The 57066-nt window shown below is 61.5% G+C and carries 48 protein-coding genes and 1 tRNA gene; 27 read left to right on the forward strand and 22 right to left on the reverse strand.

The features are described from left to right. The 5 genes from H6A60_RS04270 to H6A60_RS04290 form a co-directional block, all read right to left on the reverse strand. A partial coding sequence (locus tag H6A60_RS04270) for a MerR family transcriptional regulator (protein ID WP_205102180.1) occupies positions 1-257 on the reverse strand: 257 nt, incomplete at its 3' end. A gap of 72 nt (positions 258-329) precedes the next feature. Beyond that, complete coding sequence (gene coaBC / locus H6A60_RS04275) at positions 330-1631, reverse strand: bifunctional phosphopantothenoylcysteine decarboxylase/phosphopantothenate--cysteine ligase CoaBC (RefSeq protein ID WP_205102181.1); 1302 nt, start codon at positions 1629-1631, stop codon at positions 330-332. 172 nt (positions 1632-1803) lie between these two features. After that, complete coding sequence (lspA, locus tag H6A60_RS04280; protein ID WP_205102182.1) at positions 1804-2385, reverse strand: signal peptidase II; 582 nt, start codon at positions 2383-2385, stop codon at positions 1804-1806. Positions 2386-2399: 14 nt separating this feature from the next. Then, on the reverse strand, positions 2400-5264 hold the full coding sequence (ileS, locus tag H6A60_RS04285; protein ID WP_205102183.1) for an isoleucine--tRNA ligase: 2865 nt from the start codon (positions 5262-5264) through the stop codon (positions 2400-2402). A 118-nt stretch (positions 5265-5382) separates the two neighbouring features. After that, on the reverse strand, positions 5383-6345 hold the full coding sequence (locus H6A60_RS04290; protein WP_205102184.1) for a bifunctional riboflavin kinase/FAD synthetase: 963 nt from the start codon (positions 6343-6345) through the stop codon (positions 5383-5385). A gap of 404 nt (positions 6346-6749) precedes the next feature. Here H6A60_RS04290 and purN point away from each other — a divergent pair, with 404 nt between their 5' ends. Both purN and H6A60_RS04300 read left to right on the forward strand, forming a co-directional pair. After that, positions 6750-7403 carry a phosphoribosylglycinamide formyltransferase gene (purN, locus tag H6A60_RS04295; RefSeq protein WP_205102185.1) on the forward strand — a complete coding sequence of 218 codons (654 nt, stop codon included), beginning with the start codon at positions 6750-6752 and terminating at the stop codon, positions 7401-7403. Between the two features lie 113 nt (positions 7404-7516). Beyond that, positions 7517-9046 (forward strand): RsmB/NOP family class I SAM-dependent RNA methyltransferase, encoded by a 1530-nt coding sequence (locus tag H6A60_RS04300; RefSeq protein WP_205102186.1) that lies wholly within the window; start codon positions 7517-7519, stop codon positions 9044-9046. A 257-nt stretch (positions 9047-9303) separates the two neighbouring features. Here the strand turns inward: H6A60_RS04300 and H6A60_RS04305 are convergent, their stop codons facing one another. Further along, positions 9304-11133, reverse strand: coding sequence for an aryl-sulfate sulfotransferase (locus H6A60_RS04305; RefSeq protein WP_205102187.1), 1830 nt, complete (start codon positions 11131-11133; stop codon positions 9304-9306). Positions 11134-11273: 140 nt separating this feature from the next. Between H6A60_RS04305 and H6A60_RS04310 the strand changes: the two genes are divergently transcribed. Continuing rightward, positions 11274-12236 carry a LysR substrate-binding domain-containing protein gene (locus H6A60_RS04310; RefSeq protein WP_205102188.1) on the forward strand — a complete coding sequence of 321 codons (963 nt, stop codon included), beginning with the start codon at positions 11274-11276 and terminating at the stop codon, positions 12234-12236. 77 nt (positions 12237-12313) lie between these two features. On the opposite strand, the gene ybaK is transcribed toward H6A60_RS04310, so the two are convergent. After that, positions 12314-12811, reverse strand: coding sequence for a Cys-tRNA(Pro) deacylase (ybaK, locus tag H6A60_RS04315; RefSeq protein ID WP_205102189.1), 498 nt, complete (start codon positions 12809-12811; stop codon positions 12314-12316). A gap of 185 nt (positions 12812-12996) precedes the next feature. Next, on the reverse strand, positions 12997-13959 hold the full coding sequence (gene ispH / locus H6A60_RS04320; protein ID WP_205102190.1) for a 4-hydroxy-3-methylbut-2-enyl diphosphate reductase: 963 nt from the start codon (positions 13957-13959) through the stop codon (positions 12997-12999). Between the two features lie 362 nt (positions 13960-14321). Between ispH and rpmB the strand changes: the two genes are divergently transcribed. Together rpmB and rpmG are read left to right on the forward strand one after the other, a co-directional pair. Further along, positions 14322-14555 (forward strand): 50S ribosomal protein L28, encoded by a 234-nt coding sequence (rpmB, locus tag H6A60_RS04325; protein ID WP_005431189.1) that lies wholly within the window; start codon positions 14322-14324, stop codon positions 14553-14555. Positions 14556-14572: 17 nt separating this feature from the next. Continuing rightward, the gene (gene rpmG / locus H6A60_RS04330; RefSeq protein WP_205102191.1) at positions 14573-14740 is read left to right on the forward strand and encodes a 50S ribosomal protein L33; all 168 of its coding nucleotides are present in this window, start codon (positions 14573-14575) and stop codon (positions 14738-14740) included. A 246-nt stretch (positions 14741-14986) separates the two neighbouring features. Here rpmG and tsaD read toward each other — a convergent pair whose 3' ends face one another. From tsaD to rpsU, 3 genes are all read right to left on the reverse strand, one after another. Then, positions 14987-16018 carry a tRNA (adenosine(37)-N6)-threonylcarbamoyltransferase complex transferase subunit TsaD gene (tsaD, locus tag H6A60_RS04335; RefSeq protein WP_205102192.1) on the reverse strand — a complete coding sequence of 344 codons (1032 nt, stop codon included), beginning with the start codon at positions 16016-16018 and terminating at the stop codon, positions 14987-14989. 154 nt (positions 16019-16172) lie between these two features. Then, positions 16173-16616: a GatB/YqeY domain-containing protein gene (locus H6A60_RS04340; RefSeq protein ID WP_205102193.1), complete on the reverse strand. Its 444-nt coding sequence runs from the start codon at positions 16614-16616 to the stop codon at positions 16173-16175. A gap of 199 nt (positions 16617-16815) precedes the next feature. Then, on the reverse strand, positions 16816-17028 hold the full coding sequence (gene rpsU / locus H6A60_RS04345; RefSeq protein WP_008811706.1) for a 30S ribosomal protein S21: 213 nt from the start codon (positions 17026-17028) through the stop codon (positions 16816-16818). Between the two features lie 294 nt (positions 17029-17322). Here rpsU and H6A60_RS04350 point away from each other — a divergent pair, with 294 nt between their 5' ends. The 3 genes from H6A60_RS04350 (at position 17323) to rpoD (ending at position 24368) form a co-directional block, all read left to right on the forward strand. Beyond that, on the forward strand, positions 17323-18279 hold the full coding sequence (locus tag H6A60_RS04350) for an ATP-binding protein (RefSeq protein WP_205102194.1): 957 nt from the start codon (positions 17323-17325) through the stop codon (positions 18277-18279). Positions 18280-18402: 123 nt separating this feature from the next. After that, positions 18403-21135 carry a DNA primase gene (gene dnaG, locus H6A60_RS04355; protein WP_205102195.1) on the forward strand — a complete coding sequence of 911 codons (2733 nt, stop codon included), beginning with the start codon at positions 18403-18405 and terminating at the stop codon, positions 21133-21135. Positions 21136-21581: 446 nt separating this feature from the next. Beyond that, positions 21582-24368 (forward strand): RNA polymerase sigma factor RpoD, encoded by a 2787-nt coding sequence (gene rpoD / locus H6A60_RS04360; RefSeq protein ID WP_205102196.1) that lies wholly within the window; start codon positions 21582-21584, stop codon positions 24366-24368. A 150-nt stretch (positions 24369-24518) separates the two neighbouring features. Here the strand turns inward: rpoD and H6A60_RS04365 are convergent, their stop codons facing one another. Next, positions 24519-25070, reverse strand: coding sequence for a prolyl-tRNA synthetase associated domain-containing protein (locus H6A60_RS04365; RefSeq protein ID WP_205102197.1), 552 nt, complete (start codon positions 25068-25070; stop codon positions 24519-24521). A 666-nt stretch (positions 25071-25736) separates the two neighbouring features. Between H6A60_RS04365 and H6A60_RS04370 the strand changes: the two genes are divergently transcribed. The 3 genes from H6A60_RS04370 (at position 25737) to H6A60_RS04380 (ending at position 30151) form a co-directional block, all read left to right on the forward strand. Next, positions 25737-27764, forward strand: a complete 2028-nt coding sequence (locus H6A60_RS04370) for a sigma-70 family RNA polymerase sigma factor (protein WP_239477581.1) — start codon at positions 25737-25739, stop codon at positions 27762-27764. 248 nt (positions 27765-28012) lie between these two features. Then, positions 28013-29443, forward strand: coding sequence for a DEAD/DEAH box helicase (locus H6A60_RS04375; protein WP_205102199.1), 1431 nt, complete (start codon positions 28013-28015; stop codon positions 29441-29443). A gap of 459 nt (positions 29444-29902) precedes the next feature. Then, positions 29903-30151: an AbrB/MazE/SpoVT family DNA-binding domain-containing protein gene (locus H6A60_RS04380; RefSeq protein ID WP_205102200.1), complete on the forward strand. Its 249-nt coding sequence runs from the start codon at positions 29903-29905 to the stop codon at positions 30149-30151. A 37-nt stretch (positions 30152-30188) separates the two neighbouring features. Here H6A60_RS04380 and H6A60_RS04385 read toward each other — a convergent pair whose 3' ends face one another. The 4 genes from H6A60_RS04385 to H6A60_RS04400 form a co-directional block, all read right to left on the reverse strand. Continuing rightward, on the reverse strand, positions 30189-30998 hold the full coding sequence (locus H6A60_RS04385; RefSeq protein ID WP_205102201.1) for a class I SAM-dependent methyltransferase: 810 nt from the start codon (positions 30996-30998) through the stop codon (positions 30189-30191). Between the two features lie 222 nt (positions 30999-31220). Further along, positions 31221-31296 (reverse strand) — tRNA-Glu (locus H6A60_RS04390). Between the two features lie 160 nt (positions 31297-31456). Next, on the reverse strand, positions 31457-32851 hold the full coding sequence (gene gltX, locus H6A60_RS04395) for a glutamate--tRNA ligase (RefSeq protein ID WP_205102202.1): 1395 nt from the start codon (positions 32849-32851) through the stop codon (positions 31457-31459). Positions 32852-33133: 282 nt separating this feature from the next. Continuing rightward, the gene (locus tag H6A60_RS04400; RefSeq protein WP_205102203.1) at positions 33134-34723 is read right to left on the reverse strand and encodes an ABC transporter substrate-binding protein; all 1590 of its coding nucleotides are present in this window, start codon (positions 34721-34723) and stop codon (positions 33134-33136) included. A 378-nt stretch (positions 34724-35101) separates the two neighbouring features. Here H6A60_RS04400 and H6A60_RS04405 point away from each other — a divergent pair, with 378 nt between their 5' ends. Next, complete coding sequence (locus H6A60_RS04405; RefSeq protein ID WP_205102204.1) at positions 35102-36310, forward strand: M20 metallopeptidase family protein; 1209 nt, start codon at positions 35102-35104, stop codon at positions 36308-36310. Here H6A60_RS04405 and H6A60_RS04410 read toward each other — a convergent pair. Beyond that, positions 36307-37218 carry a LysR family transcriptional regulator gene (locus tag H6A60_RS04410; protein ID WP_205102205.1) on the reverse strand — a complete coding sequence of 304 codons (912 nt, stop codon included), beginning with the start codon at positions 37216-37218 and terminating at the stop codon, positions 36307-36309. The genes H6A60_RS04405 and H6A60_RS04410 overlap by 4 nt on opposite strands. A 140-nt stretch (positions 37219-37358) precedes the next feature. Between H6A60_RS04410 and H6A60_RS04415 the strand changes: the two genes are divergently transcribed. Further along, positions 37359-38552, forward strand: a complete 1194-nt coding sequence (locus H6A60_RS04415) for an alpha/beta hydrolase (RefSeq protein WP_205102206.1) — start codon at positions 37359-37361, stop codon at positions 38550-38552. 86 nt (positions 38553-38638) lie between these two features. Here H6A60_RS04415 and H6A60_RS04420 read toward each other — a convergent pair whose 3' ends face one another. The 5 genes from H6A60_RS04420 to H6A60_RS04440 form a co-directional block, all read right to left on the reverse strand. Next, positions 38639-39865 carry a DUF401 family protein gene (locus H6A60_RS04420; RefSeq protein ID WP_205102207.1) on the reverse strand — a complete coding sequence of 409 codons (1227 nt, stop codon included), beginning with the start codon at positions 39863-39865 and terminating at the stop codon, positions 38639-38641. Positions 39866-40116: 251 nt separating this feature from the next. Next, positions 40117-41037 carry an AEC family transporter gene (locus tag H6A60_RS04425; RefSeq protein WP_205102208.1) on the reverse strand — a complete coding sequence of 307 codons (921 nt, stop codon included), beginning with the start codon at positions 41035-41037 and terminating at the stop codon, positions 40117-40119. 179 nt (positions 41038-41216) lie between these two features. Then, the gene (locus H6A60_RS04430; RefSeq protein ID WP_205102209.1) at positions 41217-41930 is read right to left on the reverse strand and encodes an epoxyqueuosine reductase QueH; all 714 of its coding nucleotides are present in this window, start codon (positions 41928-41930) and stop codon (positions 41217-41219) included. A 112-nt stretch (positions 41931-42042) separates the two neighbouring features. Further along, entirely contained in the window at positions 42043-43431 is a 1389-nt protein-coding gene (locus H6A60_RS04435; RefSeq protein WP_205102210.1) for a DNA polymerase Y subunit UmuC family protein, read from the reverse strand. Positions 43432-43561: 130 nt separating this feature from the next. Beyond that, positions 43562-44437 (reverse strand): hypothetical protein, encoded by an 876-nt coding sequence (locus H6A60_RS04440; protein ID WP_205102211.1) that lies wholly within the window; start codon positions 44435-44437, stop codon positions 43562-43564. 739 nt (positions 44438-45176) lie between these two features. Between H6A60_RS04440 and H6A60_RS04445 the strand changes: the two genes are divergently transcribed. From H6A60_RS04445 to rplS, 14 genes are all read left to right on the forward strand, one after another. Continuing rightward, positions 45177-45914, forward strand: a complete 738-nt coding sequence (locus H6A60_RS04445) for a YggS family pyridoxal phosphate-dependent enzyme (protein ID WP_205102212.1) — start codon at positions 45177-45179, stop codon at positions 45912-45914. 65 nt (positions 45915-45979) lie between these two features. Further along, complete coding sequence (gene proC / locus H6A60_RS04450) at positions 45980-46786, forward strand: pyrroline-5-carboxylate reductase (protein WP_205102213.1); 807 nt, start codon at positions 45980-45982, stop codon at positions 46784-46786. Between the two features lie 342 nt (positions 46787-47128). Beyond that, a complete protein-coding gene (gene ugpB / locus H6A60_RS04455; protein WP_205102214.1) occupies positions 47129-48445 on the forward strand; it encodes a sn-glycerol-3-phosphate ABC transporter substrate-binding protein UgpB in 1317 nt (438 codons plus the stop codon). A gap of 169 nt (positions 48446-48614) precedes the next feature. Beyond that, positions 48615-49496 (forward strand): sn-glycerol-3-phosphate ABC transporter permease UgpA, encoded by an 882-nt coding sequence (gene ugpA, locus H6A60_RS04460; RefSeq protein ID WP_205102215.1) that lies wholly within the window; start codon positions 48615-48617, stop codon positions 49494-49496. Positions 49497-49506: 10 nt separating this feature from the next. Then, a complete protein-coding gene (ugpE, locus tag H6A60_RS04465; RefSeq protein WP_205102216.1) occupies positions 49507-50355 on the forward strand; it encodes a sn-glycerol-3-phosphate ABC transporter permease UgpE in 849 nt (282 codons plus the stop codon). A gap of 27 nt (positions 50356-50382) precedes the next feature. Further along, positions 50383-51462, forward strand: coding sequence for a sn-glycerol-3-phosphate import ATP-binding protein UgpC (locus H6A60_RS04470; protein ID WP_205102217.1), 1080 nt, complete (start codon positions 50383-50385; stop codon positions 51460-51462). Positions 51463-51607: 145 nt separating this feature from the next. Beyond that, positions 51608-52051, forward strand: coding sequence for a YqaA family protein (locus H6A60_RS04475; RefSeq protein WP_205102218.1), 444 nt, complete (start codon positions 51608-51610; stop codon positions 52049-52051). A gap of 443 nt (positions 52052-52494) precedes the next feature. Next, on the forward strand, positions 52495-53244 hold the full coding sequence (locus H6A60_RS04480) for an electron transfer flavoprotein subunit beta/FixA family protein (protein WP_205102219.1): 750 nt from the start codon (positions 52495-52497) through the stop codon (positions 53242-53244). 17 nt (positions 53245-53261) lie between these two features. Next, on the forward strand, positions 53262-54197 hold the full coding sequence (locus H6A60_RS04485; RefSeq protein WP_205102220.1) for an electron transfer flavoprotein subunit alpha/FixB family protein: 936 nt from the start codon (positions 53262-53264) through the stop codon (positions 54195-54197). 203 nt (positions 54198-54400) lie between these two features. Continuing rightward, positions 54401-54682: a 30S ribosomal protein S16 gene (gene rpsP, locus H6A60_RS04490; protein ID WP_205102221.1), complete on the forward strand. Its 282-nt coding sequence runs from the start codon at positions 54401-54403 to the stop codon at positions 54680-54682. Positions 54683-54899: 217 nt separating this feature from the next. Continuing rightward, positions 54900-55418 (forward strand): ribosome maturation factor RimM, encoded by a 519-nt coding sequence (gene rimM / locus H6A60_RS04495; RefSeq protein WP_205102222.1) that lies wholly within the window; start codon positions 54900-54902, stop codon positions 55416-55418. Positions 55419-55469: 51 nt separating this feature from the next. Beyond that, entirely contained in the window at positions 55470-56216 is a 747-nt protein-coding gene (gene trmD, locus H6A60_RS04500) for a tRNA (guanosine(37)-N1)-methyltransferase TrmD (RefSeq protein ID WP_205102223.1), read from the forward strand. Between the two features lie 22 nt (positions 56217-56238). Further along, a complete protein-coding gene (locus H6A60_RS04505) occupies positions 56239-56397 on the forward strand; it encodes a hypothetical protein (RefSeq protein ID WP_205102224.1) in 159 nt (52 codons plus the stop codon). A 3-nt stretch (positions 56398-56400) separates the two neighbouring features. Further along, the gene (rplS, locus tag H6A60_RS04510) at positions 56401-56772 is read left to right on the forward strand and encodes a 50S ribosomal protein L19 (protein ID WP_205102225.1); all 372 of its coding nucleotides are present in this window, start codon (positions 56401-56403) and stop codon (positions 56770-56772) included. The last annotated feature ends 294 nt before the right edge of the window (positions 56773-57066 follow it).

Raw genomic sequence — 57066 nt, forward strand, 5'->3', positions numbered from 1 at the left:
CAAAACGCCTGCATCGCAGCCAGCTGCGACTTCAAGTCGCTCTTCTGAGCCGCACTACTGACACGGCAGTAAACGATTGTCAGCTTCTTTTCGGGTTCCAGACCGAAGATTTTTCTGACATCGGATTCGTCAAAATAGCGATGTCCCGATGCCAGCCTTTTTGCCCGTATCTTGCCTTCTGTCTCCCATCGACGGACAGTTGAAGGAGATCGGCCGATACGTTTTGCAAATTCACTAATACGATATATCTTGCTCATAATGAGCAATTTTATTTACAAATAAACGAAATATCAAAAGCAGCAGGAATCTCCGCAAGTTTTTGCCTGGGCCTAAGCGGGCTGTCGCCGGGTCTTTTCGCCAAGGCGCTCGGCGGCGCGCTCGACGATAAAGCGCGCGCAGGCGCTCTTTGCGGCCGGTCCGAAGCGAAGAGGCGCTTCCAGGCCGCGAGCGATCCAGGCGACGGCGTTCCCGGGCGCGTCGAGCGCGCTTCTCGCATCGTTGGCGACGATAAAGTCGATCCCTTTGCGTTCTAGCTTCGCCGCTGCATAAGCAAAAAGCGCTTCATCATCGGCCGTCTCCGCGGCAAAGCCGCCCGTCACTGCCGCACGTCCGCTTCGGGCGACCTCAGCGAGGATGTCGGCGTTTTCCGTCCACGCAATGCTGGCAAAGGGCGTGGGGGCGCAGCGCTCGTTGTCGGGTGCGGGCTTTACTTTTTTGATCTTGACGCTCGAGGCGCTCTTCGGGCGCCAGTCGCAGACCGCTGCCACGCCGATAAAGAGGTCGACTGCGGGGCGATCGGCCGCTTCGGGGGATTGCAGCGCTTCGAGCCGCTCGAAAACGGCGCGCAGCATGTCGTCGGCCGAGACGACATGCGTCGTGCGGATGCCGAAGGGATCGGTGAGCGACGTCGGGCCCGCGACGAGTTCGACTTCGGCGCCCGCATCGCGCGCCGCGCGCGCAATGGCGTAGCCCTGACGGCCGCTCGAGCGGTTCGTGATGCCGCGCACGGGGTCAATGGCTTCGAACGTGGGGCCGGCGGTGACGAGCACGCGGCGTCCTTTGAGAACCTTCGGCGCAAAGAACCCGAGGAGCGCATCGAGCGCGGCTTCGGGTTCGGTCATGCGGCCGCTGCCGAGGTCGCCGCAGGCCTGAAAACCCGCATCGGGTCCGATGAAGTGCGCGCCGGCGGCTTTCAACTGCGCCACGTTGCGCTGCGTGGCGGCGTTTGTCCACATGTGCACGTTCATGGCGGGCAGAAAGACGATGTCGGCGCGGCGCGCCGCGATGAGCGTCGAGACGAGGTCGTCGGCGATGCCGTGTGCGGCCTTGGCAAGTATGTTGGCCGTGGCGGGCGCGACGATCATGAGGTCGCATTTGGCGAGCTCGATGTGCGGCATCGCGCCGTCGGGGCCGGGTGTCCATTCGGTGAGCGCCACGGGGTGTCCGGAGAGCGCCTCAAACGTGACGGCGCCAACGAAACGCGTCGCGTTCTCGGTCATCGCAACGCGCACTTCTGCGCCCGCGCGAACGAGGCCGCGCACGAGCGAGCAGACTTTGTAGAGCGCGATGCCGCCCGTGGCGGCAACGGTGATTTTTTTGCCCGCAAGGGGCTTCTCGAGAGCTTCGTTCATCGCTCGGGCAGTTGTAGTCGAAAAAAGCTTGCAGCGCTGTCGGCTCGGAAGCGGCGCCGCAAGCGCACATTATCGGCAAAAAAGCGGCCGCCCGAGGCTGGGAATCGCTTCGGGCGGCGCGGTTGGGTTGTCTGCGGCGTTTAGGAGAATCGCAAGGCGCTTCGCTCTTCACCTATCGGTCTCGAGCGACACCGAGGAGCTCGTCCAAAACGAGTCCCGCCGCCCCTGTGCAGATGGCGATATCGGCCACGTTGAAGGCCGGCCAGTGCCAAGTCTGCCAATAGAGATCGATAAAGTCGACCACGTACCCCGAAAGCGCGCGGTCGATGAGGTTGCCTGCCGCACCCGCCGCAATGAGCGTGAGCGAGAGACTGAAGAGCCACTTGCCGCCGTGCTTCCAAAGAAGCCGCAGCACGAAAACAACGACGGCAGCCGCGAGAATCGTGAAGAACCAGCGCTGCCAGCCGCCTGCGTCGGCGAGAAAAGAGAAAGCGGCGCCGCGGTTGTGCGCGAGCACGAAGTTAAAGCCCGGCAGCACCGGCACCACGTCGCCCGGGTCGAGCGCGCGCTCGAAGTAGAACTTCGTCGCCTGATCGAGCACGACGATGAGGAACCCGAAGAAGAACCAGAGACTGAAGCGAAGCGGATTCGGATCGCTTCGGCCTGCCGAGGCAGCCGTTCGCTTTCTCGCCGCGCCGGGCGCGCGCTGCGCGCCCGACTGGCTTCGCTTGCCGTTCGTATTGCCGCTAGCCATGCTTCAAGAAAGCGTTAGGCAATGCGGCGCACTTCGCCCGAACCGAAGAGGTTCGAGATGCAGCGCGGGCAGATCGTCGGGTGTTCGGCGTTTTCGCCGACGCCCTCGACGTAGTGCCAGCAGCGTTCGCACTTCTTGGCTTCGGCCGCGTGCACTTCGACGCTCGTCGTGCCGTCTTCGGACTTCTCGAGCTTGATGCCGCTCATGATCATCACGAAGCGAAGCTCATCGCCGAGCGAGGCGAGCATGTCGTAGAGCTCGGCCGGTGCCTTGAGCGTGCCGACGGCCTGCAGCGACGAACCGATCGTACCCTTGGCGCGTTCGTCTTCGATCGCCTTCTGCACGTCGGCGCGCACCGCGCGGATCTTGGCCCACTTCGAGAGAAGCGCTTCGGCGTCCGCGACGGCGGGCAGCGGCTCGAACGTTTCCGTAAAGATCGTCTCGCTTTCGTTGGGCGAGAAGACCTTGAAGGCTTCTTCGGCCGTGAAGGAGAGGATCGGCGCCATCAGGCGCAGGAGCGTCTTCGTGATGAGCCAGAGCGCGGTCTGCGCGGAGCGGCGCGCAGCGCTCGTCGGCGCGGTCGTGTAGAGACGGTCCTTGAGCACGTCGAGGTAGAAGCTCCCGAGGTCGGTCGAGGCGAAGGTCTGCAGGAGCGACACCACATTGTGGAAGCGGCAGTCCTTGTACTCGGCGAGCACCTTCTGCTGGAAGTCTTCCGTGAAGGCGACGGCCCAGCGGTCGAGTTCGAGCATCGCTTCGAGCGGCACGGCGTCCTTCTTGACGTCGAAGTCCGACGTGTTGGCGAGCAGGAATCGCAGCGTATTGCGGATGCGGCGATAGCTTTCGACGACGCGCTTGAGAATCGTCGGCCCAATGCGCAGTTCGCCCGAATAGTCGGTCGAGGCGACCCAGAGGCGGAGGATTTCGGCGCCGAACTTGTCGCTGATTTCTTGCGGACGAACGATGTTGCCCTTCGACTTCGACATCTTTTCGCCCTTTTCGTCGACGCAGAACCCGTGCGTGAGGAGCTGGTCGTACGGAGCGCGGCCGTCGAGCATCGCGGCGATGAGAAGCGAGGAGTGGAACCAGCCGCGGTGCTGGTCGGAGCCTTCCAGGTATAGGTCGGCCGGGAAGCCGAGGATATCCTTGTGCGAGCCGCGCATCACGGTGTAGTGGGTCGAACCCGAGTCGAACCAGACGTCGAGAATGTCGGTCGACTTCACGTAGTCCTTGGCTTCTTCGCCGAGGATCTCTTCGGCCGTCACCTTGCTCCAGGCTTCGATGCCGCCCTTTTCGACGATGTCGGCCGCCTCATCCATGATTTCGAGCGTGCGCGGATGGAGTTCGCCCGTCACCTTGTGCAGGAAGAAGGGCAGCGGCACACCCCAGTTGCGCTGGCGCGAGATGCACCAGTCGGGACGGTTTTCGATCATCGAGTAGAGGCGGTTGATGCCCCACTGCGGGAAGAACTTCGTCGCCTTCACGGCGCGCAGCGCCGTTTCGCGCAGCGTTTCGGGCTGCGCAGGGAGGCCGAGCACGCTCTTCGTGTCTTCGTCGGGCGCATCCATGCGCACGAACCACTGCGAGGTGGCGCGGTAGATGAGGGGGGTCTTGTGGCGCCAGCAGTGCATGTAGCTGTGCGTCATCTTGCCGTGCGCGAGGAGGTTGCCCGCAACGGTGAGCGCGTCGAGAATCTTCGGGGCGGCCTTCCAGATGTTGAGGCCGCCAAAGAGCGGCAGCTCGTCGCAGTAGAAGCCGTCGCCCTTCACGGGCGTGAGAACCTCTTCGTTCGTCATGCCGTGCTTCTTGCACGAGACAAAGTCGTCAACACCGTAGGCGGGTGCCGAGTGCACGATGCCGGTGCCGGCCGTCGCGTCAACGTAGTCGGCGAGATAAACGGGCGAGAGACGCTTGTAGCCCGCGTCCATGTCGTAGAGCGGGTGCTTGAAGCGCAGCATCTCGAGCGCGGCGCCCTTGCACTTGGCGACGGTCGCGCCTTCGAGGCCGTAGCGCTTGAGCGCCGCTTCGGCGAGCGCCTCGGCGAGGATAAGGTACTTTGCGTCGGTTTCAACGAGCACGTAGTCGAGCTCGGGATGCACGTTGAGCGCCTGGTTCGACGGGATCGTCCACGGGGTCGTCGTCCAGATCACGATGAAGCAGGGCTTTTCGAGCTTCTTGCCGAAAGCGGCTTCAACGCGCGGTTCGTCTTCTTCGTAGAGACGGAAGGCGACGTCGATCGTGTCGGAGGCGACGTCCTTATATTCGACCTCGGCTTCGGCGAGCGCGCTCTGGCAGTCGAAGCACCAGTTGACGGGCTTCAAACCACGGTAGACGTAGCCCTTTTCCACGACGCCCTTGAGCGCGCGGATTTCGGCCGCTTCCGTGTCGTAGCGAAGCGTTCGGTACGGATTTTCCCAATAGCCGAGAACGCCCAGGCGCTTGAAGTCGGCGAGCTGCAGCTTCGACTGTTCCATCGCGTATTCGCGTGCCAGGCGCTGCATTTCGTCAACGGGCAGGTTCTTGCCGTGGAGCTTTTCGATCTGCACTTCGATCGGCATGCCGTGGCAGTCCCAGCCGGGCACGTAGGGGGCCTGGAAGCCTTCGAGCGTCTTTTCCTTGAGGATCATGTCCTTCAGGATCTTGTTGATCGCGTGCCCGACGTGAATGGCGCCGTTGGCATAAGGCGGGCCGTCGTGAAGAATGAACTTCTTGGCGTCGCGGCGCGCATCGATGATGCGCTCGTAGATGTGCTTCTCATCCCATTCGCGAATCCATTCGGGTTCGCGCTTCGGGAGGTTGCCGCGCATCGGGAACGGGGTATCCGGCAGGTTGAGCGGATACTTCTTGGCGGCGTCGGCCGCCTGGGCTTCTTTGGTCATAGTTGTCTCCTGGCCCCCTCGGGCTCTTCAGGTGAAGCAGTGCGGAACGCTTTCTGGGGCGGAAAAGCCGCGCCGGCGGGCGTTCCTTTCGGGCACGCTTCTTGGGTTTGCTCGTGCTTTAAGGCTTGAAAATGCCATCCCCGGGCGTACACCCGAGAATGCGGCGCGCACGAAGGGCGTCGCTTTCAATGGCAGCTCGAAGTTCTTCGATGCTGCCGAATTTCTTCTCGTCGCGCAGCTTCTCAACGAAGTGCACGCGCACATATTTGCCGTAGGCGCTCCCGGACCAGTCGAAGACGTGCGTCTCAAGGAGCCAGCGGCGCTCGTTCGTGACGGTCGGCTTGATGCCGATCGAGGCGACGGCCGGTCGAATCGAGGGGCCGAGCCCTTCGACGCGAACGGCAAAGACGCCCGTGACGGCAGGGCGTGCACGGCTGCCGGGCGGAATCGGCGCGAGGTTCAGGGTCGGGTAGCCGAGCGTGCGGCCGAGCGCCGCGCCGTGAATGACGCGGCCGGCCATGGTGTAGCGGCGCCCGAGCATGAGGTACGCCTCGTAGAGGTCGCCCTTGGCAAGTTCTTCTCGGATGCGCGTCGAACTCACTTTCGACGTGCCGTGAAAGACGAGGGGCGAGGCGAACACCTCAAAGTGGTGTTCGGCGCCGAAGGCGTGCAGCGACTCGACGTCGCCCGTGCGGTCGCTGCCGAAGCGAAAGTCTTCGCCCACCATGAGCCAGCGCGTGTCGAGGCCGTCGACCAGAATGTCTTCAACGAATTCACTGGCGCTCAAGGCGGCCATCCGGCGCGAGAACGGCATGATGTAAATGCGTTCGATCCCGGTGGCGAGAATCGCTTCGATTTTGTCCAAAAGCGTCGAAATGCGCGGCAGCGGATCCGCGCCCAACACTTCTCTCGGGTGCGGCTCGAACGTGACGACCGAGGGCACGAGCCCGCGTTCGCTCGCAGCGTGCACAACCGACTGAAGGAGCGCCTGGTGACCGAGGTGCACTCCGTCGAAGTTGCCGATCGCAACGGCGGAGGGCCGCTTCAGGAGCGGATGCGGCAGACCTCGAAATACATGCATGGGCGTGAATCCTTTTTTGGTTTGTCTATCGGTACGGAAAAAAGAATGCGCGCGAGCGCTTGGGGACCGGGGCCGGAAAGGCCGAAGGCAAAACGCTTGGCGCGAGGCGAGGATCGATTATAAGATCACGCCGAGGACTGCGGCCTGCCGCGCAGCGCGGCCGTTGCGCGTGCGCGCATTGCTCTAAGCATTTTTTCGCATCGTCGGTGCGGCAGCGGCTGCAGGCGAGCCGCGCGCATTATCTGCTTGGGGCGAGCGCCTTTTGATAGAATCCCGCGCCTTACAGAAGGGAGGTGGCGTGAAAAAAGGCCGCTAAAACGCACGTTGATTCACGCGCTTCCTGCCTGTGGTCCGCACCGAAACCCGTCGACACCATCCTCTCTGAGCTCACGAGGGCAACCCAAATGAAGAACATCGTCATCCTCCTTTCCGGTCGAGGCAGCAATTTCGAAGCGATCCTGAAGACGTCGCGCGCCGAGGACTGGGAGGGACGCTTCGGTCTCAAAATCCGCGCCGTGATTTCGAACCGCCCGGAAGCCGCAGGGCTTGCCCGCGCCAAGGCCGAAGGCCTTGAAGCGATCGCGATCGATCACAAGGCGTTCCCCTCGCGCGAAGCTTTTGACGAGGCGCTCGCTGCGTCGATCGAGCCGTTTGAGCCCGATGTCATCGTGCTGGCGGGTTTCATGCGCATCCTCACCGAGGGCTTCGTGAAGCGTTTCGAAGGAAAGATCCTCAATATCCATCCGGCGCTGCTGCCGCTTTTCCCGGGGCTCGATACGCACAAGCGCGCGATCGAAGCGGGCTGCCGCGTGCACGGCTCGACCGTGCATTTCGTCTCGCCCGTTTTGGACGGCGGCGCCATCATCGGGCAGTCCGTCGTGCCGATTCTCGCTTCCGATACGCCCGAAGCGCTCGCTGCGCGTCTTTTGCCCTTCGAGCACGCGCTCTATCCGAAGTGCGTGCGCGCCGTGGCGCTCGGCGCTGTGAAGCTCGTTGACGGGCGGGCGGTAATGGACGACGAAACGGCCCGCTCGCTTGCGGTGTTCCCGGCCGAATAAGTTTCGTCGCGCCGCACACGAACTCGAATGAGCCTCAGCGTCCTTCTGAACGAAGGGTGCCCGAGCATCGTCCGGGCTTCGAGTCCGGACACACTTCTATCTCAAGAAACAAGATGACCGAATCGCATCCCAAGCGTCGCGCCTTTGCGATGCAAAAGCCCAAGAAGACGTCGCGCCGCGACGAACCCAAACGCACCGAACGGCAGCGCGCTGCCGATGCGCGACGCCGTGCCGAGCGACACGCCGCGGGCAACGTTCGCGTGAGCGGCCCGAAGACCCCTGAAAAGCGCATGGCCCCGAAGGCGCCGGGCGAAGTTCGCATCACGAACCTCATCGTTGACGAACTCGCGCGCGCGCTCGCCGTGATCCTCAAGTTCGACGGTCCGGCCGACGTGCTCATGAAGCTCTTCTTTAAGAGCAATCCGAAGCTCGGCATGCGCGACCGCGGCCTCATTGCCGAGGGAATCTACTACGCGCTTCGCCGCTACGCGTCGCTGCGCGCCGCGATGCGGCCGGTGCGTCCCGAACGCGCGCCGCGTCTTGCTGCGCTCGCTACGCTCGCGCGCCAGCACGGGCTTGATGCGATTTCGCCTTCGGCGATCGGTCCCGAGGCCGGTCCCTTGAAGAACGTGCTCGCTTTCCGTGCCGAGGATGCGTCGCCCCACGTGCGCTCGGAGTTGCCGCAGTGGCTCTTCGACCTTATCGAAGCGCAGTACGAGGACGCAAATCTGCTTTATCCCGCGATGATGGAGGGCGCGCCCCTTGATCTGCGCGTCAACCTTCTGAAGGCCGACCGCGAGAGCGTGCTCGAGACGCTTCACGCCGACGGCGTCGAAGCCTATCCCACGCCCTACAGCCCCGACGGCATTCGTCTGCCGACGAAGCCCGGCCTTACGCGCTGGCCCGTTTATAAGGAGGGCCTTGTTGACGTGCAGGATGAAGGCAGTCAGCTCATTGCGCGGCTCTTGGGCGCGCGCCGCCGCGAAATGGTCTGCGACTTCTGCGCGGGTGCGGGCGGCAAGACGCTTGCCGTGGGCGCGCTCATGCGCTCTACGGGGAGCCTCTACGCTTTCGACGTCAACGAAAAGCGCTTGGCCGGCATGGCGCCGCGCATGCGTCGCGCGGGCTTGACGAACGTGCATCCCGCGGCCATTCGCAGCGAACAGGATCCGCGCGTCAAGCGCCTGCGCGGCAAGTTCGACCGCGTGCTCGTTGACGCACCCTGTACCGGCACGGGGACGCTGCGCCGCAACCCCGACCTCAAGTGGCGTCTCTCGCCCGAAGAGCTCGAACGCATCAACGCGATTCAAAAGAGCGTGCTCGAAAATGCCGCGAAGCTCGTGAAGGCGGGCGGTCGTCTCGTCTATGCGACCTGTTCGCTTTTGAAGCGAGAAAACCAGGACGTCGTCGAAGCGTTCCTCGCGGCGCATCCCGATTGGCAGCTCGTGCCCGCTAAGGACGTCTTTGCCGAACAGCGCATCGTCTTCCCCGAGTCGCAGTGGGAGCGCTTCGGCGCTTACATGCAGCTTCTGCCGCATGTCAACAACACTGACGGCTTCTTCGCGGCCGTTCTCGAGCGTTCGGGCAAAGCCGAACGCGCGAAGCCCGTGAAGCAGGCGGCGGCTGAGGAAAGCGCCGAATAATCCGCTGCCCGAAAAATCAGCAGAAGCCGGGCCCGAGCGTGCGAAAGCCGCTCGGTTCGTCCGGGCGCTTCGCTCATGACGCGCACGAACGTGAAGAGCTTCCATGCAGAGCGAGCGACGAAAAAAGCGCCCGAAGCGCCGCCATGAGGGTACTTCGGGCGAGGTAAGTCGGTCGCGGGCGTCGTGTTGAGTCCGGGACGCCGCGACCGGAGAGAAAGGAGATTTCGGTCGAGTGACCGGAATGGACTCTCGTTTGATCAGTTCTTCGAGAAGGCCTTTTCGACGCTCACCGGGAAGGCCTGGTAGCCGAAGGCATCCTTCAAAGTGATCTTCACGGCCGGATCCGTTTCGCCCCAGCGGTACTCGGCGATATGCGGCTGCGGCATGTTCGCGTCCATCGCGCCGCCGCCCGCATGGAGGTCGAAGGAGAGACCCGCGGTCGAGTAGAAGACGACCACCGAGTTCTTGTCGGGCTGGTACTGGCAGAGGCCCGTGACGGGACTGAAGGCGGCGTGGCCGAGTTCCTTGCCTACTTCCCAAACCTGTTCGACCGTGCCCTTCTTCTGGTCGATTCTATAAATCACGCCGCGTGTGTACTTGTCGTCCTGCAGTGCCGGCTGTTCCATGCCACGCGCGTCGCCGTTGTCAAAGACCGTGATGAAGATCACGTTTTCGTCCGACTTTTCGTCAATGCGCCAGGCGGTGTGCTGCGTCCAGGACCAGTCGAAGGTGCCTTCGCACTTGCTGTCTTCGCACTTGATGGGTTTGCCGTTCTTGTCGACGGGCGTAAGGACCTTCTTGGCGAGGTCACCCTTCCAGCCTTCGGGCGAAGAGAGAATCCACTTCACCTTCTTGTCGCGGCCGATCTTGATCACGGCCGACTGATGGCGCGAGCTGATGATGATCGAGTCGTCGGTCGGGTCGTAGTCGACGGAGTTGACGTGCGCCCAGTTGCGGCCCGCTCCCACGCCCGCAACGTCGCCGAAGACGCCTTCGGCTTCCTGCTTGGCGAGTTCTTCGGCCGAGAGTGTCTGGCCGGACTTCGAAGCGTCGATGTTGAGGCAAACCGCACCCTGGTCGAGCACCTTGATCACGTTGTCGCGATACGGGTCAAGGATTTCCATCAGCTTCCATTCGTCTACGACGCCGCCGTTCGGGTCGACTTCAATGATGACGTCGCGCACCGTGTGAACGCGCTTGTTGTCGGCGCGGCGATAGTCCGCCGAGGAAACGCGCAGAAGCGAATTGCCGTTCTGCATGTTGTCAAAGGCGTGCGAGTAGTCGGCGTAGCCCGAGGGGAGGCGGCGATTGTAGATTTCGCGCCCGAGCAGGTCGTACTTCACATAGCGCTGCCCGAAGCCCCAGGTGAGCGCACCGTCATCGGTCTGCTGGAAGCCCATCATGAAGCCCGAAGACCACGGATCTTCGGTGTCGTTGATGAGCGTATTCATCAGATACCAGCGCACGGCACCCGTCGTGTCGATGATGCCGACTTCGGAGTTGAAAGCCCACTCGAGCGCGCCGCCTGTCGGGTTGTTCCAGACGAAGCGCCCGCCCTGCGGTGCGGCCGAGTAGAGCTGATTGTCGATCAGGTAGAGACGGTCCTTGAACTCGGGATCGACCTTTTCGGCCTTGGCGTTGAACATCGTCGTCGTCTGCATCGGCGTGCCGTTACTCACCGTGTAGACGGGCGGGGCGTAGAACTGGTAGCGGTCTTCGAATTTTTCTTCCTTACCCTGGAAGACGCGCGTGTAGCTCACTTCAACCGTGTTGACGTAGTCCGGATAGAGCCCGAAGACAGGGACGCCCGCGTGCGTGAGAAGTTCGCGGCGCGAGACGTCGTAGGCGATCTCCTGGCCGCCCGTTTTCGGTACGATGCGAACGTGTACATCCTTGAGTTCATAGCCGCCGTTGCGGATGACGGCCGTGAGCGGCGCAATCTTGTACGGATTCCAAACGACTTCGCCGATGTGACCCTGGACGGCGTAGGTGACGTTTGCGCCCGAGGCGCCCCCCATGGCCATGGCGGCTCCGGCAGCGGCTGCGCAGACGGCGGCAGCGGCGATGATTTTGACGGTGTGATGCATAACGGTTTCTCCAGATGTGGACTCGCGGCACGGCCCGGAGAGAAGAGAAAAGGACGTACTGCGGGACGGGAAAAAGTCTAGGAAAACCGCTCGTGTCGAGGTAGTCTGACATTCCTCGGCACCAATTCAATTTTTTGCAAATGGCTTTCGACAAAAATTCTGCGAGCGGCGAGCTCGAAGTTCGAATGCTGCGGCTTCTTCTCGCGCTGCTGCGCGAACCGCAACTCTCGAAGACTGCGCTCTCTTTGGGCGTGAGCATCGGAACGGCGTCTCGCGACCTCAAGACGGCGCGCGAGATCCTGGGCGACAAGCTTTATGTGCGTAGCGGCGGCCTCATGGTGCCGACGCGCCGGATGCTCGAGCTTGCACCTGCGTTCGAGCACGTGATCGCTTCGCTCGAAGCGCTCGTGCGTCCGGGTGTTCCGTTTTCGCCTGCGCACTCGCACGAAACCTTCGAGATTTCTGCGCCTGACAACACAGCTGCGACTGTTCTGCTGCCTGCTATGGCGCGGCTTCGCGAAGAAGCGCCCGGCATGAATTTCCGCGTGCGAATGCTCGAAGACACGGTCTTTGACGAGCTGCGTTCAGGAGACGTCGATTTGGCGATATTTTGCGATCCGTCGATCCATCCGGGAGCGAGCTTTCATCAGAAGACTCTGTTGAGATCGCGCCATGTCCTCATCATGCGTAAGGGCCATCCGCTCGAGGCGCTCAGTCACGAGCGTGCGCTCGAGGCTGCCGACATCGAGCCTTATTCGCGCATCGGCATCGTTTTCAAAAAGGCTTCCGGCGGCGGTTTTCGAGAGATTCTGGACGAAAACGCGGTCAAGGCAAGGTACAGCGTAACGATGCCGCATTTTCTGGCGGCCGCCTTTTTTCTCGTCGATTCGGACGATTTACTCACACTGCCGCTGGAGACAGCAAATTTTCTCGAAAAGATCCTGCCTGTCACGCATTGCGAGGACCCGTTCTATCGGACTTGTCCATGGGATCCGGTGATGATCTGGCACGAGCGTACCCATAAGAGTCCCGCACACGAGTGGCTGCGTGCGGTGCTCGCAGAAGAGGCTGGTCGTCTGCCGCCTTGGCTCGGCAAGCGATAAGCGACGCTCGAGAACGCAAACGGGCGTCTTTTACCGGACGCCCGTTTGCGAGAAAGCGGCTGTCGATGCGAAAGCGCTTAGTCTTCCTTGGCAAGTGCACAGTTGACGGGGATTGCACCGAGCACGTCGCGCAGAATCTTCGGGTCGATGCCGACTTGGTAGCCACGGCGGCCACCGTTGATGAAGATGTGGTCGAGCTCAAGAATCGAAGCTTCGACGTAGATGGGCATCTTCTTCTTGGTGCCGAAGGGGCTCGTGCCGCCCACGAAGTAGCCCGAGTTGCGCTGCGCCTGTTCGGGCTTGCAGGGCGCAATGTGCTTGACGCCGACCTGGCGCGCGAGGTTTTTCGTTGATACTTCGCAATCGCCGTGCATCAGGATGACGAGCGGCTTGGCGTGTTCGTCCTCCATGATGAGCGTCTTGATGACGTGGTGATGGTCGAGCCCGCAGGCCGAAGCCGCAAGCGCCGTGCCGCCGTGCTCGACGTACTCGTAGGAGCGTTCTTCAAACGGGATTTTGTGCGCCTTGAGCCACTGCGTTGCGGGCGTGAGGCTCTGATGCTGAGACTTGGCCACGAGAGGGTTCCTCCGATCAAAAACGACGGGTCCCGAGGGAGTTGTTGGTCGAGCGCACGTAAAGCGTGCCTCTTATTCCTCGGAACCGAATGAGCACCATTCTGCCCGATGCGCGGGCTTTTCGCGCGATCGGCGCGATGAGTGAGGAGAGTTCGGGCGGTACCTCGGCGGGCGCCGCTCTGCGCTCAGCCGCGCGTCTGGCGGGCTTCGGCGAGGTCACTCTCCCAGAGGCCTTTGGGTAGCGGGAAAGCAACATTTTCCTCTTCCCCGTCGAGCGCTTTCACGTCGGCCGCACCCGCGTGCCGGCGAAGCCATTCGACAACGCCCTGAACGAGGGACTCGGGCGCGGAGGCGCCTGCAGTGATGCCAACGCGCGTAACGCCCTCGAACCATGCCGGGTCGACGTGTTCGGCCGAGTCGACAAGATAGGCGCGCACGCCCTGGCGTTCCGCCACTTCGCGCAGGCGGTTCGAGTTTGAACTCGTCACCGAACCGATCACGAGCACGATGTCGACGCCCGAGAGCGCGAGCTTTTTGACGGCTTCCTGGCGGTTCTGCGTCGCGTAGCAGATGTCCTGGCGCTTCGGGGATTCGATCTGCGGGTAACGGGCGCGCAGCGCTTCGATCACGTCGTGGCTGTCGTCGGCGCTGATCGTCGTCTGCGTTACGAAGGCGAGCGGCTCGTCGTTGCCGTAGGGGAGCTTGGCGACGTCTTCGGGTTTCTCGACCAGACTGATGCCGTCGGGAACCTGGCCCATGGTGCCTTCGACTTCGGGATGCCCGGCGTGGCCGATCATGATGATGCGTCGGCCTTCTTCGCGCCAGCGACCGACTTCGCGGTGCACCTTGGTGACGAGCGGGCAGGTGGCGTCGAAAATACGAAAGCCGCGCGCCTGAGCTTCCTGCGCAACGGCAAGCGGCACGCCATGCGCGGAAAAGACGAGCGTCGCGCCTTCGGGCACCTCGGCGAGGTCGTCAACGAAAACGGCGCCGCGCTCGCGCAGATTGTCGACCACGGTGCGGTTGTGCACGATCTCGTGGCGGACGTAGATGGGGGCGCCGTAAATGGCGAGCGCGCGCTCGACGATCGCAATGGCGCGCGTGACGCCCGCGCAAAAGCCGCGCGGCTGTGCGAGAAGGATCTGCATGGTCAAACCTTTTGTCGGGATCTCGAAGAAAAAAAGGGCGTCGCATCGGCTGCCGAGAGTCCGGCAATCGCTGTAGCCCGCTCGATTTGCAAGCCTTGAACGTGGACGCCGCTGAAAAGATTAAATAAAATCGTCCCTTTCTGCACACAAAGCCCTTGAAACGAGTACAATGCGCTCCGCGTCTTAAATCTCGCGTTTCCCGGATCCCTGTACTGACACTGTGGGGAGCCAAACTCGGCCGCCCGGCCTTGTGGCGACGCTTTAAGGGTTTGACGTACAATCTTTCTTTTTCGGCGCTCGCGCGGCCCCCTGAGAAGGACGGCCCGTTAGGCGCTATTACTCAATTAAGACTGGAGTTGAAGATGGCACGAGTGTGTCAAGTCACCGGTAAGGCGCCGATGGTCGGCCATCAGGTCTCGCACGCTAACAACAAGACCAAGCGTCGCTTCATGCCGAATCTGCAGTATCGCCGCTTCTGGGTTGAAAGCGAAAACCGTTGGGTCCGTCTTCGTCTGACGAATGCCGGCCTGCGCACTGTCGACAAGCTCGGCATCGATGCGGTTCTTGCGGACCTTCGCGCCCGCGGCGAAATCTAATCTGAAGGAGATTCACCATGGCGAAAGGCGTTCGCGAAAAGATCAAGCTGGAATCCACCGCCGGTACCGGTCACTTCTACACGACGACGAAGAATCGTAAGAACTCGAGCGGCAAGCTCGAAATGTCGAAGTACGACCCGGTAGCCCGCAAGCATGTGGTCTACAAGGAAACGAAGCTCAAGTAATTGGGTTTTCGACCAGCACGAAAAAAGCTCGACTCTTAACGGATCGGGCTTTTTTTGTATCTGTGATCGACCGATAGACAATCGGGCTGCCTCAGGAAATACCCTAGCTCCAATCATTCAACTCAGATAAAGACTCTCTTTAAGTCCCGCTAACTAGGATTTGCCGGCAGTAAGCGCATAGCACGCAAAAAAAGGCCGCTCGACGCGTTGGCGAAGAGCGGCCTTTTGCCTCTAGCTTTCGTCCGGTCAACGGCCGGCGAGCGACCAGCGCGGCTTGACGCCGAAGGACGTGCTGCGTCGGCACGCTTCGATTTCCTCCGGCGTCATCGACTGCAGGCGCGCCAAGCCCGCAGCGGCGATCATTGCGCCGTTGTCGGTGCAAAGCCGCATCGGCGGGAAATAAATGCGCCCGCGGCGACGGCGAACGACATCGGTGAGCGCCGCTCGCAGCTGCTTGTTTGCGGAGACACCCCCCGCGACGACCACTTCGGTCATCTTTGTCATGCGCATGGCGCGGATGAGCTTTTGTGAAAGCACGTCGGTCACCGCATCGACGAAGCCGCGCGCGAGGTCGGCGCGGAAAGTTTCGTCATTCGGGGCTTCAGCCTTTGTAACGGCCGTGAGCACCGAAGTCTTGAGGCCCGAGAAGCTCATGTCAAGGTTGGGCGAATGAATCATCGGGCGCGAGAGCTCGACGGCGCCGGGCGTCCCCTTTTCGGCGAGCGCGGAAACGGCGGGGCCGCCCGGGTACGGAAGCCCCAAGAGCTGCGCGGTTTTGTCGAAGGCTTCGCCGGCCGCATCGTCGAGCGTCTCGCCGAGGAGTTCGTACTTGCCGAACGCTTCGACCTTCATGAACTGCGTGTGGCCGCCCGAGACGAGGAGCGCGAGGAACGGGAATTCGGGCTTGGGATCGGCCAAGCGCGCCGCGAGGAGGTGGCCCTCCATGTGGTTGATGCCGATCACGGGTACGTCAAGCGCCCAGCCGATCGCGTGACCGACGGAGGCGCCGACGAGGAGCGCACCCGCGAGTCCCGGACCTTCCGTGACGGCGACCGCGTCAATGTCGCTGCGTTTGCGGTCCGCCTTCTCGAGCACGACGTCGGCGAGCGCCACGGCACGGCGGATGTGGTCGCGGCTCGCGAGTTCGGGCACGACGCCGCCGTAGGCGCGGTGCATGTCGATCTGCGTGTGCAGCGCGTCGGCGAGGAGCCCTTCGGTATCGGAAATGAGAGCGACGCCGGTTTCGTCGCAGGAGGATTCAATGCCAAGTACTAACATAGTGCGGGCATTTTAGGCGGTTGCCGCTCGGCGCGGCGATCCGTGATTCAGAAAAAAAATGATGCCTCCCGCGCCGGACTCTGCACGCACCGAAACGTCCGGGTGCGAGGCCGACGAGAGAGGCGCTTGGCGCGTGCCCTTCCCGGGCGGCGCTTTAGGCCGTGAGGCGAGCCTTCACGAGCGCGGAAACCTTGCCGAGGTCGGCACGACCCGCAACGCGCGGCTTCACGAGGCCCATCACTTTGCCCATGGCGGCCATGCCCGTCACACCTGCGGCGGCAACGGCTTCGTCGATGATCGCGGCAATTTCGGCTTCGGTGAGCTGCTGCGGCAGGTAGCTCGCGAGCACGTCGATTTCAGCCTGTTCCTTCGCGGCGAGGTCTTCGCGGCCGCCCGCACGGTACTGCTCGACCGAGTCGCGGCGCTGCTTGACCATCTTGGCGATCACTTCCATTACCTGCGCATCCGTCGCTTCGATCTGCTCGTCGATTTCGCGCTGCTTGACGGCGGCGCGCAACAGGCGAATCGTGCCGAGGCGCGCCGTGTCGTGCGCGCGCATGGCGCTCTTCATGTCTTCGTTGATTTTGTCCTTGATCATCGCTAAGGCCCCTTTGTGTTCGGGATGATGAGCTTCTGAAAGAAGAAAACGCCGGATTCCTCGTTTCTCTGAGGCCCGGCGTTCCCTTGAGGAAGAGCCGGCATTACTGCCGCGCTCCTCGCGCGTATCTGTCTTGGGACTGATGCAACGGATCGGGCACATGCCGCCCTAACCCGCGCGCTTCCCAAACGAAGCTCGATTAGTAGAGCTTCTTCGGCAGCATCATGCTGCGCAGGCGCTTGTAATGACGCTTGATGGCGGCAGCCTTCTTGCGCTTACGTTCGGCCGTGGGCTTTTCATAGAATTCGCGGGCGCGAAGTTCCGTGAGGAGGCCCGACTTTTCGATCGTGCGCTTGAAGCGGCGAAGGGCAACTTCAAACGGTTCGTTTTCCTTGACGCGGATGGTAGGCATCAGACACCTGAAAATAATTGTTCCCGGAAACATCAAAAGCCGCTGCATCCGGTTCCGGGGCAAGATGCAGTCAATCGTTGAGGGAACGGATTCTGTCACAAATTTTTCGAAGTGGCAAGCCTGATGCCGTTATTTGTGCAACCGATTGAGAATATTGACTTTATTTTCTTTAAAACGGAATTTTATTCAATATATGTATTGGATAAAATCCGATATAAATATCGGATAAAATCCCTGTTTGATTTTGTGCAAGCGACTGCCGCTTGCTTCGGACGTTTTTGACGGTGCAGATTGATGTCGGAAAAAGAAATGACGGCGCTGCCGCAGGTTGGGCATGCGGCAGAAGAGCGTGGGTTGGTGCGGGCGGCGTCGGGTGCAGGCACGCAGGCCGCCCCCTATCTCCCGAGCTTTGCGTGTCTCTCCGCCGGCGCACAGACGATGCCGCCCGAAGCGCTTTGGCGCGCCGTCTTCGAGGGCGCCTGGCCCGACGCGTTCTTTGAGAGCGACGAAGGGCTCGCGCTTTTGCACGAAAACCTCGTGCTGCGACTCTCGGGCGACGCCGTCGAACAGGCGCGTGCCAGTAAGGGTGCGGAGTTTCGCCGCTTTCTCTCTGCACTCGCGCGACTGAGCGGCGAAGTGCTTCGCTACAACGCTCTGGCCAGAGACGCAGGGGTGACGGCCGAAACCGTCAAGCGCTGGGTGGCGGCGGCGGAGGCCGCGGGCATCGTCTATCTCCTGCGCCCCTGGCCGGGTGAAACCGGGCGTCAGCTCATGCGCTCGCCCAAGCTTCTCATGATCGATACGGGTCTCATCGCGGCGCTCCTCGGGCTGCGTACGCCCGACGAAATGGCCTCGCACCCGGCGGCGATGCGGTTTCTGGAGACATTTGTCGCTACGGCTGTCATGCGAAGCTGGAGCGAAGCAGCGGCGCCGCATGCCTTCTATTACATGAAGGACAGCAAGGGCTTTTCGATCGACCTGCTCATCGAAACGGAAACGGCGCTCTATCCCGTCAACGTCCAAAAGGGCGATACGCTCGGAAAGGCCGATTGGCGGTCCTTTGAAAAGCTCGCGCGTCTCTCGGGACTCGAGAAGCCCGTCGGCACGGGGGCTGCGATCGGTCTCACGCCGCGCGCCTTTGCCGTGAGCGACACGGCTGTCGCGCACGGCCCCGAATGGATTTGGGAGCGGCGTCTCACGCTCGGGCGCGCACGATTGACGGAGGATGCGAACGAAGACGCATCTGCGTGACCGTTCGCAGGCCGTCGATCGCGTTCGGTACGGATCTTGTCCGGCGAAAGAAGCTCGGTACAATAATTGGTTTTTGTAAAAGCGGAGCGAAGAGCGCTCCGGACCGTTTCTTTCGTCGTTCGCATGATTCCAGAGGGCTTCATCACCAGTCTGCTCGACCGCGCCGACATCGTCGACGTGGCCGGCCGTTACGTCCAGCTCAAGAAGAGCGGGCGCAACTACATGTGCTGCTGCCCGTTCCACAAAGAAAAGACGCCCTCTTTTTCGATCAGCCCTTCGAAGCAAATCTACAAGTGCTTCGGCTGCGGCAAATCGGGCAATGCCATCGGCTTTTTGATGGCAATCGAAAATCTGGAGTTCCCCGAAGCCGTTCGCAAGCTTGCGGGTTTTTACGGCATGGAGGTCCCCGAGGATCGCTCGCCCGCCAAGCGTGCCGCCCGCGAGCGCGCGAAGTCGCTTTCGGATTTCATGCAGGCGGCGGCCGACTTCTACACGCTGCAGCTTAAAACGACGAAAAAGGCGATCGACTACCTCAAGGCGCGTGAAATCTCCGGCGAGACGGCGGCGCGCTTTGCGCTCGGCTACTCGCCCGACGGCTGGCATGCGCTCAAGGCGGTCTTTCCCGACGAGCGCTACGACGAGCCCAAGCTCCTCGAAGTGGGGCTCGTCAACGAAAAGAACGGCCGCCGCTACGACGCCTTCCGAGACCGCATCATGTTCCCGATCCGCAACCCCAAGGGGGCGGTGATCGGGTTCGGTGCGCGCACGATGAAGGGCGACGAGCAGCCGAAGTACCTCAATAGTCCCGAGACGCCCATCTATCACAAGGGCTCCGAGCTCTACGGCCTTTACGAAGGACGCAGCGACATTGGCGAGAAAGGCCGCGCCATTGTCTGCGAGGGCTACATGGACGTCATCCAGCTCTCGCAGGCTGGGTTCCGAGAGGCCGTCGCGGCGCTCGGGACGTCGATTACGCCCGAGCACGTGCGAAAGCTCTTCAAGCTTGCCGACGTCGTCTACTTCTCCTTTGACGGCGACTCGGCGGGCCGCAAGGCAGCCAAGCGCGCGCTGGAGGCGGCGCTTCCCGTTCTCACCGACACGCAGCGCGCCAATTTCGTGCTCCTGCCGCCCGAGCACGACCCCGACAGCCTCATCAAAGCCGAGGGGGCGCAGGCTTTCGAGCGCGAACTCGAAAAGTCGCTGCCGCTCACGGACTTTCTGAAGAGCCTTCTCCTCGAAGGCAAGTCGCTCGTCTTTGCCGAAGAGCGCGCCAAACTTGTTGCCGAAGCCAAGCCCTTCATTCTTGCGCTGCAGCACGCGCCCGTGCTGCGGCTCTCGCTTATGAAGGAGATTGCGGGCCTCGCACGTCTGCAGCCCGAAGACGTGGCTGCGCAGTACGGCTTGGCCCAGGGGAATTCGCCGAGTACGGCGAGCGGCGCGCTTTCGGGCGGCTACTACGGCGGCCGAGGCGCCTATCAGAGCGGCTGGCGAAGCTACCGGGGTGCGGGCGGGGGCTACGCGGGCTTGCGAAATGTGCAAAACGGCTGGCGCTCGGACCGACGGTTCGGGCGAGGGTACGACGGCTACTACGACCGGGGCGGCTACATGCCGCGTCCGGAGCCGCGCGTTCCCGTCAAGGATGTGCGCGACCGCATGCTGCAGTGCTTCCTGGCTTATCCGGCGCTTCTTTCCGAATTCAGCCACCAGATCGAGGACGAATTCATTTCGAGCGAGCACCCCGCCGCGCAGCGTATCGTCGAGGTGTGGCGCGCGGCCGCGCAGGAGGAAGAGGAAACGGGCGACGTCCTCAACCCGGCGTCGCTTCTCTCGGTGCTCGAACATTCCGAGCACGCGCAGTACTACCTGAAGCTGCTGGCGGACGAACTCGTTATCGAAACACCCGAAGAGGGGGCGCGTCTTGAGCTCAAGCGCGCGTTTCTCGACCTGGAACTCGAACGCACGAATTCGCGGCTTCTCCTCGAAGGGCAGGCGACGTTGCCCGACGAGGCGTTTCTCAAGCAGCTTGCGCTGCGGCGTGCCGAACTCGACGCACGCATCGAGGCTGCCAAGCTCGAAGAGCAGAACTACCGGCGGGAAGTCGAAACGCGCGAACGCAATTCGGGCGGCGCTGCCGGCGCCGCTTCGGAGAGCGACGCGCCGAAGGCGCTTTCCTCCAACCCGAAGGTGCGCGCGCTCCAGATGCACTTTCTCGGGGCCGATGCGGCGAAAGCCGAAAGTGCGGCGCTCGAGCGTTCGTCCGAGCCTGCTTTCGCTTCCTCGGGCAGCGCTTGGCGGCCTGAGGCTGCGCGCCGCGAAGAGAGTGCGGCCGTGTTCGGCGCCGCGCCGCCCGCGGCTTGGTCGCCCGCGTCTGCCCTGGCGGCCGCTGCAGCGACTGTTGCTCAACCGAGCGAATCGGCACCCGCCGCTTCGCCCGAACCCGCTCGTCCGGCTGCGGCGCCTGTTCCCGCGAGCAGCTGCGTCTCACCGGCAGCTTCACCCGAGGCGATCGCCAAGCGCAATGCCGCGCGCGCCAATCGCGACGCGATTCTTGCTGCGCTCATGGCCGATGCGCAAAAGCGCGCCGCTCAAAAGGGTGTTTCAACGGACGGTTTCTTCGGCGCGGCGCCGGTTGTGCCGGGCGCTCCCGGCGTGCCGCCCTCTGACGGCTCGGACCTGCCGTCGGGCGGTCCGGACCCCGACATGGCGGGGACTTCGGGCTTTGCCGATGCGGGTGCCGTTCCCGAAGGCTTCAACGATGTCCCGCCCATTGAGGACGACGAAGCCTACGCGTTCGAGTCTGATGCGGGCGGCGATGAATTCGATGCGGCCGACTTCGACCGATTCCGCGGCCGCTGATCGGTCGGCCGTACTTCCCGAGAGGCGTTGCGCGCGCCCGTGCCGGGCGTATCCGAATGCGGATGAGGCGTTCAAACAAGCAAATTCGCCGTGAAAATCGTTTCCGCCGTCTAGGTAGAACGGAGTACGGAAACGTTTTGTTACAAAATAGCGTGCAGTATGTCTTGAAATCTCTAGGGTTTCTTCGGATGGATCAAAGGTCGAAAAGGGGCCGATATGGCAAAATTTCGAGGATATACGTCCGTTTCGGTGGTTCGGGAGCCGTTTCGGAAGTCTTTCACATAAAAGTTGACGGGGCGTGCGGCCGGGGCGGCCGACGCGCTTCGATGCGCACACCTCTGCGGGCTGCCTGCGGCTGTCCGACGGGGGCTTTCGGCATTTAGAGCGGCGGCGTTTCGCTTAAAGCGGCCCCGGGGCTGCGGCCGCAGAGCACGGAGTGGTTATACATGGCTGGTTCAAAAAAAGCGACTGAAGCGAAGGATTCGTCCGTTGAAAAGACCTCGGCGAAGAAAGCGAAGAAGTCGGCATCGAAGGCGGCGCCGCTCGAGACGGCCGGCCTGACGCTCTCCGTGGAGGCTGTCGACGTGCAGGAAAAGAAGACGAAGAAGCGCCGCACGAAGGCGGAGGCGGCCGAAGAAGCGCTGCAGAGCGCTGCGGCGACGGAAGCGACCGAAGCCGCCGAAAAGCCCAAGAAGAGCAAGCCCTCGAAGAAGGCGAAGGCCGCCGTCGAAACGGCGGCGCCCGAGGCTGCCGAGAGCGAAAAGGCGCCCGAGGATGAGAAGGCGGCCAAGCCCAAGAAGTCGCGCTCGACGAAGAGCAAGGCTGAGAAGGCGGAAAAAGCCGAAAAGACCGAAAAGAAGTCCGCCCGCGCGAAGAAGGCGAAGGCCGAGGTTGCCGAGGCGGCTGCCTCTGAAGAGGCCGAACCCGCCGAAGCGAGCGAAGCGACGGCCGAAGCCGCGTCCGAGGGCGAAGAAAAGCCCAAGAAGACGCGCGCGAAGTCGACGCGCACGAAGAGTGCCAAGACGAAGACCGCCAAAAAAGACGCCAAGCCCAAGAAGAGCGCGCGCGGACGCAAGAAGGCCGTTGAAGACGACGATCTCGACGGGTTCGAGGGCGACGACGACAATTTCGCCGACGTGATCGACGCCGAAGACGCCGACGACTACGAAGATATTCCGGAGCTCGAAGGACTCGACGATGTTTCGTCGGGTGAAGGCGCCTCGCAAGACGACGTAGAGGACGTCGAAGGGGTCGAGGAAGCCGAAGAGACTGCTGCCGACGCCAAGAGCGAAGCCGCGGCCGACGCCAAGGGCGCAGCGCCCGCAAAGAAGACGCGTGTTTCGCGCAAGAGCCGCGCCGCCAAGGAAAAGGCGATCCGCGAAGCGATGGCGCACGGCTACAGCGTTGACGGCGACGACTCGCAGGAAGTGCGCCGCTCGCGCCTCATTAAGCTCATCAGCATGGGCAAGGAGCGCGGCTACGTCACCTATAGCGAAATTAACGACAACATCCCGAATACGCTCCTTGACGACGACGCGATCGAAGCGATTGTGCACATTCTCGGCAACCTCAATATTGCCGTGCACGAAGTCGCGCCCGACGAGGAGCAGCTCCTCATGCAGGGCACGGGCGCCGCGATGAGCGAAGAGGATGCCGAGGCGGAAGCCGAAGCGGCGCTCTCGACCGTTGACAGCGAATTCGGCCGCACGACCGACCCCGTTCGCATCTATATGCGCGAAATGGGTTCGGTCGAGCTGCTTTCGCGCGAAGGTGAAATCGAGATCAGCAAGCGCATCGAGGACGGCTTGAAGCACATGGTGCTCGCCATTGCCCGGTGCCCTGTGACGATCGAAGAGATCTTGAAGAGCGCACACGCCATTCGCGAAGGCGACACGCCGATCGACGAAATCGTCGACGGCCTCGTTTCGACGAACGACGAAAAGGGCGTGCTCGGTCACAACGAAGACGAAACGGATATGGGCGCCTCGGCCATGACGGTCGGGCAGCTGCAGGAACTCAAGAAGAAGAGCCTGGAGATCTTCGACCGCGTCGAAGCGCATTTTGACGAATTAAAGCGCGTCTTCGTCGAAGAGGGCCCCGACGCCGCGTCGCTCGAAGACTACAAGGATCGCATCCAGCAGGAACTCATGGGCATTCGCTTTACGGCGAAGAATGCCGACAAGCTCTGCGAAACGCTGCGCCGCACGGTGAACGACGTTCGCAAGAGCGAGCGCACCGTCTACGACGAGCTCGTGCGTCGCATCGGCATCAACCGCGAGTGGTTCCTCGGCAACTTCATTGCCAACGCCTCGCGCGTGGGTTGGATCGACGAAGTGGCGGCGAAGTACCCGGAAAAGGCGCCTGCGATTCTGCGTATGCGTGCGACCGTTGAAGAAGAGCAGCGACACTTGGCCGACCTCGAAAAGCACGCCTATTCGACGGTGGGCTCGCTTCTCGATACCTATAAGCAGATGGCTACGGGTGAAGCCAAGGCGCGCAATGCCAAGCGCGAAATGACCGAAGCGAACCTGCGCCTCGTCATTTCGATCGCCAAGAAGTACACGAACCGCGGCCTGCAGTTCCTCGACCTGATCCAGGAAGGCAACGTCGGCCTCATGAAGGCCGTCGACAAGTTTGAGTATCGCCGCGGCTACAAGTTCTCGACCTATGCGACCTGGTGGATCCGCCAGGCCATCACCCGCTCTATCGCCGACCAGGCGCGCACGATCCGCATTCCGGTGCACATGATCGAAACGATCAACCGCATGAATCGAATCACGCGTCAGGTGCTGCAGGAAACCGGGGTCGAGCCCGACAGCCGCAAGCTTGCCGAGCTGATGGAAATGCCCGAGGACAAGATCCTCAAGATCATGAAGATCGCCAAGGAGCCGATTTCGATGGAAACGCCGATCGGCGACGACGACGATTCGCACCTCGGCGACTTCCTCGAAGACACGCAGACGGTGGCGCCTTCGGAAGCCATCCAGAATACGAGCCTCTCGGAGACGGTCCGTCAGGTGCTCGACAGCTTGTCGCCGCGCGAAGCGAAGGTGCTTCGCATGCGCTTTGGCATCGAAATGCAGTCCGACCACACGCTCGAAGAGGTGGGCAAGCAGTTCGACGTGACGCGCGAACGCATTCGCCAGATCGAAACGAAGGCGCTTCGCAAGCTCCGCCACCCGTCGCGTGCCGACAAGCTTCGCAGCTTCATCGAAGGCGACAACAAGGACTGACGTTCGTTTCGCGCTCGCTTGGACCGACGGGGGCCGCCAAAGGCGCCCGCCGCATTGCAAAGAAAAACGCACGACCGCTCGATCGGCTGTCGTGCGTTTTTGCGATCGGCTCGCTCGAACGAAGCGCAAGCGCTCTGCGCGGGCGCGCCTTCAGTCAAAGCGGCAGAGCGTAACGCGTACGCCGCTCGCTTCAAGAAACGCAATGAGGTCGCTCGTTTTCAGATAGACGGTTGCCGTGTTGTCGTTCGGGTGCAGACCGATGAGGTTTTCTTCGTCGAGAAAATCGCGGTCGACAAAGAATTCGACGACATGCGCGCGGTCGTTCAGGAGGCCGAAAGGCGAAACGGCGCCAGGGAAGAGGCCGAGGAGCGTAGCAAGCGCTTCGGGTTCGGCGAGTGTGAGTCGGCGCGTCCCGTGCGCCGCGCGGAAAGCTTTGAGGTCGACACGCTTTTCATCGCGAACGCTCATAAGGAAATAGCGCGCTTTCTTGTCGTCGCGCACGAAGAGGTTTTTCGCTTGAGCGAGCGGATGCGGGCGCTCGAGCGCCCGCGCTTCGACCATGTTGTAGACCGCGGGATGCTCGTGCAGTTCGAACGCAATGCCCGCTCGGGCAAGCGCTTCAAGTACGCGTGCGCGTTGCGCTCGGCGCATTTCGGTCTGATCGTCGTCGTGACTGCGGACGGTCGCTTGTGGGGTACTCAATTTTTGAGATCCTAAAATGTTTCGTTTTCTTCCGGCAGGACGGAATGATCGCAGGAATTATCCCGAAAAGGGACAATGAGAGCGTCACTTCGACGCCTTTCAAACGGCGTCTCGAACCGTACTTCAAAAGAATGCTTGACGTCATTTTTGACCGTTGGTCGAGAAAAGTGACGCATTTGACATTCGCTTTTGCGTCGAATTCGCAAAGCTGTATTGATTTTCGACAGAAAAAAGCATCGAATCACGGCTTTTGACGCCGAGAGAATATTGCTTTTTTGGATTGAAAAATGTAGTCGATCCTTGTATTCTGAACGCCTTTTTTCCCGCTGCCCTTTGTGGCAGCTTTTTCGTGTGTGCGCCCCTTATAAGCGGGCCGAAAGCTCCGAAGTGCGAATGCGTCAGCCGGTGGGACCGGAGAGAGAAGAGAATGCGCCTTCGTTCGAGCGCGGCCCGACGCTGAGGAAAGGTTCCTCCGGGCAGCTCATGCGGCAGAAAGCTCGCGCGGGAAAAGACTGTGCGACCTCCGAAAGTCCGTTTCGGCGTCGGGGCGTTCACACGAGAAAGATTCGAATTCGCACGGATTGTGCGGCGGCTGCAAGCGCTGAATCGGCCCCGGAGGAGCGGGCGGGCGCACGCCGAACGATTCGCTGCAAGCTTGGGGAAAACATGGCCAAGACGACCAAGACCACCACCCGAAGAAAGAAGAAGACCGTTGCCGACGAGCAGCTCGATGACGTGCGAGTCGACGACGATGCGCCCGTCGAGCTCGGTGAAGTCGACGGCGACGATATCGAGGACAACGTTGACGAAGCGAGTGCGCTCGACGCGTGGCAGGCGGGCGCCGAAGACGCCGGTTCGGCCGGCATCGACGACGTGTCCTCGCACAACGGCTACGGCGAACTCGTGCGCCTCGGCGGCAGCCGCGGCTGGGTGACGCTCGCCGACATCAACGACCACCTGCCTGAAAGCGCGCTGAAGACCGCCGACAGCCTGCAGGAAGTGACCGAGCAGCTCGTGCGCCTGGGCATCCAGGTCTTTGAGGCGCCGCCCGATGAGGACGACATCCTCATCAACGGCATGCTCGGCGACAACGCCGAAGAAATCGACGAAGACGATGCGGCCGTGATGCTCACGCCCGAAGAGTCCGCCGGTCTCTCGAAGGACCCGCTGCGCGCGTACCTGCGCGGCGTCGGTTCGCACAAGCTTCTCACGCGTGCCGGCGAAATCGAAGTTGCCAAGTCGATCGAACAGTTCACGATCAAGCTCGTTTCGACGATGGTGCAGTACCCGAATGCCGTCGCCGAAATCCTGCGCCTGGGCGAAGGCCTGAAGGACGAAGGCGTGCCGGTCGACACCGTTGTCGACGGCTTCAACGACTCGCAGCTCGTTGCCGAAGAGGCGCTTGCTGCCGAAGCCAATAGCGACGAGACGCACGAAGAAATCGCGACCGACATCGGCGCGGCGGCCATGACCGCCGAGCAACTCGCCGAAATGCGCAAGCGCGTCCTCTCGATTTTCCGCAAGTGCGCCAAGGCGCTCAAGGTCGTTGAAGAAAGCTTCGGCGATCCGGAAAAGGAAAAGGAATACCGCAAGGCCCTGAAGACCATGCAGACGGCGCTCTCGCCCGTGCGCTTCTCGGTGAAGCTCGTCACGCAGATCACCGAACACATGAGCGCGCACATGGAAGAGGTGAACGCCACGCTCAAGGAAATGCGTCACATTCTCGTCGATCAGTGCCGCATGCCGCAGCAGGAAGCGCTTGCGCTGCTCAAGAGCGAGGACGTGATCCGCGAAGGCGTCTTCGAAGAGATTGCCGCTTCGGGCAAGCCTTGGTCGCTCGCCGTCGGCCGCAGCGTTGCGCCGCTCAATGAAGCGCGCGTGAAGCTCGTGGCCAACGAAAAGAAGGCTTTCATGAAGCTCGAAGAGCAGCGTGAGCTGCACCGCGCCATGCGTCTCGCGCAGACGAACCTCATGCAGGCCAAGGCGAAGATGATCGAGGCGAATCTGCGTCTCGTGATTTCGATCGCCAAGGGCTACGTCAACCGCGGCCTTGCGATGACCGACCTCATTCAGGAAGGCAACCTCGGCCTCATGAAGGCGGTCGACAAGTTCGAGTACCGCCGCGGCTACAAGTTCTCGACCTACGCGACCTGGTGGGTTCGCCAGTCGGTGACGCGCGCCGTTGCGGACTTCGGCAACACGATCCGCATCCCGGTTCACATGACGGAGTCTTACAACAAGCTGCGCCGCCAGAAGCAGAAGTTTCTGCAGCAGCACGGCCGTCAGCCGACCGAGCAGGAACTCGCCGATCTCACGGATCTGCCGATCTCGAAGGTGCTCCTGCTCACGCAGTCGATGCGCGGCGTCGAATCGATCGACGCGCCGATCGGCGACGAAGAAGACGCTACGAAGCTCGACTTCGTCAAGGGCAGTGAACACGACGATCCGAGCGTTGCTTTCCAGGATCGCTCCATGGTCGAGTGCATCAACAAGACCCTGAACGATCTGCAGCCGCGTGAAGCCCAGGTGCTGCGCCTGCGCTACGGCATCGGCACGAATCAGGATCACACGCTCGAAGAAGTGGGCCGCATGCTCGGCCTCACGCGCGAGCGCGTGCGCCAGATCGAAGCGGCGGCTATCCGCCGCCTGCGCCAGCCCGAAAAGAGCAACACGCTCAAGGACTATCTGCAGTAAATCGCCGCAGGCCCTGAAGACAAGCGGGGCCACGGCTTCGAAGGAGCCGCTTCGTGCTCCGTCCGTCGGACGGAACTCGGGCGGCTTCGCTTTTCCGAGCGTCGCGCCGTGCGAAATCGTGCGGATTCGAAAAAACGCGGCAATCGGGTAAAATCAAACGTTTCCGTGATCTTTCAAGCGCGCATTGCGAGCAAGGTGCGCGCGAGAGAGCGCCGGCGCTTTCATCATTTTCGACAGACGCATTCAGGATGTCTTCCTTCGAACAATTCGGTCTAGATTCCCGCATTCTTTCCGCCATCGCCCGCATGGGCTATCGGGAGCCGACGCCCATCCAGGCGCAGGCGATTCCCGTCGTCATGAGAGGGGGCGACGTTATGGGAGCGGCACAGACCGGCACCGGGAAGACTGCGGGCTACGGGCTGCCGCTTCTTGAGCGGATTCTCCCGAAGGCCAATACCTCCGCTTCGCCCGCACGTCACCCCGTGCGCGCGCTCATCCTGACGCCGACGCGCGAACTTGCCGACCAGGTGAACGAAAACCTCGTCAAGTACGCTGCAGACGTGCCGCTTCGCGTAGGTGTTGTCTACGGCGGCGTCGACATTCGTCCGCAGGCCGACATGCTGCGTCGCGGCATTGAAGTGCTCACCGCGACGCCCGGGCGACTCCTCGACCATGTCGAAAGCCGCGCCGTGAACCTTTCGCAGGTCGAAGTGGTCGTGCTCGACGAAGCCGACCGCATGCTCGACATGGGGTTCCTGCCCGACATTTCGCGCATCCTGAAGCTTTTGCCCGCCAATCGCCAGAGTCTGCTCTTCTCGGCGACTTTCTCGCCCGAAATCAAGCGTCTCGCGAAAAATTTCCTGCGCGACAATCCGGCGATCATCGAAGTGGCGCGAGAAAATTCGACGGCCGACACCGTGACGCAGGAGCTCTTCAGCGTCTCCGAGCGCGACAAGACCGACGTTCTCATCGATATGCTCAAGACGCGCGGCCCCGAAGGCGGTCCGCTCACGCAGGTGCTTGTCTTCGTCAACGCGAAGATCACCTGCCGACGCTTGGCGCGTACGCTCGAGCGCGTCGGTATCAATGCCGACGCCATTCACGGCGACAAGACGCAGGAAGAGCGTCAGGCCGCGCTCGAGGGCTTCAAGAGCGGCGCGATTCACGTGCTCGTTGCGACCGACGTCGCTGCGCGCGGGCTTGACATCAAGGAGCTTCCCTTCGTCATCAACTACGACGTGCCTTACAGCGCCGAAGATTACGTGCACCGCATCGGCCGCACGGGGCGTGCGGGCAGCAAGGGCGTCGCTTCAATGCTTGCGACCGAGAGCGACGCGCGTCTCGTTGAGGCGATTGAAAAGCTTACCAAGCAGAGCTTCACGGCAATTCCGCTTTCGCCCATGCCGCGAAGCCGCCGTCCGTCGCGCCGCGGCACCCCCGCTGAACGCATCGATACGCCTGAGGACGAAAAGCTCGCACGCGAACGCGCTCGCGCTTATGTGCCGCCCTCTCAGCGCCTTCGCGATCCGATTTTCGATATGCCCTATATCGAGCATACGAACCGTACGGGCGAGAAGGCCGGGCAGCAGGCGCCCGCTTATCTCGAGCGCCGTGAAAAGAAGCGCCCGCTTGCCGCGCTTCTCGGTGGTTTCCCGATTGCGCGCAGCCGCGACGCGTGATCTCCAAAAGCCGAAGAAGCCCTGACGTGCCATTGCTTTTTCAAGGCGCTTGGGGCATACTTCAAAAACGACATGACGAGTTGAGGTTTACTGCCTCATGCCAACCTGCCGCAGAAGGCGTCTGAAAGGCTCATAACCGAAGGGCGCGTTCACATTCCCCGGGCAAGGTGGCCGGTTTCGCCAAGTGCGAAGCCAATGCGGTCGGCATCGCGGATGCGGACAACTATACGGGACTAGGAAACGCAAGGAAGGACCTCTCGCGTCGTTGTCGGCTCGGGAGGTTTTTTTGCGTCCGCGTCAAGTGCGTTCGATGCGAAAAGACGTTCGCCGAGACAATCGGTTTATTTGAAATTTCGGTCGGGGCGCGACCTCTCCATCTGACAGCGCCCGGGCGGATTTGTTTCCGGATTGCCGGGCCCGGCGCTGCGAGTGCCGCAGACGGCTAAAGAGGAGCAGACGATGTCGCATCGACTCACCATTAAGGGGCAGGTCACGATCCCCAAGGAAATTCGTGAATTCCTAGGCCTTGAGGAAGGCAACTCCTGCGTTGAATTCGCCGTCGAGGACGATGGCACCGTCACGGTTCGCAAGGCCGAAGCGACGCGTCCGCGCTTTGAGCGCCGCCGTGCCGCACCGACGCGCTCGAGCTACGCAGGCGTGCGTCCTGCCACGGGCGGCGTGCTTGCGCTCCTCGCGGGCGGCCTCTGAGGCGCCCGCTTGGTTGGCATTGCTTGGTTGAACGTCTTTAGAGTGCAGGCTTTTCCGCACGAACGACGAACATCGGCACGGGATTCCAAGCTTCATCCTGCTCAAGGTAGATGCGCCTTGAGAGCGTCTCGTCCGCGTCGACCGCCGCAAAGCCGAGTGCTTCGAGCGTCGCCTTATCCCAGGCTGGTCGCCGCTCACGGCTGATCGAGAGCGTCGCCTTGATTTCGTCGCATTCGTTGAGACGCGTTTCGCCGATCCCTTCGTGCGCGTTCTCGATGCCGTCGGCTTCGAGTTCGGCAGTGAGATTCGTGAACGAAACGGCGCCATAGTCGGCGTCAAAGACCAAGAGCTTTCCGCCCGGGCGCAAGAGACGAAGCCATTCGCGATAAGCGGCCTTCGGGTCCGGGAGTGTCCAAACCAAGTTGCGCGAGACGATGAGGTCGAACTGTGCGTCCTCAAAGGCGTCGAGCGCCTGCGCGTTCATGACGTAGAACTGCGTCTTGTCGGCAAGCGAAAGCTCTTCGGCCGTGCGCTTTGCTGCGGCAATCATTTCCTCCGAAAGGTCAACGCCGACGGCGCGCGCGCCGAGCGTAGCCGCCAAAAGCGCAAGAAACCCCGTTCCCGTACCGATATCGAGGACGTCGAGTCGACCTGTGTTTCGTTTTGCGGCGATCGCCCTATAAGCGGGTTCGATCTCGGCGAGCCAGCGTACCTTCAAGGGGCCGGCGAACTCAAAGGCGCGCGTTTCCCGAAAGCCTTCGGCGCGCCCGTCCCAGTAGCGGCGGATGCGCGGCAGAATCGGCTGCGCTGCGGTTTCGCTCTCACTCATGTCGTGCGGAATCTCCATTGATTCGGTCGGGTGTCGACCGGCTTTTAGGATGATATCGAGTTTGCGCTGGATGTCCGCACGTTGCAGTGCCCGATGCTTGCCCGAAAATGCCCGAGCGTACGTGCGCATTCACGAAACGGATCGGCGGGTTGAACGGTGGCTTGGTAGGCCTGAGAGGTATAGGCAACAAAAAAGCCTCCGGAACACCGAAGGCTTGCAGTACAGGGATCTTGATGCGATTGGCGTCCCCATCCGGATTCGAACCGGAGTTCGCAGCGTGAGGGGCTGCTGTCCTAGGCCTCTAGACGATAGGGACTCGCGAGAAAACAAATTCTATGCCTCTCGCACGAAGAAAGCAAATTTCGTTTTGTTTCGGATCAAGAAAAAAGCCGTCCGAGTTTTTCGAAGTAAATTCGAAGCGGCGGACGGCTTTCAGTTAACCGGGGGGCCGGTGAGAATGCCGACCGCCGGGCGCGTTAGGCGAGTGCGGCGCGGATGCGTTCGAGCACCGTGTCGCGGCCGATCAGGCAGAGCGTGATGTCGATCTGCGGCGTGCGGTCGGCAGCGCAGACGAGTACGCGCAGCGGCGTGGCGAGTACCTTCATCGGGATTTCGCGTTCGGTCATCACGGCCTGGATGCAGTGGTAGACGTTTTCGGGCGTCACCTCTTCGAGCGCGGCGAGCTTTTCACCGAAGAGCGCGAGCGCTTCGCGGCCGCCCGAGGCGAGCGCGGCTTCGGCAGCGGCGGGATCGATCTTCGGGTCGACGTAGAAGAAGAGAGCGCTTTCGGCAAGCTTTTCAAGCGTGGCGGAGCGGCTCTTGAGGAGCGCGCAAACCTGCGCGAGGTCCGGGCCCTTTTCGATCGAGCCGCCGTGGGCTTCAATGCGGGGCTTCACGAGTTCAGCAAGGCGCGCGTCGTCGGCTTCCTTCATGTACTGCTGGTTGAGCCAGTCGAGCTTCTTCCAGTCGATGCGGGCCGAGGCGCGCGAGCAGTCGGCAAGCTCGAAGATCTTCGCGAGTTCTTCGCGCGAGAACTTTTCCATGTTCCCGTGACCCCAGCCGAGACGGGCGAGGTAGTTGAAGATCGCTTCGGGGAGATAGCCCTGCTTTTCGTATTCGAGGACCGAAACCGTGCCGTGGCGCTTCGAGAGCTTCTGGCCGTCGGGACCGCAGATGAGGGGCAGGTGCGCGAAGACCGGCACTTCGGCGCCGAGCGCGTTGTAGATGTTGATCTGGCGCGGCGTGTTGTTGATGTGGTCGGCGCCGCGGATGACGTGGCTCACCTTCATGTCCCAGTCGTCGACGACAACGGCAAAGTTGTAGGTCGGGATGCCGTTACGCATGATGATGAGGTCGTCGAGTTCGCTGTTGGCAACCGTGATCGGACCGTAGACGGCGTCGTTCCAGGTGACCGTGCCTTCGTCGGGGTTGCGGAAGCGAATGACGGGCTTGACGCCTTCGGGAATGGCCTTGCCCTTGGCGTTTTCGGGGCGCCAACGGCCGTCATAGCGGGGCTTGAGGCCCAGGCGCTTCTGTTCTTCGCGCATTTCGTCGAGCTCTTCGGGCGTGGCGTAGCAGTAGTAGGCATGACCCGAGGCGAGCAGCTGATCGACCACTTCCTGGTAGCGCGCAAGGCGGTCCATCTGATAGATGGGGCCTTCATCGTAGTCGAGGTTGAGCCACTTCATGCCGTCGAGAATCACCTGGACAGCCTCCTTCGTCGAACGAACCTGGTCGGTGTCTTCGATGCGCAGCAGGAACTTGCCCCCGAAGTGACGGGCAACGGCCCAGCAGTAGATGGCGGTACGCGCGGTGCCGAGGTGCATCATGCCCGTGGGACTCGGGGCGATGCGGGTGCGGATTTCTTTCATGACAGACAGTGAAGTTAGCAGCTCCGTCGAGCGTTTGCCGCTTCGGTCGGAGCACAAAAAAAGAATCTGAAGGGCAGCATCGGTCGCGCACGGCTTGAGACGCACGCGTGCCGAAAGCGTCGCCGAGATGCGAATTCTACCTCGCAAGAATGTCGGGCATTCTTAACGAGGCGCCGCTTCTCGCGGCAACACCTTGTTTGGATACGAAAAACGCCCGATGCGGCGCCGCTCGGTGCCGCATCAGGCGTAAGCGTGTGCGGCGGCCAAGCGCCGCACGGTCGATCATTCTTCCCAGTAGGCGTTATAGAAGTCAAAGCCGCCGTCGGGGCGCAGCGTGAAATTCTTGAGCTTCACGCTCGCGCCCGCCGTGTTCTCTTCATAGAGAAGGAACGCCCAGGGCGCGTCGCTCCAAGCGATGCGCTGCGCTTCGTTGTAGAGCGCCTGACGCTTTTCGGCATCCGTTTCAACCTGCGCGCGGTCGAGAACGTCGTCAAGTTTCGGGTTGGCGTAGTAGGACGTGTTCATGAACTTCGGGGGCGCCTCGCGGCTGTCGAGCACCGGTCGGATCGTGAGGTCCGGGTCCATCGTCGAGTCGGCCCAGCCGACATAGTAAAGACGCGACTTCGCGTCGTCGGGATTCTGAACGGCATAGACCTCGCTCGTGCGAACGCCGGGCTCGAGGAGGCGCGTCGTGACTTTGATGCCCACTTGGCGCAGCTGCTGCTGAATGAACTGCACGGCCTTTGAGGCGGTCGTATTCGTGTAGGCCGACCAGAGCGTCGTTTCAAAGCCGTTCGGGTAGCCCGCTTCCTTCAAGAGTTCGCGTGCTTTTTTCGGGTCGTAAGGCCAGGGGCCCATCTTGAGCGACGTGGGCAGCTTCGGCGGAATGATGCCCGACATCGGTACGGCGTAGCCCGCGTAGGCCACTTTGGCGAGCGCCTCCTTGTTGATCGCATAGTTGATCGCTTCGCGAACGCGCTTGTCGTTAAAGGGCTTGACGCGATTGTTGATCGAGAGATAGCGCGACATGAGCGACGGCATCGATTGGATTTCAAGCGACTTGTCGTCTTTGAGCTGCGCGATCTGCTCGAGGGGCATGGGCGTCACGTACTGCGCTTCGCCCGTTCGCAGCATCGCCGCGCGCGTTGCGTTTTCAATGACGGGCACCCAGTGAATCGAGTCGAGTTTCGGCAGTCCCGGCACGCGGTAGTTCGGATTCTTCTTGACGAAAATCCCGTCGTTCGGATTGAAACGCTCGAGCACATAGGGGCCCGTGCCGCAGGCGCGCGTCGCGAGCTGCTTGCCGGTGCCGTACTTTTCGATGTAGCTCGGGCAGATCATCTGCGGCGTCGTTGCAGCCAGGCGCCCGATGAAACTCGGCATGGGTTTTTTGAGCTTGAAGCGAACGGTCGCGGGGTCAAGCACTTCAACCTTCTCGATCATCGAGTAGGCCGAGTAGCGGTTGAGCCGGTTTTCGGGATTCAAGAAGCGGTCGAAATTCACCTTCACCGCTTCGGCGTTGAAGTCCGTGCCGTCGTGGAACTTCACGCCCGTCTTGAGTTTGATCGTGTATTCGCTCGCGTCGGCCGAGGCTTCAAAGCTCTCGGCGAGTTCGGGAACGGGCTTGAGGTTCTTGTCGAAGGTGAAAAGTCCCTCGTAGATGGATTTGGCGCAGATGCGCGTCAGTACGTCCGGGCAGTCGTAGGGATCGAGCGTCGAGAAGGCGGCGCCGACCGCAACCGTAATGTCCTTGGCGGCAATGCCAGCAGACGCCGTAATGAGTACGGCGGCAAGCGAGGCCGCAATCGCGGCGCGGCCGCGAACGGAAGTGAATCGGTCAGCCTTCTTCGGGTTCGATCTCTTCGATTGCATGGAGCACCTTCTCGGGTGAAACGCTCGTCTCGTGCTGCTTTTGAATAAGCCCGCAGACGCGCAAAAGACGTGAAAAGCGTGGATAACGCAGGTATGGTCGGGCAAAAGCCCTTTATTTCATGTTCAACGGTTTTTCGGTATACGAGAAAGTTGCCTATAAGACATTTCTCAGAGGCTCTCGCGGACGCCGTCAAGAAAGTTTTTCTTTCGTTGGGGGGGAAGACAGCTCGAGACCGAGCACGGAGGTTAAGGCGCCATAAGATCGAAGAACTGCCGAACGAAAAAGATCGGAAGCATTCGACGCACAGGACGGGTCAGCGTGCCACGGCCGCGTACCGTTCAAAGAGGAATCAACGAGAAAAAAGCGAGGTTTCAACCATGGCTAGCGAGAACTGGGTGCATGCAGAGAAGCTCCCCGAGCGGTTTTTGACTTGGGCCGACGAAGCGGCCGCGCTGCGGCGCAAGATTCATTCGAATCCCGAGCTTGGGTTCGAAACGTCCAAGACGTGTGCGCTCATCGAGCGGGCGCTCAGAAGCTACGGAATCACGGCGATTGACGCCGAATCCGTTCGGGGCGGTCTTATCGTGACGATCGAAGGCAATCGTCCGGGCAAAACCGTTGCGCTTCGCGCCGACATCGACGCGCTCTCGATGCCCGACGAGTCGGGTACGCCCTGGGCGAGCACGATTTGCCGCAATCACGCCTGCGGGCACGACGGGCATGCCGCGTGGCTCATGCTGGCGCTGCGTGATCTTGCGGCTGACCGCAACTTCCCCGGCCGCATTGTGGCGATCTTTCAGCCTGCCGAAGAAATCGGACGCGGCGCGCTTGCCGTTGTCGAGAGCGGGCTCTTCGAGAAAGAAGCAATCGCCGAGATCTACGGCGCGCACAACGATTCGCTCCTGCCGGCAGGCGAATTCTCCTTCCGTGCCGGCCCTCTTCAGGCCTCGTGCGACTTCTTCTACATTCGCCTCGTAGGGCGCGGCATTCACGCAGCACGCCCGCACATGGGGATCGACACGATGCCAGCGGCCGGTCTTCTCATCAATTCGCTCCAGACGATCGTTTCTCGAAAGACCGATGCGCTTGAGCCCGTCGTGCTTTCGATTTCTTCGATCGAAGCCGGGAAGTACGATGCGCCCAATGTCATTCCGAACGAGCTGCGCATGAGCGGGACGGTGCGCACCTATAGCGAAGTGTGCCGCACGGAAGTCGAGCGCCAAATGCGCCTCATGGTCGAGCATGTAGCCGCTGCGCAGAGCTGTACGGGCGAAGTTCGCTACGACCGGCTGACGTCCGTTGTCGTCAACGACGCAGCAGCGACCGAGGCTGCGAGTACGCTCGCCAAGCGTCTCTTCGGCAGCAAATTCGTCAAGACCACGCCGCAGACGACGGGTGGGGAAGACTTCTCCGAATACCAAAAGAAGGCGCCCGGGATCATGTTTCGCATCGGCATCGTTGACGAGCAGCACGAAGCGGCAACGCACAATCCAAAATACGACTTCAACGACCGTGTGCTTCCTGCGGCTGCGTATTTCTTTGCGACACTTGCGCGCGAACGGCTCGCGGCGCTCGAAGCCGTTTAAGTCTTTGTTCGTTCGGGCGCGTGTATTTCGTCGGCAGCCAATTGTCGCGCGAGCCGACAAAAACGCGCCGCGAGCGAATTTTGATCGCCCGCTCGCCGAACAAGGTCGTAGCGAATGGCAGCGAGCGGGTCGGCGATTGGCAGGAGCATGCGTTCGCCTTCGTCGTGCCGGTATGAGCTCACGAGCGTTGTCGTGAAGGTGAGCGCCGGCTTTTCGGCGAGTGCCTGCTGAAAGAAAAAATAATCGTGAAAGAGCTTCACGTTAACGGATGGGGCGAGCGTGCGGCGCAGCTGCGCGGACTGTTCCGAAAGCGGGCCGTCCACTTCGAGGACGAAGAGCTCTGCGTCGCGAAGCTCGGACAAGCGATCGCCCGCGGCAAACCGCAATTGCTCGATCCGCTCGGCCGGAACGCTTAAGAGCAGCCGGTCAACGGCAAAAGGTTCGATTTCGATGTCGGCGCGGTGTGCTACGTCCGCTGCAACGAGCACATCGAAGCTTTCGTCCAGGAGCCGCTCGACCGTGCACTCGCCGCAGGCAAGTACCGGTTCAAACCGACAGTCGGAAAAATACGGGGCGATTTTGGGGACGAGGTACCAGTACGGACCTGGGTCGCAAAAGCCGATGCGCAGATGCGACTTGCCTGCGCGCAAGGCGCTTGCGCGCGACTGAAGGCGTTCTGCCGAGCGCAGGACGGCGCGTGCGTCTTCGAGCAGCCGTTCTCCTTCGTTTGTGAGAAGAAGTCGACGGCCGACGCGTGCAAAAAGCCGCACGCCGAGCGATTCTTCAAGCCGTCGAATCGACATGCTGAGAGCGGATTGCGTCATGAAAAGCCGTTCAGCTGCCGAAGTGAGCGTTTCGCTTTCGGCGACCGCAACAAAGTGGCGAAGCTGACGTAGTTCGAAATGCATGTCCGGGATTCTTAGCGAGAAGCAATCGTTCAATTTTATTGATAATTACATCGTTATAAAGAATTTAACTACTTGAAATTTATTAAATAAGATCGAATCACTCATTTGAAAACGCGATTGTTTTGTGGAGGATTCGATCCATGTTTACGCGCAGAGGATTCCTTGCTGCATTTTCAGCGGCAGCCGCCGGTTTTTCGGTTTCGTTTTCGAGCGCCGCAGCCCCTAAAGCGAATGCGCTTGCCGCGGACACCGCGCCGATTTCGCTCAGAACGATGGGAAGCTTCTTTTTCGGCGGGACGGTTGCGAAACTCGAGAACGGCGAAACTTTTCACGGAGACCACGGCTACGCGCAGTACTACATTGCAGCGAATTCCCGTTCGCTGCCGATCGTGATGTGGCACGGCATCGGTCAATCCGGGAAGACTTACGAATCGACGCCGGACGGACGCGAAGGCTATCAGGCGCTTTTGCCGAGGCATGATTGGTCCGTCTACATTGTCGATCAGCCGCGTCGAGGCCGTGCGGGCTACACGATGGCGAAGTCTGAAGGTCCGACCATCCCGACGACGGCGCGAGAAAGCGGTGTCTGGTCAGCCTTCCGAAACGGCGACTGGAAAGCGCCCGAGGCGCCGACGATTTACTCTGGGAGTCAGTTTCCGCTTTCGGGCGCCGCCGTCGATCAGTTTTTCCGTCAGCAGACACCCGATACGGGTGAAGAGCCGCTGACGGCCGAGTATCGAGCCTTTATCGGCAGGACGGGCGCCGCGCTCTTCGATCGCATCGGTGACGGCATCCTCATGACGCATTCCAACAGCGGCCAGTACGGCTGGGAAATCGCGATGGCGAGCCCGCACGTGAAGGCCGTCGTGGCCTACGAACCCGGTGCTTGCGCTTTTCCGGAAGAAGAGCCGCCCGCGCCCGTGGAGGCGGCGACTGAACTTGTCGCTTCTCGCATGTTCCCGCGGATGGTGCCGATGCAGAAATGGCAGGCGCTCACGAAGGTGCCGATTCTTATCGTCTTTGGCGACTACATCAAAGACAAGCCGAGTGAAGTCTTCAATGAAGACGTTTGGCGCATCGCCCGCGAGCGCGCCCGACAGTTCGTCGAGCTCGTCAATCGTCACGGCGGCGACGCGACGCTGGTCGAACTTCCCAAGCTCGGCATTCGCGGCAACACGCATGCGGCCTTTGCCGACCGCAACAATCTTGAGGTGCTTGCGCAGCTCGAAGGCTGGCTTCATGAAAAAGGCTTGGACGGACGTGCGTCACCCCATCTCGGCCCGAAGCCCGTCGAGATGCCGATGACGATTCCGCTTGAAACGCGCGAGAACTGATTGGGACGCAAGCGGAACATTCCAATGAGAACGCCCGAAGTGCGTTTGGCGCTTCGGGCGTTCGTCTTGAAATTCCGCTTGGTCGATCAGCCGACCCAGGTGAAGTAGGTCACGATCGAGAAGAGAGCGATGAGCGGCACTTCAATGAGAAGGACGGGCTTCAGGGTCTTAAAGAAGTTCGCCTTGAAGTAGTCGACCGAAATCGTGAAGCAGAGGTGTACGGGCGTAATCATCTGACCGGCACACCCGAAGACCATCGCGAGGCCCGCGTAATCGATGCTGCCGAACGAGATGCTCGCTGCGATCGGCATCACCATCGAGATGTAGCCCTGGCTCATGCCGGTGAGCATGCCGATGATGAAGGAGAGAATCGCGAACACGACCGGCGTCGGAATCGCCGAGCTCGTCATGATCGCGACGATCTGCTCGAGCGCGCCCGTCGTGGTGAGAAGCCCGATGAAGTAAAGGATCAGGCAAACGTTGCCGAGGAGCTTGTAGTCGAGGGCGCCCAAAAGAATTTCGCGCAGATTGGCGCGCCGCCCGCACAGCCGCAGAATCGGAATCATTGCCGCCGTGACGATGCCCATCGAGATCGCCGCCGAGATGTCGAAGACGATCATGAGCAGGAGGTTCACGACCACAGGGGCTATCGCGAGCACGACGTCGAAGATGTTCTGCAGTTTGGCTTCGATCGATACGGGTTCGCTTGAAATGTGGTCGTGCTTTTTGAGCGGCGCGAGAAGAACGAGCCAGCCGATCACGAAGGCCGCCACCGAGAACCAAAGCAGGTGCAGCACGAGGTCGGAGACGTGAATGCCGGCAATCGCGCAGGCCAAAATCATGCCCGGAATCGTCGGGCTCGAGACTTCGAAAATGTGACGGAACCAGAAGTTGATGGCCGCCTTCGTCTCGGGCTTCAAATTCATCTTGGCGCTTGCGGCCTCAACAATCGGTGCGGAAAACCGGGCGCCGCCGAGCGACGGGAGGAACCCGAGGAAGGCGGGCATCGTCGCGAGCGTGACGCGCGTCGACTTGAAGAGGCGGTTCAGCGCCTTCACCATGCCGTCGAGCGTACCCGAGCGGCGCAGCTCGATTTCGAGACACATCACGAAATAGAGCGAAAAAAGGAGGTCGTACGTTCTCGATTGCTCGACGGTCATCACGGCCGATTCGACGAGCGAAGCGAGTGTGCGGTCGAGGCAGAGCCACATGACGAGGCCGCCCGAGAGAATGGCGACGCCGATCGGCAGCTTGTAGCGCAGCAGCGTAACGATGGCGATGGCAGCAAGAAGAATGACGAGGAAGATGTTCATAGAAGAAATGAGGGCGGGCGCCTCGACCGAGCATGGGGCGGCTCGCGCGCAGTCGAGTCGATCCGTTACCAGCGGGAAGCGCTTCAGTGCCTGTGTCTTGTCGTTTTTGGACTATTCACGCAACGTGATTCGACAATATTGCAACGACGAGACAAATTCTCATTTGTCCTCGAACAAGAGAACGGAAAAAGGCGGACGAATCCGTATGCTGCGGGCGCAACACACGCTGCTCGTTCGGTCCGCCTCGCCGATCAGAGGAAAACGATGGTGGCCGTCATCAAAAGCACGGAAACGATAACGGAGACCGAGTTGAGGTTTGCTGCGGTTTCCCAATCGAGCTTGGCCTTCATCGTGAAGATGACGCCCATGGCCGGCATCGGTGCCATGAGCACGAGCACGAGCGCCTTGCGGATTTCCTCCGCAACGGGCAGAAAGAAGAAAGCGAGCGCAGCGAGGGCGGCGTTGCCGACATAGCGCCAGACGAGGAGCTTCACGAGCGGTCGGAACTTTGCCCAGTCGATGCGCAGATTGACGGAGAGCCCGATCAAGAGCATCGCGAGGAAAGGATTGGCTTTGCCGACGACTTCGCAAAAGTGCAGGATCGGTCGCGGCAGCACCACTTCCATAAAGGCGAGCGCGAGGACGAATGCGTAGGTCCAGAGACAGCTCGAGGAGAGAAGCCGCATGCCGATCGAGCGCAGACGCTCGCGCCAGCCCGCCTTCTCATCGCGAACGGCAATCGCGTAGGTTCCGCCCGTCACCATGACGGCGTTGCCGACGTCAAAGAGGCAGATCGAAAGAAAGCCCACGGGCGAGACGATGCCCATCGTGAAAGGCATCGCGAAAGTGCCGATGTTGTAGCCCGAGAGGTTGAGCATCGAAAACGGCACGAGATTGGGTTCGCCCCTTCGCTCGGCTTCGCGGCGCGTAAGCAGGACGGCAAGCGCAATGAGCGCCCAGTTGGAAAGGAGTCCGACAAAGAACGGAATCAAAAGGTCGCTCGAGAGCTTCACGCCCGAGAGAAATACGATCACCGAACAGGGCAGCGTCACGTAGAGGACGAGCATGTTCATCGGCCGCACGGCATCGCGGGGGAAGGTGCCGTTAAGCCGCAGGATTTGGCCGATCACGATGACGGCGACGTAGGCAAGGACATCGGCGAGAGCGTTCATTTGTCTTGAGAGAGGCGTGAGAAATGGGAATCCGAGGCGCCTGCGGTTCCTGAGTCGAAAGAAGGAATATTTCTACAGCGCTCGTAGCTGCGGCTGCCGTAGAAATTGCGTTAAGTAGGAAACTGCGGCGCGGGCGACCTTATTGAGCGCGTCGTAAACGCTTTTGCTGCAGGAATCTCTCAGCAGCTCGGGCAACCGAAGCGGCCGCGCACATAAACGGGAAGCGTCATCGGATCGCGCCCGGCGAGGTGACCCATCGAGAATTCGCAGCCGCACCAGAGCTGGTTGTAGAAATTTTGCTCGCGCAGAATTTCGCCGCGACGCTGCTGCAGTCCGCCTTTTTTCCAGTCCATGTCCCAGTATCGCACCCCGGGGACGAGCTTTTCGGCCGCCCGAGCGGCTTCGCGGATCTGTTCGAGCCGTTTCCAGCGGCTGCCGGCGAGCGTTGTCGTGAAATGCTCGATGCCGAGTGAAGCGGCCGCGAGCGCCGCCGCACGCATGCGCTCGCGAAAACAAACGGCGCAGCGCGCACCGCGTTCGGGTTCGTTTTCGAGGCCCCTGACGGCTTCGCGCCAGCGCTCATGCTCGTAGTCGCCGTCGACAAAGGGGATGCCGAGTGCTTCGCAGTAGCGAATGCATTCGTTGCGGCGCACGTCGTACTCTTCGCGCGGAAAGATGTTGGGGTTGTAGAAAAAGACGGTCGGCCGGTAGTTGCGTGCAAGGAGCCACTCGAGAATCGCCGACGAACAGGGCGCGCAGCAGCTGTGCAGCAGCACAGGCGCAGGCTCGAGCGCCGCAAAAGCATCGGGTTCGGGGAGGCGAGCAGCTTCGCAGGCGCCTTCGGGAAAACGGTCGGCAGGCGTAACGGTGCGGTGTCCCGGCTTGGCAGTCATGGGCAAAGATAAAAAGCGAGGTGGTCAGTCTGCCGATGATACGCCGAGCGTTTTCAGCCGGGCGACCGTACCCGGAAGATTCTTGTTCGCGGGCCGATGCGCTGCTATGCAATCAGAGATAGCGGCCGGCGAGGTACCAAGCGTCGCTGCGGCCGTCGTGGTAGAGCCAGAGCGTTTCGCGGGTTTCGTCTTCGCCGCGGTAATAAATGCGGTCGGCACTCCGTTCAGTCGGGATCGATTCGCCCGAAGTCAGAAGGCGGACGGGACCGTGGCGCCAAGGGCGGCCCGCTCGTACGGGGAGCCGTTGCGGCTCGGGCAGCAGGAAAGCGGGGCGGTCGCACGAACGAGCGTTTGCTGCCGGCAGGTCGATGGCGCATTCGTTCTGGGGTGCGTCGAGGCGGCTTCTGCCGAACCGGGTGGGAAAAACGGGCAGGAAAGTCGCTTCGACGGCTGTATTTTTCGTGCACGCGTCTTCTGGGATGACTTGACCGAGCTGGAAAACACGGCGGCGACCGAATTGCTCGAGGAGTTCGGCCGCAAGCGTCGAATTCAGCTGATCTGCGGCACGGTTAAGGCGATCGGGCGCAGCGTTGCCCGCGCGCGCGTCAAGTCGTATGTATGCGCCGCCTGTTGCCTGTGCGATGCGACCGATGCCGCGCGCGAGGTCCGAGGCAAGGGTCTCGAGGCGCGAGCCCCCTTCCATGCGGACGGTACATGCGGGACCGCACTCGGCGCATTCGGTTGTGTCCTCCGAGGGACGCGCTTGCGGGCGACTTTCGAGCGGCGTGAGCGTCCAGCGGATGATTTGCGGCATGCTTTCGTCGAAAGCGGGCGTGGCGACGCTTGCCGCGACCGCAGCCGCCCGTTCAATGCCGATTTCAAACGAGATGCTCTCAAAGAGCACGTCGCTCAGACAATAAAGCGGTGTCGATACACGGTCGAACCCGAAGGGTTCGGCGACGGGGTCCTCATTTCCGGCAAGGGCAGGTCCAATCTGCACATCGATAGCGAGCGAAAGCCGTTCGGCTTCCCGAATCGCTCGGTCACGGATCCGCTCGATGGTGCTTTCCGCCGCATGCTGCGGCAGCACGATCGCAGCGGAGAGGCGATCTTTTGCGCTGTCGCGATTTAGTGCAATGGGGCCCTCGAAAGCTGCCGGCAGCAAGGCGAAGCGAAGTATCGAAGCAAGGACGGCGCCGAGGTGCGCCGCTTCAGCCGTTTCTACGGCGGAGAGCCGCAGTGTCGGTACGCGCCGAAGCGCATCCGCGGCGGGCATGCCGATAGAAATGCCGCGAAGAAGTGCCGCATCGTTTGCGCTCACGATGCAGCCGCCCGAGTGCAGTGCCGCAGGGGTGCTTCGCGAATGTCGGAGCGATTCGGCGAGTGCGCGCCTGCCGGCCGCCACATCGCGCAGCGTCGGCACAAAGTCGACGGAAAGCGCGAAAAAGAGTGCGTGGTCAAGCGTGATGGTGAACGCTTGGGGCCGGTTGTCGGTTGTCATTGAAAATCGACGCTCTGCGTTCCGTTTTTTCGGTCGAACGCAGAAGCGCCGCCTCCTTTTCTTCTTCGATTGAATATGGGGCGCGATCTGGGGCGCTTCAGGGGAATCGGTGCAGCGGACGCACAGCCGCTCAGAGCGCGGCGGCGAGTTCAGGGCCCTTTCGCGGTGAAGCGGCATGCGGGCAGCCGAGGAACTTGCGCTCGTGTTTCTCGGGACGGTTGGCGGCCGAAGCGACGGCTGCTGCACGGACGGCAGCGGTGACGGCCTCCGCTTGGGACGTACCCGCAGCAAGAATGCGCGCGGCGGGTGCGGGCTGCTTGCGGGGCGTCTTTGTTGCCTCCAGACCGACAACCGCTTCACGCACGATCGGCATCAGCGGGCTTTCCATATTGGCGCGAACGCGCACCGCGTTCGGGCGGTCGGCACGAAAGAGCTGCAGGCGCAACTTGGCGGGCGAATTGGTACAGGCCATCGCAGCCGGTCGAATGACAAAAACAGGGATGCCCGCCGTCTCCGAAGCGAGTGCGAGACGGCGCATCGCACGGAAGTCCTCGGCGGTGGTGAGTGACGGCAGCCACGCGATGACCGCCCGGGCTTCGCCGCTTGCAGCGGCGCGAACGGCCGTATCGAAAGCCTCTTCGGCCGAGCTCGGCACGACGAAGAGCTGCTCGCTCAGTTCCACGCCGCGAGCACGCAAAAGCGCGCCGTTTGGCACGTACGTGCATTCGGTTGGGAGCACCCAGACCGTTCGACCGAGTTTGGCGAGGGCGCCGAGCACGCAATCGACTTCGCCGCGTGCGCCTGCAGCGGGCAGAAGTTCGGTCAGTCCCGCTTTCGGAAAGCCGCCACTCAAAAGTGCGTCGAGCGCATCAATGTCCGAAGCGATACGCGGCGATTGCGACGCATCGGCAAAAAGGCGCGCCGGGAAAGCGCGGGCGGCTTCGGCGAACGCGTGAAGTGCGCGAGCGGCGGATTGCGAGCGCAGGTGCTGAACGGTGCTGAGCATGACGGCCTCCCGATGGTGCGGTGGTTGCTTGCCGAAGTTCTTGCGAGAACTTCATGAATTCTTTTTGTTGAACTGAGTGTATTCGAATCTCGAAATTGAGGCTCACTTATTGATCTTTATAATTGATCTTGTGTTTGAGTTTCCTAGTGCTGCAGGGGAATATCCGATAGAAATTTGCCTCTGGCGGACTTTTTTCTCGCCTGACCAATCATGAAGCTGCGGGGTGCAGACGGTTATCAGGATGAGTTGCACTGCACACCGAGGCGGGGCGAACCGGTGTCTCGACCCTGAGCGAGCGTCTTGTTTTCTCCATGAAAAACAGCCGAAGGCGGGCGGACGATGCGAGCGGCCTTGAAATGATCGAAGCGAGATCCCTTTTTTCGATATTTTGGTGATGATGGTCGTGACTGGAAATTAGTCTTAAAGACTAAAAAGGATCAAAAATTGACTTTTCCTTTGATTCAAAAAATGAAGCGTTTTGATGTCAATCAAATTTGCTCGACGTAGGCGAACAGCACGGCTGGTTCGATCGCGTTGCGTCGAGATGACCCGTCAAAGACGGCTTTCGGCCGACCGCGTGCTGCCGTATAGAATCTTTGAGCGGCGTAGGACCTAGACATCGAGTAATTTCGAGTAACTTTTTCGGAACAGTGAGCGGTACCGGCAGTATCGGAAGCCCTTGCCGCAACTGCGCCGCATAGCGTTTTTGGGCAGTGGCCCTCGACAAGGAGAAAGTTTTATGAGCACGCTCGAACCCGGAATTGAGTTTCGCTACGAAAGCGTCGTTCGAGCGCTGAAGGCCACGGCCGACGCGTGCGGGCGGGCGCCTTCGGACGTGAAGCTGCTTGCCGTCGGGAAAACGTTCGACGAATCGGCACTCTTAAAGTGCGCCGAGCTCGGTCAGCGCGCTTTCGGCGAAAACTACGCGCAGGAGGGCTGCGCCAAAGTCGATTGGTTTCGGGAGAACCGACCGGATCTGAAGCTCGAATGGCACTTTATCGGCCCGCTTCAGGCCAATAAGACTCGGCCGGTCGCCGAGCGCTTCGACTGGGTGGAGACGCTCGATCGGCTGCGCATTGCCAAGCGTCTCTCCGAACAGCGCCCCGAAGACATGGCGCCCTTAAACGTTCTTATCGAAATCAACATTGACGGCGAAGACTCAAAGTCGGGAATTGCACCCGAGGCGCTCGAGCCGTTTGCGTCTGCGCTCTCGGCACTGCCGCGACTGCGGCTGCGCGGCCTTATGGCGATTCCCGCGCCAGCAGACGATGAGGCGGCTCGCATGAAGCCGCTCGAAGCCATGCGCAGACTCTTTGACAACTACAGAGCGCGTCATCCCGAAGCGGTTGACTTCGACACGCTTTCGATCGGCATGAGCGCGGATCTGCGTGAGGCCGTCAAGGCGGGATCGACCGAAGTGCGCATCGGGAGCGCCATCTTCGGGCGGCGCGACTACGGTGCGCGTCCGCAGCAATAAATAGGCAAACGGATTTTTCGAAAAAGTATGAAGCGGCCGGCCGACGGCCGGCGAAGGAGTGAGAAATGTTTGAAGTCGGATTCTTAGGTGGCGGCAATATGGCGCGCGCACTCGCGGGCGGTTTGGCAAAGAAAATGCCGCCCGAAAAGATTCACGTGATCGACCGTCACCCCGAGAAGCTCGAAAAACTCGCGGCCGATTTCGGCGTCACCGTGCACGAAGCGCTCGGCGAGTGGGTGACGAAGCTCGATCTCATTGTGCTCGCCGTGAAGCCGCAGGGCATGAAGGCGGCGCTCGAGCCCGTTGTGTCGCTTTTGAATCCGAAGGGCGCGGCACTCTCGATTGCTGCGGGGATTGAGGCGCAGGTGCTTCGCGGCTGGCTCGGCGGCTACCCCGTGATGCGCGCCATGCCCAACACGCCCGCGATGGTCGGCTGCGGCACGACGGGTTTCTGGGCGCCGGCCGACATTTCGAGCGATGCGGTGGCGCAGGCCAAGACCGTGCTCGCAGCTGCGGGCGACGTGGTCGAAATGGACGACGAAGCCGGAATTGATCTCGTGGGGGCCATCCCGGGTTCGGGCCCGGCGTACGTCTTCCGCTTCATGGAAGCGCTCGAACGCGCGGGTACGCGCCGCGGGCTCTCGCCCGAAGCCGCGAAGGCGCTCGCGCTCGGTACGGTGTACGGCGCCGCGGTGCTCGCGCGCGAAAGCGGCGAACCGTTCTCGCGTCTTCGCGAGAACGTCACGAGCAAGGGCGGTACGACCGCCAAGGCGCTCGAAGTCATGAATGCGCGCGACATTGATGAAATGATGGATGAGGCGGTCGAAGCTGCACTGAAGCGCACGGCCGAAATGAAGGCGCTCTTTCGCTAAATGAAGCCGTATTGCTCGAAAGGCCCGGAAGGCAGAACGAGCCATACGGTCAATGGCTATGCGCTTGCGGGGCGTTTTGGCGTCGTTTTGCATGCATTCCGTCGTTTGGCGTATGGACAGAACACAAAAACGCCCCCTATTATCTCGAAGAAAATTCGAATGCCGGTGTGAGCCTCTAGCGACGCATCGGGAGCCGGATAAGGAGTTTGCCTTTCCTCCTTCAAGGAAGAGCCGATGAGGTCCTGCGGCACCTGCGGCGCTTGATTCTCGTGCGGGAAGCTTGCGTCGGGCGCGGGCTGCTCTTGGCGCCAGAAAAGGTCAAGTTGCTCGCAGGAGAATTGAATGAGCAAGCAAATTGCTGCGGCTGCCCTCTCGGCCGCCGTTCTTTTGGCTGCCGGCGCCGCAAGCGCTGCGCCCACGGAAATCACGCTCTGGCATGCGATGGCCAATACCCTTGGCGACTGGGTGCAGGACGTTACGGACAACTTCAACAAAAGCCAGCAGAACTGCCGGCTCACTTCCTCCTACAAGGGCAGCTACGATCAGACGATGATGGCGGGCATTGCCGCCCACCGCGCGGGACGCTCGCCCAACGTGCTGCAGGTCTTTGAAGTGGGTACCGCCACGATGATGTACAGCAAGGGCGCGATCGTGCCCGTGGGCGACATCATGGAAAAGGCGGGCTACAAATTTGACCCGAAGGGCTACATTCCCGCCGTCTTCGGGTACTACTCCACGGCCGACGGCCGCATGCTGAGCTACCCCTTCAATTCCTCCACCACCGTTCTCTACGTCAATCTCGACAAGTTCGCCAAAGCGGGCCTGCCTACCGAAACCGACAAGCTGCCGAAGACTTGGCCCGAAATTGAAAAGGCCGCCCAGGCTCTGAAGGCCGCCGGGGAAAAGTGCCCGATGACCGTTTCCTGGATGGGCTGGACGCAGCTCGAAAGCTTCTCGACGTGGCACAACATTGAATTTGCCACGCTCAACAACGGTTTCGGCGGCCCGCAGGCGCGCCTCGCGATCAATACGCCGCTGCATCAGCGTCACATCGAAAATCTTGCGCGCATGGCCAAGGAAGGCACCTTCGTTTACAAGGGCCGCGGCAATCTGCCCGACGCGACCTTCTATTCGGGCGAATGCGCGATCAATATGGGCTCGTCGGGGTCGCTTGCCAACATCCGCCGCAATGCCGACTTCAAGTTCATGACGCTGCCGATGCCCTACTATCCGGACGTGCCCGATGCGCCGATGAATACGGCGCTTGGCGGCGCTTCGCTCTGGGCGATGGCCGGCAAGTCCGAAGCCGAGAACAAGTGCGTCGCGGACTTCTTCAACTTCCTTTCCGACCCGAAGATTCAGGCAGAAAACCACATGCGCACGGGCTACCTCCCCGTCACGATGAGGGCCTTTGAGATCGCTAAGGAAAGCGGCTACTACGAAAAGAATCCGGGTGCGGACGTCGCCGTGAAGCAGATGCTCAAGACGACCGACAAGAGCCGCGGCATCCGCCTCGGCTATCTGCCCAACATCCGCACGATCGTTGACGAAGAGTTCGAAAAGGTCTGGTCCGGTCAGCAGGACGCCAAGGCGGCGATCGACGCCGTCATGCGCCGCGGCAACGAACAGTTGACGCGCTTCGAGCGCATCGCCCGCTGACGGCTTTCGGGTCCGAAACGCAAGTGCGCTGCGGCTGCGCCCGAGCGCACTTCTTTGGCGGCACGATCGAATCGAACGAGCCTGTGCGCCCCTCTTCGAGAGAGCGTACTGGTTTGTTCGTTCGGCGTGTGCGCTTCACCAACACCGCGCTTCAAGCGAGAAACCTCAAGTGGAAAAACGAGCCGTATTCAAGAGCCGTTGGCTGCCCTACGTGCTGATTGCGCCGCAGCTGCTCATCACGCTCATCTTCTTCTTTCTGCCCGCTGGTCAAGCCATTCATCAGTCCGTGCTGATGGAGGACCCTTTCGGCCTTGCCGTTGAGTTCGTCGGCCTGCAGAACTTCAAGGATCTCTTTGCGGATCCGAACTATCTCTCAAGCTTCAAGATCACGATGGTCTTCTCTGTGCTCGTCGCCTTTGTGGCGATGGCGCTCAGTCTCCTCTTTGCCGTTTGCGCCGACCGCGTCATCCGCGGCGCGAATGCCTACAAGACGTTCCTGATCGTTCCCTACGCCATTGCGCCTGCCGTGGCGGGCGTACTCTGGATGTTCATCTTCAATCCGACGCTCGGCGTCGTCTCCTACGTGCTTCACGCGCTCGGGATTGACTGGAACTACATGATCAGCTCGACCGACGCGCTGATTCTCATCGTTGTAGCGGCCGTCTGGAAGCAGGTGAGCTACAACTTCATCTTCTTCCTCGCGGGGCTGCAGGCGATTCCGAAGTCGCTTCTTGAGGCCGCGGCCATGGACGGCGCCGGTCCCGTGCGCCGCTTCTGGAGCGTCGTCTTCCCGCTCCTGTCGCCCACGACCTTCTTCCTTCTTGTGATGAACGTCGTTTACGCGTTCTTCGACACCTTCGCCATCGTCGACGCAACGACGCAGGGCGGTCCCGGGCAGGACACGAACATCCTCGTCTACAAGGTCTTCGTCGACGGCTTTCGCAACATGAACTTCGGCGGTTCGGCCGCTCAGTCCGTCATTCTGATGGTGATGGTGATTGCGCTCACGGTGGTGCAGTTCCGCTTCATCGAACGGCGAGTCAACTATTGAGGAGCACGACATGGTTGAAAATCGCCCCTGGCTCAATTTCCTCACGCACCTCGTTCTCATCATTGGCGTCGTGATCGTGGTCTTCCCGGTCTACGTTGCCTTTGTCGCTTCCACGCAGACGGCTGTCCAGGTCGAGCAGGCGCCGATGAGTCTCATTCCGGGCACGCATCTCATCGAGAACTATTCGCAGATTCTCTTTGAGGGCGGCGGCACGGCTTCGCGCGCGCCCGTGGGTCGCATGATGTTCGTCTCGCTCATGATGGCGCTCGGCATCTCCTTCGGGAAGATTCTGATTTCGCTCCTTTCGGCCTTTGCGATCGTCTACTTCCGCTTTCCGCTCAGAAAGCTCTGCTTCTGGCTCATCTTCGTCACGCTCATGCTGCCCGTCGAAGTGCGCATCACGCCTACCTACCAGGTGATGGCCGATCTGCATCTGATCGACAGCTGGGCGGGCCTCATCCTGCCCGTGATCGCTTCGGCAACGGCAACGTTCCTCTTCCGACAGTTCTTCCTGACGGTGCCGGATGAACTCGCCGAGGCCGCGCGCATGGACGGCGCCGGACCGATGCGGTTCTTCTTCACGATTCTGTTGCCGCTTTCGCTCACGAACATCGCCGCGATGTTCGTCATCCAGTTCATCTACGGCTGGAATCAGTACCTCTGGCCGCTCCTCGTCACGACCAAGGAAGACATGTACCCGATCGTGATCGGCATCAAGCGCATGATCGGCGGCGGCGACTCGGCCAACGAATGGAACCTCATCATGGCAACGGCCATCCTGGCGCTTCTGCCGCCCGCACTCGTCGTCACGCTCATGCAGCGCTGGTTCGTCAAGGGTCTGGTCGACACCGAAAAGTAACGCGCAACGAATACCGGAAATCCGACAATGGCAAGCATTCAATTCAAGAATCTCAGAAAGAGCTACGGCGACACGGAAGTCGTTCACGGGCTCACGCTCGACATCGCCGACGGCGAATTCATCGTGATCGTGGGGCCCTCGGGTTGCGGGAAGTCGACGCTTCTGCGCATGGTTGCGGGGCTCGAAGAAATCACTTCGGGCGAACTCCTGATCGGCGGGCGCGTCGTGAACCGCCTCGAGCCCAAGGACCGCGACTGCGCGATGGTCTTTCAGAACTACGCGCTCTACCCGCACATGACGGTCTTCGACAACATGGCTTACGGCCTCAAGATCCGCGGCGTACCCAAGGAGGAAATCGAAAAGCGCGTCGCCGGTGCGGCGAAGATGCTCGAGCTTGAGCATCTGCTCGAGCGCCGTCCTCGCCAGCTTTCGGGCGGGCAGCGCCAGCGCGTGGCAATGGGCCGCGCGATCGTGCGTGAACCCTCGGCCTTCCTCTTTGACGAGCCGCTCTCGAACCTTGACGCGAAGCTGCGCGTGCAGACGCGCCTGCAGATTCAGCAGCTGCATCGCCGTCTGCGCACGACGAGTCTTTACGTCACGCACGATCAGGTCGAGGCCATGACGCTTGCGCACCGCATGATCGTCATGAATGGCGGCGTTGCCGAACAGGTCGGCACGCCTCAGGAGGTTTACGACAAGCCCGCGACGATGTTTGTGGCGAACTTCATCGGTTCGCCGCCGATGAACCTTCTGCAGGGCCGCGTCGTTGAGGGCGGGCGCGCATTCGAGCACGCGGGCGGACGAGTGGCTCTTCCGGCGGTTTTTGCCGAGCTCGACGGGCGAGAACTCGTGCTCGGCGTGCGCCCCGAACACGTGCGCCTCATGCCCGCGACGGCTGCCGACGCTCTGGCGCTCTTTGACGTCGACACCGTCGAAGGGCTCGGTCCCGACTACCTCGTGCACGGGCGCATGCTCGGGCAGAACGTCGTCTTCCGCGAAGACCGCGAGAGCTTTATCCCGCAGGCGGGTGAGAAGGCCGCCATGACCTTCGCCGCCAAGGGTATCCATTGGTTCGATCCGAAGACGAAAAAGCGCATCGACCTCTAAAGCGCGATTGCCGTCTGTTGTTTAATGGAGGGGGCGCCCGATGCGAACAAAAATGCGGGCGCTCAGCACGAAGCCGCCCGAATGCGTCTGCACTCGGGCGGCGCTTTGAGGAGAGCCGTTTTTCTCGAAAAGGTACGCCGATCCCATGACCGAATGGACCGACGCGCTTCTGGCGCTTTTCCAGCACGAAAGCATCGAATACGCACTTTTTGCCGCTGCATTCGTTTCCGCGACGCTCATGCCGGGCGGCTCGGAAGTGGTGCTTGTGGGCGCTATCGCGGGGGACCCCTCGCGCTATCTCTATTTCGTGGCGATCGCTACGCTCGGCAATACGCTCGGGAGCATGACGGGCTACGCCATCGGGCGCTTCATTCCAGAAAAGAAAAAGGAGGGGCGGGCACTCAAGTGGCTGCACCGCTACGGCATTTGGGCGATGCTCTTTTGCTGGCTGCCGCTCGTGGGCGACGCTCTCTCGGTGGCGGCGGGGTGGCTGCGCCTCAACCCCTTTGCAACGATGGGCCTCATTGCGGCGGGCAAGTGCGCGCGCTACCTCGTCGTGGGCGGCGCGACGCTGCCCTTTGCGAGCTGAGTTGGCGCCGCTCGCGGTTTCGTTTCCTCATCAGCGGCGAAGTTGTCCAACTGCGACCGATCGCCGATCCACCTATGCGGCAAAGCGGCAGGCGAGGCGCTTGAGAAGTGCCGCGCCGCGTCCGGCTTGAACTTTCGCATTGTCGAAAAAGTCTCGCAACGTTAAGAAAATCCTAAGAAAATCGCCATTTCGAGGTGCTTTTTGACGGGTTTTGCACCGCTATAATGAGCGGCACCGCGCTTCGGTTCGACCGGTGCGCTCGGGTTCCCTTCGCTCGCTTTCGAGCGGTGCGGCCCGTTCGCCGGCAGTGCCGAAGTCGTTTTTTGTGCTTTTTCGAAAGCCGTTTTGCGCCGCTTCCCGGGTGCGCCCGCCGCCAGGGCAGCGGATGCGCGCTCGCGCGAGCGCCCGCGGACGGCCTTTCATCATTACCGCTTGGAACCGCTGTGAAGATCTTAGTAGCTGTGAAGCGCGTCGTTGACGCCAAGGTCAAGGTTCGGCCGCTGCCCGACAATTCCGGGGTCGATACGAAAATCGCCAAGATGGCGATCAATCCCTTCGACGAAATCGCCGTTGAAGCGGCCGTTCAGCTCAAGGAGGCCGGCAAGGCCGACGAAGTCGTTGCCGTGACGATCGGTGCGCTCAAGTCCGTCGACACGCTGCGCGTGGCGATGGCGATCGGCGCCGACCGCTCGATTCATGTGCTTACCGACGATGCGCTGGAACCCCTGGCCGTTGCCAAGGTGCTCGCCAAAATCGTCGAGCGCGAAAAGCCCGATCTGGTGCTTTTGGGCAAGCAGGCGATCGACGACGACGCCAATCAGGTCGGTCAGATGCTCTCGGCTCTCTGGGCGCGTCCGCTCGGCGCCTTCGCGAGCGAAATCGATTGCGTGGACGGCCGCTACATCGTCACGCGCGAAACCGACGGCGGCACGCAGACCGTCTCGCTCGCCTCGCCCGCCGTCGTGACGGCGGACCTGCGCCTTGCCGAGCCGCGCTACGTCACGCTGCCCTCGATGGCCAAGGCTCGCAAGAAGCCCGTCGAAACGATCGAACTCGCTGCGCTCGGCGTCGAAACGGCACCGCGCATCCGCACGGTGCGTGTGGAGCTGCCGCCTGCGCGCAAGGCGGGCGTCATGGTTTCGAGCGTTGCCGAGCTCGTTGACAAACTCAAGAACGAAGCCCGCGTCATCTGAAGAAGGAGTCAGCAAGAATGCCCGCACTTTTGGTTGCAGAACACGACAACGTGACGCTCAAGCCCGCGACGGCGCATGCGCTCACCGCCCTTCGTCAGATGGCCGATACGGTCGACGTGCTCGTCGCCGGCAACGCCTGCAGCGCCGTGGCCGAGGAGGCCGCCAAGCTCGAAGGCGTGCGCACGGTGATCTACGCACAGAGCCCGCAGCTCGCGCAGGAATGTCCCGAGGCGCTCGCCGCGCTCGTCGCGCGCGAAGGCAAGGGCTACTCGCACATTTTCTACGTGTCGAGCTCGCTCGGCAAAGCGGCGATGCCGCGCACGGCTGCGCTTCTTGACTGCTCGCCCGTTTCCGACGTGCTTGCCGTGAAGGGCCCGAAGACCTTCGTTCGCGGCATCTACGCCGGTTCGCTCCTCGCGACCGTTGAAGTCGATGAGGAAACGGTGGTCGGCACGATCCGCGCGACCTCTTTTGCGCCCTGCGGCACAGGGGGCGAAGCCGTGATCGAAGAAGTCATTGCCGAACAGCTCTACGACGACTCGCGTTTCGTGAAGTTCGCCGAAACCGAATCCGATCGTCCCGAACTCGTCTCCGCACGCGTTGTCGTCGCGGGCGGGCGCGGCCTCATCGACGAAGAGGGCTTCAAGGCGATGGAAGGCTTTGCCGACTCGATCGGCGCGGCCGTCGGCGCCACGCGCACCGCAGTCGACATGGGGCTTTGCCCGAACGACTGGCAGATCGGTCAGACGGGCAAGATGGTGGCGCCCGAACTCTATTTCGGCGTCGGCATCTCGGGCGCGATCCAGCACACGGCCGGCATCAAGGACGCCAAGGTGATCGTTGCGATCAACAAGGACCCGGAGGCGCCGATTTTCGAAATCGCCGACTACGGACTCGTTGCCGACGGTGCCGAAACCTGCCGCGAATTGCAGGCCGCACTCGGCGCGAAGTAAGCGCGTGCGGGCCGGGTGCCGCCCAACGCAAAAAAGCGGGGCGCACGGCTTGCAAGCGTCGAATTCGCTCGATTAAAATCGCGAATTCGCGGGCGTCGCTTCATGAGCCGACGCCCGCCTTATTTCCAAATTCCCGCTTGAAGAGCGCTCGCAAAGTGCGCTTCAAGCACCATTCAAAGCACCAAAGTTAAAGAGGTAAACTCATGGTCATCGTTCGTCTCGCCCGCGGCGGCTCGAAGAAGCGTCCCTTCTACTCCATCAACGTTTGCGACTCGCGCTGCCGTCGTGACGGCCGCTTCATCGAACGCGTCGGCTACTATAACCCGATGGCTGCCGGCCAGGCCGTCCGCCTTTCGATCAACACCGAACGCCTCGCTTTCTGGCAGGGCAACGGCGCGCAGCTCTCCGAAACGGTTGCCCGCCTCGTGAAGGAATTCAAGGCTGCCGAGGCTGCCAAGCCCGCCGCCGAAGCCGCTGCCGAATAATTTCGACAGCCGCTTGAAGCTGCTCGCTCGAGCGCGCTATCTGCGCCTAGGGCAGCACTAGCACTAAAAACCCCGCACCCCCTCAAGTGCGGACTCGGCTGAACGGTCGTGCCTCTCGTGTCTAGCACATCGGATCCGTTCCTGCCGCATGAGTCCGGTATCTACGCCTGAGAATGCGGGGTTTTTCTTTGCCGAAAGACCTCTCAAGGATTCTGTCATGGACGATCTTGTCGAACTCGGCCGCACGGGCGGCGCCTACGGTTTCCGGGGCTGGGTGCGAATCGTGCCCTTTGAAACGGGCGAAGTGCTCGAAAAGGTGCGCAACTGGACGCTCGTCGATCAGCTCGGACGCCGCACCGAAGTCGTCGTCAAGGGCCTGCGCCGTCACGGTACGGGCTTCATCGCCAAGTGGGACGGGTGCGACACGAAGGAGGCGGCCGACGCGTTGCGCCTTCACATCGCCGTTTCGCGCGCGGACTTCCCTGATGCGGGCGAAGATGCCGTCTGGGCTGTCGATCTCGTCGGCTGCGAAGTCGTGAATCTCGAGGGTGCCGCGCTCGGCACGCTCGTCGACATCGGCACGAACGGCGCACAGGATCTGCTGATCGTCGAATACACGGCCGAGGACGGCAAGAAAAAGCGCTTCATGGTGCCCAACGTCAAGGACGTGTTCCTGCGCGAAATCGACATCGAGAAGAAGCGCATCGTCATCGACTGGCTGCCCGAGTGGCGCTGATCGATCCTCGCATTCTCTTCGTCCGATACAACGCTTTAGGAGCCGCTCCCGATGCGCTTTGACGTCGTCACGCTTTTCCCGGAAATTTTCTCCGCTGTCCGCGACTGCGGCATCACCGCGCGCGCCCGCAAGCGCGGCCTCTGGTCGATCAATCTCTGGAACCCGCGCGAGGCGACGCACGATACGCATCGTACGGTCGACGACCGACCCTTCGGCGGCGGTCCGGGCATGGTCATGATGGCCGAGCCGCTCGCGCAGACGATCGACTTCATTCGCGCTTCCGGCAACCGCGGGCGCGTGGTGAGCTTTGCGCCGAACGGCGAGCGACTCACCGATGCGCGCGTGCGCGCCTTCGTCGAGTCCCGCGAGGATCTCGTGCTTGTTTGCGGCCGCTACGAAGGGATCGACGAGCGCTTCCTTTCGACCTATGTCGACGAGGTGGTGAGCCTCGGCGACTTCGTGCTTTCGGGCGGGGAGCTGCCGGCATGCGCGCTGATCGACGCGGTCGTGCGGCAGCTGCCGGGGGCGATCAAGGATCTCTCGGCTTCGGACGAAAGCTTCGCGACGGGACTTCTTGATGCTCCGCACTACACGCGCCCCGAAGTCTGGCGCGGACAGGGCGTGCCCGAAGTGCTCCTTTCGGGGCACCACGCCAACATCGCGGACTGGACGCGCAAAGAAAGTCTCGCACTTACCTTGCGCACACGCCCCGATTTGATTAAAATCGCGAACTCTTCCGGTCGCCTTGACCGTGCGGACAAGAAATATCTGCGTTCGCTCGGCTGGCGGGAAGAATAAGTTTTTCGGATGTCCGGCGCTTTTGCCGGGCATCTTTTTCATCAACACCATCCTCTCGGCGGCGGACTTGTCAGACGAGCGCGCCCGAACGGATCTCGATCCGCATCGGCTGCGTCGCAAGCCCCTCGCTGCGCATGACGCGCAGCCCGACATGGGCCGCATGACGATGGCAACGGAGTAAAAAATGAATCTGATCCAGATTCTCGAACAGGAAGAAATCGCCCGCGTTTCCGCCGGCAAGACCATCCCCGACTTCCGCGCCGGCGACACCGTCGTCGTCAACGTGAATGTCATCGAAGGCTCGCGCAAGCGTCTTCAGGCCTTCGAAGGCGTCGTCATTGCCCGCCGCAACCGCGGTCTCAACTCCTCGTTCATCGTTCGCAAGATCTCCTCGGGCGAAGGCGTCGAACGTACGTTCCAGCTCTATGCCCCGACGATCGAAAGCATCGTGGTGAAGCGCCACGGCGACGTCCGCCGCGCCAAGCTCTACTACCTGCGCGAACGCTCCGGCAAGGCCGCCCGCATCAAGGAACGCCTCGTCCGCAAGGAAGCCTAATTCGGCTTTTGCTTTGCGAACGATCCGCCGCTCTTTTTCGAGCGGCGGCTTGTCACGAAAAGACCCGTCTTCTTCGGAATGGCGGGTTTTTTCTTATCCGGACATTTTATTAATCCCGTTCAGGTTTTATTAATTGTCTTCTGAGCAACTTCTCCTAAGGAAAAGCGCTTGTTCGCTGGCGGTCTGCAACAAGCTTTCTTCAAGTCGTCCTCTTTGGATGCCCTCTGCGGCACAGAAAACGGGCAAGGAGCTCTTAGCGAGCTCCTACAATCGTAAAACTGCGCCTTCGTTCGG

The organism is Sutterella massiliensis (assembly GCF_016899755.1).
GTDB lineage: Bacteria > Pseudomonadota > Gammaproteobacteria > Burkholderiales > Burkholderiaceae_F > Sutterella > Sutterella massiliensis.

Excerpts from the sequence above, each read along its gene's own strand:
- rpmG (WP_205102191.1), top strand. The coding sequence starts at position 14,573 with ATGGCGAAAGGCGTTCGCGAAAAGATCAAGCTGGAATCCACCGCCGGT.
- ileS (WP_205102183.1), bottom strand. The coding sequence starts at position 5,264 with ATGACCAAAGAAGCCCAGGCGGCCGACGCCGCCAAGAAGTATCCGCTC.
- H6A60_RS04385 (WP_205102201.1), bottom strand. The coding sequence starts at position 30,998 with ATGGAGATTCCGCACGACATGAGTGAGAGCGAAACCGCAGCGCAGCCG.
- H6A60_RS04425 (WP_205102208.1), bottom strand. The coding sequence starts at position 41,037 with ATGAACGCTCTCGCCGATGTCCTTGCCTACGTCGCCGTCATCGTGATC.
- rpmB (WP_005431189.1), top strand. The coding sequence starts at position 14,322 with ATGGCACGAGTGTGTCAAGTCACCGGTAAGGCGCCGATGGTCGGCCAT.
- H6A60_RS04435 (WP_205102210.1), bottom strand. The coding sequence starts at position 43,431 with ATGACAACCGACAACCGGCCCCAAGCGTTCACCATCACGCTTGACCAC.
- H6A60_RS04430 (WP_205102209.1), bottom strand. The coding sequence starts at position 41,930 with ATGACTGCCAAGCCGGGACACCGCACCGTTACGCCTGCCGACCGTTTT.
- H6A60_RS04305 (WP_205102187.1), bottom strand. The coding sequence starts at position 11,133 with ATGCATCACACCGTCAAAATCATCGCCGCTGCCGCCGTCTGCGCAGCC.
- ugpB (WP_205102214.1), top strand. The coding sequence starts at position 47,129 with ATGAGCAAGCAAATTGCTGCGGCTGCCCTCTCGGCCGCCGTTCTTTTG.
- lspA (WP_205102182.1), bottom strand. The coding sequence starts at position 2,385 with ATGGCTAGCGGCAATACGAACGGCAAGCGAAGCCAGTCGGGCGCGCAG.
- H6A60_RS04440 (WP_205102211.1), bottom strand. The coding sequence starts at position 44,437 with ATGCTCAGCACCGTTCAGCACCTGCGCTCGCAATCCGCCGCTCGCGCA.
- rplS (WP_205102225.1), top strand. The coding sequence starts at position 56,401 with ATGAATCTGATCCAGATTCTCGAACAGGAAGAAATCGCCCGCGTTTCC.
- H6A60_RS04420 (WP_205102207.1), bottom strand. The coding sequence starts at position 39,865 with ATGAACATCTTCCTCGTCATTCTTCTTGCTGCCATCGCCATCGTTACG.
- coaBC (WP_205102181.1), bottom strand. The coding sequence starts at position 1,631 with ATGAACGAAGCTCTCGAGAAGCCCCTTGCGGGCAAAAAAATCACCGTT.
- proC (WP_205102213.1), top strand. The coding sequence starts at position 45,980 with ATGTTTGAAGTCGGATTCTTAGGTGGCGGCAATATGGCGCGCGCACTC.
- tsaD (WP_205102192.1), bottom strand. The coding sequence starts at position 16,018 with ATGTTAGTACTTGGCATTGAATCCTCCTGCGACGAAACCGGCGTCGCT.
- rpoD (WP_205102196.1), top strand. The coding sequence starts at position 21,582 with ATGGCTGGTTCAAAAAAAGCGACTGAAGCGAAGGATTCGTCCGTTGAA.
- dnaG (WP_205102195.1), top strand. The coding sequence starts at position 18,403 with ATGATTCCAGAGGGCTTCATCACCAGTCTGCTCGACCGCGCCGACATC.
- H6A60_RS04380 (WP_205102200.1), top strand. The coding sequence starts at position 29,903 with ATGTCGCATCGACTCACCATTAAGGGGCAGGTCACGATCCCCAAGGAA.
- rimM (WP_205102222.1), top strand. The coding sequence starts at position 54,900 with ATGGACGATCTTGTCGAACTCGGCCGCACGGGCGGCGCCTACGGTTTC.
- ispH (WP_205102190.1), bottom strand. The coding sequence starts at position 13,959 with ATGCAGATCCTTCTCGCACAGCCGCGCGGCTTTTGCGCGGGCGTCACG.
- H6A60_RS04310 (WP_205102188.1), top strand. The coding sequence starts at position 11,274 with ATGGCTTTCGACAAAAATTCTGCGAGCGGCGAGCTCGAAGTTCGAATG.
- H6A60_RS04340 (WP_205102193.1), bottom strand. The coding sequence starts at position 16,616 with ATGATCAAGGACAAAATCAACGAAGACATGAAGAGCGCCATGCGCGCG.
- rpsU (WP_008811706.1), bottom strand. The coding sequence starts at position 17,028 with ATGCCTACCATCCGCGTCAAGGAAAACGAACCGTTTGAAGTTGCCCTT.
- H6A60_RS04375 (WP_205102199.1), top strand. The coding sequence starts at position 28,013 with ATGTCTTCCTTCGAACAATTCGGTCTAGATTCCCGCATTCTTTCCGCC.
- purN (WP_205102185.1), top strand. The coding sequence starts at position 6,750 with ATGAAGAACATCGTCATCCTCCTTTCCGGTCGAGGCAGCAATTTCGAA.
- ugpE (WP_205102216.1), top strand. The coding sequence starts at position 49,507 with ATGGTTGAAAATCGCCCCTGGCTCAATTTCCTCACGCACCTCGTTCTC.
- H6A60_RS04400 (WP_205102203.1), bottom strand. The coding sequence starts at position 34,723 with ATGCAATCGAAGAGATCGAACCCGAAGAAGGCTGACCGATTCACTTCC.
- H6A60_RS04475 (WP_205102218.1), top strand. The coding sequence starts at position 51,608 with ATGACCGAATGGACCGACGCGCTTCTGGCGCTTTTCCAGCACGAAAGC.
- H6A60_RS04405 (WP_205102204.1), top strand. The coding sequence starts at position 35,102 with ATGGCTAGCGAGAACTGGGTGCATGCAGAGAAGCTCCCCGAGCGGTTT.
- H6A60_RS04290 (WP_205102184.1), bottom strand. The coding sequence starts at position 6,345 with ATGCATGTATTTCGAGGTCTGCCGCATCCGCTCCTGAAGCGGCCCTCC.
- H6A60_RS04485 (WP_205102220.1), top strand. The coding sequence starts at position 53,262 with ATGCCCGCACTTTTGGTTGCAGAACACGACAACGTGACGCTCAAGCCC.
- H6A60_RS04415 (WP_205102206.1), top strand. The coding sequence starts at position 37,359 with ATGTTTACGCGCAGAGGATTCCTTGCTGCATTTTCAGCGGCAGCCGCC.
- trmD (WP_205102223.1), top strand. The coding sequence starts at position 55,470 with ATGCGCTTTGACGTCGTCACGCTTTTCCCGGAAATTTTCTCCGCTGTC.
- H6A60_RS04470 (WP_205102217.1), top strand. The coding sequence starts at position 50,383 with ATGGCAAGCATTCAATTCAAGAATCTCAGAAAGAGCTACGGCGACACG.
- H6A60_RS04350 (WP_205102194.1), top strand. The coding sequence starts at position 17,323 with ATGTCGGAAAAAGAAATGACGGCGCTGCCGCAGGTTGGGCATGCGGCA.
- H6A60_RS04370 (WP_239477581.1), top strand. The coding sequence starts at position 25,737 with ATGGCCAAGACGACCAAGACCACCACCCGAAGAAAGAAGAAGACCGTT.
- H6A60_RS04300 (WP_205102186.1), top strand. The coding sequence starts at position 7,517 with ATGACCGAATCGCATCCCAAGCGTCGCGCCTTTGCGATGCAAAAGCCC.
- H6A60_RS04410 (WP_205102205.1), bottom strand. The coding sequence starts at position 37,218 with ATGCATTTCGAACTACGTCAGCTTCGCCACTTTGTTGCGGTCGCCGAA.
- H6A60_RS04445 (WP_205102212.1), top strand. The coding sequence starts at position 45,177 with ATGAGCACGCTCGAACCCGGAATTGAGTTTCGCTACGAAAGCGTCGTT.
- gltX (WP_205102202.1), bottom strand. The coding sequence starts at position 32,851 with ATGAAAGAAATCCGCACCCGCATCGCCCCGAGTCCCACGGGCATGATG.
- rpsP (WP_205102221.1), top strand. The coding sequence starts at position 54,401 with ATGGTCATCGTTCGTCTCGCCCGCGGCGGCTCGAAGAAGCGTCCCTTC.